The 44973-nt window shown below is 39.1% G+C and carries 36 protein-coding genes and 1 tRNA gene; 22 read left to right on the top strand and 15 right to left on the bottom strand.

Going from position 1 to position 44973, the window contains the following annotated elements; translation table 11 throughout:
* Positions 1-275 precede the first annotated feature (275 nt).
* From FL972_RS05360 to bshB1, 8 genes are all read left to right on the top strand, one after another.
* Positions 276-671: an START-like domain-containing protein gene (locus FL972_RS05360; protein ID WP_091650686.1), complete on the top strand. Its 396-nt coding sequence runs from the start codon at positions 276-278 to the stop codon at positions 669-671.
* Positions 672-741: 70 nt separating this feature from the next.
* Positions 742-2535, top strand: a complete 1794-nt coding sequence (locus FL972_RS05355) for an LptF/LptG family permease (RefSeq protein ID WP_144604048.1) — start codon at positions 742-744, stop codon at positions 2533-2535.
* Between the two features lie 60 nt (positions 2536-2595).
* Entirely contained in the window at positions 2596-2871 is a 276-nt protein-coding gene (gene rpsO / locus FL972_RS05350; protein WP_091650692.1) for a 30S ribosomal protein S15, read from the top strand.
* Positions 2872-2970: 99 nt separating this feature from the next.
* Positions 2971-5118 carry a polyribonucleotide nucleotidyltransferase gene (gene pnp, locus FL972_RS05345; RefSeq protein WP_144604047.1) on the top strand — a complete coding sequence of 716 codons (2148 nt, stop codon included), beginning with the start codon at positions 2971-2973 and terminating at the stop codon, positions 5116-5118.
* A 56-nt stretch (positions 5119-5174) separates the two neighbouring features.
* Positions 5175-6038 (top strand): sigma-70 family RNA polymerase sigma factor, encoded by an 864-nt coding sequence (locus FL972_RS05340; protein ID WP_026954085.1) that lies wholly within the window; start codon positions 5175-5177, stop codon positions 6036-6038.
* Between the two features lie 168 nt (positions 6039-6206).
* Complete coding sequence (trxB, locus tag FL972_RS05335; protein ID WP_144604046.1) at positions 6207-7151, top strand: thioredoxin-disulfide reductase; 945 nt, start codon at positions 6207-6209, stop codon at positions 7149-7151.
* Positions 7152-7159: 8 nt separating this feature from the next.
* A complete protein-coding gene (locus FL972_RS05330; protein ID WP_144604045.1) occupies positions 7160-8200 on the top strand; it encodes a peptidoglycan DD-metalloendopeptidase family protein in 1041 nt (346 codons plus the stop codon).
* A 5-nt stretch (positions 8201-8205) separates the two neighbouring features.
* A complete protein-coding gene (bshB1, locus tag FL972_RS05325; RefSeq protein ID WP_144604044.1) occupies positions 8206-8922 on the top strand; it encodes a bacillithiol biosynthesis deacetylase BshB1 in 717 nt (238 codons plus the stop codon).
* On the opposite strand, the gene pdxH is transcribed toward bshB1, so the two are convergent.
* Positions 8923-9558: a pyridoxamine 5'-phosphate oxidase gene (gene pdxH / locus FL972_RS05320; protein ID WP_144604043.1), complete on the bottom strand. Its 636-nt coding sequence runs from the start codon at positions 9556-9558 to the stop codon at positions 8923-8925.
* A gap of 101 nt (positions 9559-9659) precedes the next feature.
* Between pdxH and FL972_RS05315 the strand changes: the two genes are divergently transcribed.
* The 3 genes from FL972_RS05315 (at position 9660) to FL972_RS05305 (ending at position 12426) form a co-directional block, all read left to right on the top strand.
* Complete coding sequence (locus tag FL972_RS05315; protein ID WP_144604042.1) at positions 9660-10229, top strand: YqgE/AlgH family protein; 570 nt, start codon at positions 9660-9662, stop codon at positions 10227-10229.
* A gap of 48 nt (positions 10230-10277) precedes the next feature.
* Positions 10278-12245, top strand: coding sequence for a DUF349 domain-containing protein (locus tag FL972_RS05310; protein ID WP_144604041.1), 1968 nt, complete (start codon positions 10278-10280; stop codon positions 12243-12245).
* Positions 12246-12353: 108 nt separating this feature from the next.
* Positions 12354-12426: transfer RNA gene (locus FL972_RS05305), tRNA-Thr, on the top strand.
* Positions 12427-12656: 230 nt separating this feature from the next.
* On the opposite strand, the gene FL972_RS05300 is transcribed toward FL972_RS05305, so the two are convergent.
* From FL972_RS05300 to FL972_RS05290, 3 genes are all read right to left on the bottom strand, one after another.
* On the bottom strand, positions 12657-13775 hold the full coding sequence (locus tag FL972_RS05300) for a Gfo/Idh/MocA family oxidoreductase (RefSeq protein ID WP_144604040.1): 1119 nt from the start codon (positions 13773-13775) through the stop codon (positions 12657-12659).
* 69 nt (positions 13776-13844) lie between these two features.
* The gene (locus FL972_RS05295; RefSeq protein ID WP_144604039.1) at positions 13845-14705 is read right to left on the bottom strand and encodes a sugar phosphate isomerase/epimerase family protein; all 861 of its coding nucleotides are present in this window, start codon (positions 14703-14705) and stop codon (positions 13845-13847) included.
* A 1-nt stretch (position 14706) separates the two neighbouring features.
* Entirely contained in the window at positions 14707-18207 is a 3501-nt protein-coding gene (locus FL972_RS05290) for a PVC-type heme-binding CxxCH protein (RefSeq protein WP_144604038.1), read from the bottom strand.
* A gap of 132 nt (positions 18208-18339) precedes the next feature.
* Here FL972_RS05290 and FL972_RS05285 point away from each other — a divergent pair, with 132 nt between their 5' ends.
* Positions 18340-19212, top strand: coding sequence for an AraC family transcriptional regulator (locus FL972_RS05285; protein WP_144604037.1), 873 nt, complete (start codon positions 18340-18342; stop codon positions 19210-19212).
* Here FL972_RS05285 and FL972_RS05280 read toward each other — a convergent pair.
* The 3 genes from FL972_RS05280 to FL972_RS05270 form a co-directional block, all read right to left on the bottom strand.
* Positions 19209-19892: a LytR/AlgR family response regulator transcription factor gene (locus tag FL972_RS05280; protein ID WP_144604036.1), complete on the bottom strand. Its 684-nt coding sequence runs from the start codon at positions 19890-19892 to the stop codon at positions 19209-19211. The genes FL972_RS05285 and FL972_RS05280 overlap by 4 nt on opposite strands.
* 4 nt (positions 19893-19896) lie before the next feature.
* Positions 19897-21318, bottom strand: a complete 1422-nt coding sequence (locus FL972_RS05275) for a sensor histidine kinase (RefSeq protein ID WP_144604035.1) — start codon at positions 21316-21318, stop codon at positions 19897-19899.
* Between the two features lie 205 nt (positions 21319-21523).
* A complete protein-coding gene (locus tag FL972_RS05270; protein ID WP_144604034.1) occupies positions 21524-22993 on the bottom strand; it encodes an SLC13 family permease in 1470 nt (489 codons plus the stop codon).
* A 268-nt stretch (positions 22994-23261) separates the two neighbouring features.
* On the opposite strand from FL972_RS05270, the gene FL972_RS05265 reads away from it, so the two are divergent.
* Positions 23262-24845 carry a CHRD domain-containing protein gene (locus tag FL972_RS05265; protein ID WP_144604033.1) on the top strand — a complete coding sequence of 528 codons (1584 nt, stop codon included), beginning with the start codon at positions 23262-23264 and terminating at the stop codon, positions 24843-24845.
* 51 nt (positions 24846-24896) lie between these two features.
* Here the strand turns inward: FL972_RS05265 and FL972_RS05260 are convergent, their stop codons facing one another.
* The 3 genes from FL972_RS05260 to FL972_RS05250 are packed head-to-tail and all read right to left on the bottom strand — an operon-like array spanning position 24897 to position 28071.
* Entirely contained in the window at positions 24897-25367 is a 471-nt protein-coding gene (locus FL972_RS05260) for a hypothetical protein (protein ID WP_144604032.1), read from the bottom strand.
* A 41-nt stretch (positions 25368-25408) separates the two neighbouring features.
* A complete protein-coding gene (locus tag FL972_RS05255; RefSeq protein WP_144604031.1) occupies positions 25409-26554 on the bottom strand; it encodes a DUF819 family protein in 1146 nt (381 codons plus the stop codon).
* Positions 26551-28071, bottom strand: a complete 1521-nt coding sequence (locus FL972_RS05250) for a M20/M25/M40 family metallo-hydrolase (protein WP_144604030.1) — start codon at positions 28069-28071, stop codon at positions 26551-26553. Before FL972_RS05250 ends, FL972_RS05255 begins: the two co-directional genes overlap by 4 nt.
* Before the next feature lie 157 nt (positions 28072-28228).
* Here FL972_RS05250 and FL972_RS05245 point away from each other — a divergent pair, with 157 nt between their 5' ends.
* From FL972_RS05245 to FL972_RS05235, 3 genes are read left to right on the top strand one after another with little or no spacing between them, the layout of a single operon-like run.
* Positions 28229-29488 (top strand): sterol desaturase family protein, encoded by a 1260-nt coding sequence (locus FL972_RS05245; RefSeq protein ID WP_144604029.1) that lies wholly within the window; start codon positions 28229-28231, stop codon positions 29486-29488.
* A 14-nt stretch (positions 29489-29502) separates the two neighbouring features.
* Complete coding sequence (locus FL972_RS05240) at positions 29503-30621, top strand: XdhC family protein (RefSeq protein ID WP_144604028.1); 1119 nt, start codon at positions 29503-29505, stop codon at positions 30619-30621.
* Positions 30618-31205, top strand: coding sequence for a nucleotidyltransferase family protein (locus FL972_RS05235; RefSeq protein ID WP_144604027.1), 588 nt, complete (start codon positions 30618-30620; stop codon positions 31203-31205). The genes FL972_RS05240 and FL972_RS05235 overlap by 4 nt, the downstream gene beginning before the upstream one ends.
* A 3-nt stretch (positions 31206-31208) precedes the next feature.
* On the opposite strand, the gene FL972_RS05230 is transcribed toward FL972_RS05235, so the two are convergent.
* Complete coding sequence (locus tag FL972_RS05230; RefSeq protein ID WP_144604026.1) at positions 31209-32351, bottom strand: cysteine desulfurase family protein; 1143 nt, start codon at positions 32349-32351, stop codon at positions 31209-31211.
* A 199-nt stretch (positions 32352-32550) separates the two neighbouring features.
* On the opposite strand from FL972_RS05230, the gene FL972_RS05225 reads away from it, so the two are divergent.
* The gene (locus FL972_RS05225; protein ID WP_144604025.1) at positions 32551-32898 is read left to right on the top strand and encodes a hypothetical protein; all 348 of its coding nucleotides are present in this window, start codon (positions 32551-32553) and stop codon (positions 32896-32898) included.
* Between the two features lie 112 nt (positions 32899-33010).
* On the top strand, positions 33011-35038 hold the full coding sequence (locus tag FL972_RS05220; RefSeq protein ID WP_144604024.1) for a glutamine--tRNA ligase/YqeY domain fusion protein: 2028 nt from the start codon (positions 33011-33013) through the stop codon (positions 35036-35038).
* Between the two features lie 68 nt (positions 35039-35106).
* Here FL972_RS05220 and FL972_RS05215 read toward each other — a convergent pair whose 3' ends face one another.
* Together FL972_RS05215 and FL972_RS05210 are read right to left on the bottom strand one after the other, a co-directional pair.
* Positions 35107-37269: a xanthine dehydrogenase family protein molybdopterin-binding subunit gene (locus FL972_RS05215; protein ID WP_144604023.1), complete on the bottom strand. Its 2163-nt coding sequence runs from the start codon at positions 37267-37269 to the stop codon at positions 35107-35109.
* Between the two features lie 2 nt (positions 37270-37271).
* Positions 37272-37730 (bottom strand): (2Fe-2S)-binding protein, encoded by a 459-nt coding sequence (locus tag FL972_RS05210; protein WP_144604022.1) that lies wholly within the window; start codon positions 37728-37730, stop codon positions 37272-37274.
* Positions 37731-37944: 214 nt separating this feature from the next.
* Between FL972_RS05210 and FL972_RS05205 the strand changes: the two genes are divergently transcribed.
* The 4 genes from FL972_RS05205 (at position 37945) to hrpB (ending at position 43537) form a co-directional block, all read left to right on the top strand.
* Positions 37945-39111: an MBL fold metallo-hydrolase gene (locus tag FL972_RS05205; protein WP_186300007.1), complete on the top strand. Its 1167-nt coding sequence runs from the start codon at positions 37945-37947 to the stop codon at positions 39109-39111.
* 127 nt (positions 39112-39238) lie between these two features.
* Entirely contained in the window at positions 39239-40387 is a 1149-nt protein-coding gene (locus FL972_RS05200) for a Gfo/Idh/MocA family protein (protein WP_144604021.1), read from the top strand.
* A gap of 84 nt (positions 40388-40471) precedes the next feature.
* Positions 40472-40984 carry a DUF2911 domain-containing protein gene (locus FL972_RS05195; RefSeq protein WP_144604020.1) on the top strand — a complete coding sequence of 171 codons (513 nt, stop codon included), beginning with the start codon at positions 40472-40474 and terminating at the stop codon, positions 40982-40984.
* A 66-nt stretch (positions 40985-41050) separates the two neighbouring features.
* Positions 41051-43537, top strand: coding sequence for an ATP-dependent helicase HrpB (gene hrpB / locus FL972_RS05190; RefSeq protein WP_144604019.1), 2487 nt, complete (start codon positions 41051-41053; stop codon positions 43535-43537).
* On the opposite strand, the gene FL972_RS05185 is transcribed toward hrpB, so the two are convergent.
* Together FL972_RS05185 and FL972_RS05180 are read right to left on the bottom strand one after the other, a co-directional pair.
* On the bottom strand, positions 43534-44154 hold the full coding sequence (locus FL972_RS05185; RefSeq protein ID WP_144604018.1) for a hypothetical protein: 621 nt from the start codon (positions 44152-44154) through the stop codon (positions 43534-43536). The two genes, hrpB and FL972_RS05185, sit on opposite strands and share 4 nt — an antisense overlap.
* 40 nt (positions 44155-44194) lie before the next feature.
* A complete protein-coding gene (locus tag FL972_RS05180; protein WP_250161287.1) occupies positions 44195-44737 on the bottom strand; it encodes a HEAT repeat domain-containing protein in 543 nt (180 codons plus the stop codon).
* Between the last annotated feature and the right edge of the window lie 236 nt (positions 44738-44973).

Below are 44973 nucleotides of genomic sequence, written 5' to 3'. Positions count from 1 at the left end.
AACCCTTGTCCGCCGCGGCGGATATGAATCCTGCGCTCTAACCAACTGAGCTACCTCGCCAGAATTTCTTTTAATAATTTTTAGATATTGAATATTGTAATTAATGCCTATATTAAGACACAGTCGAAATTCAATATTTCCTAGGCTGAAAATCTTTATTTTCATCCGGTAAACCTCCCTCGCGAATGGGAATGCAAATATGAGGTCTTGTACTGTTAAATGCAAGTTGACGTTCTGTAAAAAATGAAATTTTCATCTAAGAAAATTTAGAAATCATGGTTAAAAATAAGTTTGTAGCTGATTATCAAATCAATGCGTCAAGGAAAATTGTTTTCCAATATTTGAGTACCGCAAGTGGCTTGGAGGAATGGTTTGCAGAGGGAGTTCGGATCAATGAAGACAAAGTTTTCATCTTTGACTTTGACAATGAGGAGCATTATGCCCGAGTTGCTTCCTTGCGCATCAATTCTCATGTAAAATTTGAGTTTTTCGACCCCAAAGATCCATATGAAAGTGATCATGCCTATATAGAGTTCAAATTGGAAGAAAATGAATTGACACAATCTCTTTTCTTAAAAGTTATTGATTATTCGGATAGCTACGAAGAAGATGAACTGGTGGCTATTTGGGATGGCTTAATTTCCAAATTGAAAGAGATAATTGGAGGTTAATTTCAATGATTTTAGCAACTTTGAACATCCATATCTATGTTTCGTTTAGAAGCAGGGTAGAAGAGGTGTCATGAAAAAAATAGACAAACTTATACTTGGGTCTTTCATAGGCCCATTTTTATTGACTTTTGTTGTTGTTGACTTTATCCTATTAATCGTCAACATGCTGAAATATTTCGATGAAATTTTCGGCAAAGGGCTTGGCTTTTGGATTTATGCCGAATTGATCGGCTATTTCGTCGTGTCTATTTCTCCGATGGCCTTGCCATTGGCGGTATTGCTTTCAAGTTTGATGACTTTCGGGAACTTGGGAGAACACTTTGAACTGACAGCCATCAAGAGTTCTGGAATATCACTTGTCAGGGCTTTAAGGCCGATAGCAATATTTACCGTCTTTTTGGTAATTGCTGCCTTCTTATCCAATAATTTCTTGGTACCCAAAGTCAACCTGAAAACCTTCAGCTTACTTTATGACATTCGAATGAAGTCTCCTGCTCTTGATATTAGAGAAGGGATTTTTTATGCAGGTATCCCAGGTTATAGTATTAAAGTCAATCAAAAAATCGGAGATAATGACTTGAAAGATATCATTATCTACAATCACAATGACGCCTTGGGGAATTTGGATGTGACCATTGCAGATTCCGGTCGCATGGAAAAATTTTTTAACGAAAATTACATGAGACTTACCTTATATAAAGGTACCAATTATAAAGAGGCAAGAGCAACTCGCGGTATTTCAGAAAAACCGGTGGAATTCAATCGAACCACTTTTGATGAAAATGTCATCATTTTCGATATGGATGCTTTTCAGTTAAGTAGAACACCCGAGGATCTTTGGTCTACTAATAGAGCAATCAAAAATATTTCGGAAATAAAGGTGGGATTAGATTCCATCTCCACCTTGGTTAACGACGAGCAATTTCAAAACTACAGAACAGCTTCTAGCATATATCCATTCTTTACCCGAGATCGTAATTTAGATCCACTGGATAACATCATGGAAAGAAAAGCGGAGGATGATTCACTGAGGGTTCAGAAGGCAAGAAAAAACAGAAAATTGGCTGATTCCTTAGAAAACCTTAAAAATAAACCTGATACTAGTACTATTCTGGCTACCAAACCTGAGTCTAGGTTAGAGTTCAAACCGGATAGCTCAAAAACTCTTTCAGTTAGAAACTCAAGCTCTGTATCCAAATCAGATTCACTTTTTCAGGCGAAAGTTTCCAACAGAAAAATTCAGAGGAGAAATCTAGAAAATATCGAGTTAGATGCTGAGGAATTGGTTGAGAACCCTCAGGAAGACATCCAAGAGCAACCAATAAAAATAAGAAGAACGGACCCTTTGACAGAAGAAGAAAAGGCTAAAATCGACTCTGTAGTTTTCAAAAAAGGCTATCAGTCCAATGCACTTACGATGGCTTTAAATAATGCCAGGAGTTTAAAAAATAATTTTAACATCAAAAAAATTCAGATTGAAAATCATCAGAAGGAGTTTAGGAGATATGAGATAGCTTGGTATCAAAAATATACTCAAGCTTTTGCGTGTTTTGTGATGTTTTTGATAGGTGCTCCGCTGGGTGCCATTATCAAAAAAGGTGGCCTAGGGATGCCGGTCCTGGTTTCAATCATTTTCTTTATAGTCTATTACATGCTGACCATCACGGGAGAAAAATGGGCGAAGGAAGGTGTTACTGATCCTTTCCTAGGAACATGGTTTTCCTGTCTGATGCTACTTCCTTTCGGATTGTTCTTTTTGAAGCAGGCAAGAAAAGATGCCAGATTATTTGAACCGGACTTTTACATAGAATGGTGGAAAGGAGTAAGAAAACGCTTCAAAGAAAAGAGAACTGTTCATTCTTGATGTTTTATTTTTAGAATAATAGCCTTACCTTTGTAGCTGTTTTAATTAATTTAGCTAAACATGTATTTAACATCAGAGACAAAACAAGAGTTGTTTAAGAATCATGGAAGGTTAAAATCTGCTACTGATACAGGATCTCCTGAATCACAGATTGCCCTCTTCACTCACAGAATCAAGCATTTGACTGAGCATTTGAAGTCAAATAAGAAGGATCACTCCTCAAGATTAGGTTTGTTGAAGTTGGTAGGTAAGAGAAGAAGCTTACTTGACTACCTCATGAAAAAAGACATCGAGCGATACAGAGCAATCATCGCCGAGTTAGGAATCAGAAAATAACCCTTTAGTAAGGTTCTCTATACTGAGAACCTTACTTTTTTCTTTTTTAGCTGGATGCGTTTATTTTTAAAACGAAAGAAGTATTACTAATCATAATTTATGTTACCAAACTTAATCACTAAGACCATCACCCTTCAGGATGGTAGAGAAATTACTATTGAAACAGGAGCTCTTGCCAAGCAGGCAGACGGTTCTGTTGTTGTGCGGATGGGAAAAGCCATGTTATTGGCTACAGTTGTTTCCAAAAAAGAGGCTTTAGAAGGTGTAGACTTTTTACCGCTTTCTGTGGATTACCAAGAAAAATTTGCTGCTTCCGGAAAAATCCCGGGAGGATTTTTGAAAAGAGAGGGTAGACTTTCTGACTATGAGATATTGATCTCAAGAATTGTCGATAGAGCTATCAGACCAATTTTTCCAGACGATTATCATGCAGATACTCAAGTAGCTATTACTTTGATGTCCTCTGACGAAGAAGTATTGCCAGATGCATTGGCAGGTTTAGCTGCTTCTGCAGCTTTAGCTGTTTCAGATATCCCTTTCAATGGACCTATTTCTGAGGTAAGAGTTGCCAAAGTTGATGGAAAATTGATCATCAACCCTAAGCCGGTTGAATTAGAGAAAGCTAGCTTGGAGTTTATTGTAGCTGGATCTTTGGACTACATCTTGATGGTGGAAGGCGAAGCAAACGAAATCTCAGAAGACGAGATGGTAGAGGCTATGCAATTTGCCCATGAAGAAATCAAAAGACATTGTGAAGCTCAAATGGAGCTTACCAAACTGGTAGGAAAAGAAGAGAAGCGTGAGTACTCTCATGAGAAATCTGATCCTGCTTTGTATGATAAAATGAAAGCTGAATTGTATGATAAATTATACGATTCTGTAAGCAAGCAAATTGCTAACAAATCAGAGAGATCTGAATTGATCAAAGCTATTAAAGACGAGTTCATAGAAAGTTTAGGTGAAGAGCATGAGTTTGAAGCCTCTTTGATCGGACCGTATTTCCATAAAATCCATAAGGAAGCAGCGAGAAATCTTACTTTGAATGAAAAGAAAAGGTTGGATGGAAGAAAACTCAACGAGATCAGACCTATCTGGTCAGTCGTTGATTATTTACCATCTGCTCATGGTTCAGCAGTATTTACCAGAGGAGAAACTCAATCAGTAACTACCTGTACGCTCGGCACTAAAATGGACGAGCAAATGGTGGATGGAGCTGTTCATTCAGGTTTTAATAAATTCTTTTTGCATTACAACTTCCCTGGCTTCTCTACCGGAGAGGTAAAACCAAACAGAGGTCCAGGAAGACGTGAAGTAGGTCATGGCAATTTGGCTATGAGAGCCTTGAAAAAAGTGTTACCTCCTGAAAATGAGAACCCTTACACCATTAGAATCGTTTCAGACATTCTTGAGTCAAATGGATCATCTTCCATGGCTACAGTTTGTGCAGGTTCGCTTGCCTTGATGGATGCAGGTATTCAAATTAAAGCTCCAGTAACAGGTATAGCAATGGGAATGATCTCTGATGCCAAAACTGGAAATTACTCTATTCTATCCGATATTCTAGGAGATGAAGATCATTTGGGTGATATGGATTTCAAAGTTACCGGTACAGAGAAAGGAATTACCGCCTGCCAAATGGACTTGAAAGTAGAAGGTTTGGATTATAGTGTATTGAAAGAAGCTCTTTATCAAGCAAAAGAAGGAAGGCTACATATTCTAGAAGAAATTTCTAAGACCTTGGCTTCACCTAAAGCTGAGTTGAAGCCTCATACTCCAAGATCCTATACCATGATGATTCCAAAAGAATTGATTGGTGCAGTGATAGGGCCTGGAGGAAAGGTAATCCAGGAAATGCAAAAGGATACAAATACTACCATTGTGATCGAAGAGATCGATAATCAAGGTAAGATTAATGTATTCTCTGCTAACCAAGATAACTTGAATGCAGCATTGAGCAGAATCAAGGCAATCGTTGCTCAGCCAGAAATAGGGGAGACTTATACTGGAAAAGTAAAGAATATTCAACCATTTGGAGCATTTGTGGAATTTATGCCGGGTAAAGATGGTTTACTTCATATATCCGAAATTAAATGGGAGCGTCTTGAAAGTATGGATGGGGTGCTTGAACCAGGAGAGGAGATCGTAGTGAAGTTGATCGATGTCGACAAAAAGACAGGTAAGTTCAAGCTTTCTAGAAAGGTTTTATTACCAAAACCTGAAAAACAGGAACCAAAAGCTCAGCCCTAAGCTTCTATTTATTAAATTCATTATCTTAAATTCAATTACACCAATAATATTTCTGAATGAGGCAGCTAAAAATTAGCAAACAGATTACCAACAGAGAAAGCCAATCCTTAGATAAGTATCTACAGGAGATTGGTAAGGTAGATCTGTTAACAGCAGACGAAGAGGTAGTTTTAGCAAAAAGAATCCGGGAAGGCGATCAGCTTGCTCTGGAAAAATTGACTAAAGCCAACCTTCGATTCGTAGTTTCTGTAGCCAAGCAATATCAGAACCAAGGGCTTTCTTTGGGAGATTTGATCAATGAGGGGAACTTAGGTTTGATTAAGGCTGCCCAAAGATTTGATGAAACACGTGGATTTAAATTTATCTCTTATGCTGTTTGGTGGATTAGACAATCTATCCTTCAGGCATTGGCAGAGCAATCCCGTATCGTAAGACTTCCTTTGAACAGGGTAGGTTCCTTGAATAAAATTTCCAAAACTTTCAGTGAATTGGAGCAGAAATTCGAAAGAGAGCCTTCTCCTGAAGAACTTGCTGAAGTATTGGAAGTGACTGCATCTGAAGTTGTGGATACCATGAAAATTTCAGGCAGACACGTTTCAATGGATGCTCCTTTCGTGCAGGGTGAAGAAAACAGCCTTTTGGACGTTTTGGAAAATGACGGAGATGAGAAGCCTGACGATGGTTTGATGAATGACTCTTTAAGAAAAGAGGTTCAGAGAGCACTCTCTACGCTTACTCAAAGAGAAGCTGATGTGATTACCTTGTACTTTGGTTTGAACGGAGAGCATGCAATGACTTTGGAAGAGATTGGTGAAAAATTCAATCTGACCCGAGAGCGTGTAAGGCAAATTAAAGAAAAGGCCATTCGAAGACTGAGACATACATCCAGAAGTAAGACCTTGAAGCCTTATCTGGGATAAAATAAAAAGGGGTTTCAAGCCCCTTTTTTTATTTTTAGATGTTTGTACTTCAAAATAAATTGAAGTGATTACCAATGATATAAAATCACTTTTGGGAATTTTAACTTATCCCGGTTTTGTTGGCAAACTAGAAATATCAAAATTTACCCGATTTAACACAATTCGTTGATGAGTCAAGAAATTGAAAGAGTCAAAGTTCTGATTATTGGATCAGGACCGGCAGGCTATACAGCAGCCATTTATGCTTCCAGAGCAGGTTTAAGTCCGATTTTGTACACCGGAGGTCAACCAGGTGGACAATTAACCATCACTACTGATGTAGAAAACTATCCAGGGTATCCGGACGGGATTATGGGTCCTGAAATGATGGAAGACTTTAGAAAACAAGCCGAGCGATTTGGAACTAAAGTTCGATATGGTATGGTGACAGATGTGGACTTTTCTGTCAAGCCCCATGTGGTGACGGTGGACGACCAAGTAAAAGTTTTAGCAGATACTGTGATTATTTCCACCGGCGCCTCCGCAAAGTGGTTAGGCTTGGAAAGTGAGAATAGATTAAACGGAAAAGGAGTTTCTGCCTGTGCCGTCTGTGATGGATTTTTCTTCAGAGGCCAAGAAGTAGCCATAGTAGGAGCAGGAGATACAGCTTGTGAGGAGGCTTCTTATTTGGCTAATATTTGTAGCAAAGTTTACATGTTGGTAAGAAGAGGAGAGATGAGAGCATCTCAAATCATGCAAAAACGTGTAATGAATAATCCTAAAATTGAAATTCTCTGGAATACTGAAACAGATGAGATTTTGGGTGAGGATGAAGTGACCGGAGTAAGAATTTTAGATAATATAACAGGAGAAAAAAGAGAAATTAAAATTTCTGGCTTCTTTGTTGCTATTGGTCATCAACCCAACACCGAGGTATTCAAAAAATTCATCCATATGGATGAAGCTGGATATATCAAGACCATTCCTGGAAGTACCAGGACTAATGTGGAAGGTGTTTTCGCATGCGGAGATGCCCAAGATAATATCTACAGGCAGGCAGTCACAGCAGCGGGAACAGGCTGTATGGCAGCTTTGGATGCAGAGCGGTATTTGGCCGAAACTGAAAATCATTAAATGAATTCATGAGGTATCTTAGACTGATACTTATTTGCGGAATATTTTTGAGCATTGGACTTTCTCAGTCTAATGCTCAAATTTTTCCTAAGATTATCAAGAGAAATTCCAATACAACTCCTGTTGTTCCTCAAGAAAGGAAAAACATTGAGTTGAGAGGATTTGACCAGGAATCTTATCTGAGAACGCTTTCTACAGTGACGGATTCCATGATTTTTGAAAATAATGTGAACCTGGGAAAGGTTCGATCAATCATAGCTGAAGATCAAAATGTGATGATCTGGGCACCGACCAACCGATTAGTCAAGGTGTCTGAACAAATTCAAATAGACAGTATTTGGGTGACGGCTTATGAATATTTTTCTGCTTGGGACTCTAAAAAAATCGATATCTACGACTTTGATATCAAAAGCTTTCAGGATTCAGTTAAAATTCGATTATACGATCCATTTTTTGGATACAATTGGAGTATGCCTTTGGATCAAACACCCATTACTTCACCCTTTGGTTATAGATGGAGAAGATGGCATTACGGAACTGACCTAGACCTAAATACGGGCGATCCTGTATATAGTACTTTCGATGGCATTGTTAGAGTTCGATCCTATGATCGCTATGGCTATGGTTATTATTTGGTGATTAGGCATAAAAATGGACTTGAGACCCTTTATGGACATTTATCAAAGTATTTGGTAGAAGTCGGTCAAGAAGTTAAAGCCGGTGAATTAATTGCCAAGGGAGGAAATACCGGAAGAAGTACAGGCTCTCACTTACACTATGAATTAAGATATAGAGGTCAGCCTTTTGACCCTGAAAATGTATATGATTTCAAGGAATATCGAATTCTTAATCAGGAATTTTTGTTGACTTCCGATACATTTTCTCATATAGCTCAGGCTAGAGCAAGAGCTTATCACAGGGTGAAAAGTGGAGACACTTTAGGGTCTATTGCTAGAAGGTATGGCGTTTCAGTTAGTACATTGACTAAATTGAATGGGATCACTTCTAGGTCAATATTAAGAATTGGACAAAATCTAAGAGTGCGATAAATAAGATGAAGCTGGATATTTTAGTAATAGCGGCGCATCCGGATGATGCGGAATTAGGTTGCTCAGGCACAATTGCTGCTCATATTGCAAAAGGATACAAAGTAGGTGTCGTTGATCTGACAGCAGGAGAGATGGGGACCAGAGGTACTCCGGAATTGAGAATTAAAGAGGCCAACCGGGCTGCTGAAATATTAGGATTATCAGCTCGGGAAAATATGGGCTTTAAAGACATTTTTTTTCAGGATAATCAGGAGCATCAATTAGAGCTTATCAAGATCATCCGTAAATATCAACCAGATATAGTTTTAGCTAACGCTTTTACCGATAGGCATCCTGATCACGGTAAAGGCTCTGATCTAGCCAAAAATTCCTGTTTCATGAGTGGATTGAGAAGGATTGAAACTGAATTGGATGGAAAGCCGCAGCAAGCTTGGAGACCCAAGTTCGTCTACCATTATATTCAAAATAATTACATAGAGCCTGACTTTGTGGTGGATATCACAGATTACTGGGACACCAAAGTGGAAAGCATTTTAGCTTTTCAATCTCAGTTTCATGATCCTAACAGTCAGGAACCTGAAAGTTTTATTTCAAATCCTGATTTTTTGCCATTTGTTGAAGCTCGAGCTAGAGAAATGGGACACAGGATCATGACCACTTATGGAGAAGGGTTTACTGTAGAACGAATGATTGGAGCTACTGATTTGTTTGATTTAAAATAATCAGGGAGCAAGTCTGGAAATTATCCAACTTCCACTTTCAGTTCTTTCGAATAAGATTCTGTCATGTAATCTGCTAGGTCTTCCCTGCCAAAATTCAATTCTGGATGGTATAACTCTGTATCCTCCCCAGTGTGGTGGACGGATCATTTTTTCTGATTTAAATCTTTCCTCAACCGCCTCTTGGTTTTCATCCAAAACCTCTCTGGAGCTAATTTTCTTACTCTGAGGTGATGTCCAAGCTCCAATTTGAGATCCCTGGGGCCTGCTAAAGAAATACTCGTCTGATTCAGCTTCGCTGATTTTTTCCACTTTTCCGGTCACTCTAACCTGCCTTTCAAGCTCTGCCCAAAAAAATGTCAGAGATGCTTTAGGGTTATTGGCCAACTCTTGCCCTTTCTCACTCGAGTAATTAGTGAAAAAAACAAAGCCATAATCTAAATCCTTGAGCAGGACCACTCGGCCATTTGGATATCCATCCAAACCTACTGTAGATAAGGTCATGGCATTTACTTCAAGTACCTGAGATTCAACAGCTTCTTCTAACCAAGTCTTAAATTGCTTAAAAGGATCTTTATTTATATCGCTGATATCCAGAGACTTTAGGGTGTAATCTTTACGTATTGATGAAATATCCATAGTAGGGGACTGGTATAAATTTTAACAGAATAAAAGTACAATGAGCATTGCATTTATAAAATTTAGGCATATATTTTTTCTGAAATAATCTTTTTGCGGAAATGAGTGAATCCAACCTTCCAACACCTCAAGCGGGAGATTTGTTAATCTCTGAGCCTTTTTTGCAGGACGAGAATTTTTCTCGTTCGGTAGTATTGTTATGCGAGCATAATTCTGAAGGGAGCTTTGGATTGGTGTTCAATAAACCGTCCATTCTTCGGTTGAATGAAATTGTAGAGGGATTTGATTTTCTGGACTTGGAAGTATATGTAGGAGGTCCTGTTGAACAGAACACATTACATTTTGTTTACTGTGGTGATAAACAGTTAAGCGAGAGTATCCAAATTGGAGAAAAGCTCTGGTGGGGAGGTGATTTTGAGGAGTTGAAGTCCAGATTGAAAACAGGAACCTTCGATTTAGAATCAATTCGATTCTTTTTGGGATATTCCGGTTGGGCACCTGGTCAACTGACAGATGAGCTTACAGAAAACACCTGGATTGTCTGTAAAGAAGAGCTAAATATTACAGCATTCAATTATTCTCCGGAGGAGCTTTGGAAAAGCCTTTTAAAAAATATGGGAGGTGAGTTCAAATTGATGGCAAATTATCCCACTGACCCGAGATTAAATTAGGCAAAATCCCTACTTTTGCCCATATTGCCTTGAAATAGTAGTGTTTTTATGACTGAGAAAAGTAATGATTTGTCCGACAAGGACAAGGTGACCTCTGCCTCCGAATCTCCGGAAGCCAAGGGTAATGAGAAAGAAGTAGCAAACTCGTCTGAAAAGGAGAGTTCAGATGTGGAAAGTAAAGAAGTAACTCCAGAACCAAGTGGAGAAGAAAAAGCTTCTGAGCCTGAACAAGTCGAAACAAAAGAAGAAGATTTAGCTGCCACTTCGGAATTGGAAGAAACTGAGGAGGAAGAAGAGGATCATCATGACGAAGATTTGGATATTGAAAATTTATCCAAAGCGGAATTAGTGAAACTTCTTAAGGAAAAGACCAAAGAAAGTTCAAGTCCACTAAAGCTTGAAAAGATGGTGAATACTATCAAAGCTGCTTTCGACGAGTATACCCATAAGGAGCGTGATGAGGCTTTAGAAAAATTTAAGGCTGAGGGAGGAACTGAAGACGATTTTGATTTTAGACCTTCAGACGAAGAGAGAGATTTCAATACCTACTATTACGAATTTAAAAAACAGGTTTCTTCTATTCGAAAAGATGCTGAAAAGCAGAAGGAGAAAAACCTAGACGCCAAGACCGAAATTCTCAATAAACTTCGTGAATTGGTCGATGGGGAAGAGACAACCCTAAGCATCAATGCAATCAAATCAATTCAGGAGGAATGGAAGTCTATAGGACCTGTTCCTGCTGCGCAAAATAGAAGCCTTTGGGCGAGCTACAATGCTTTAATGGATAGGTTCTATGATAATAGAAGTATCTATTTCGAGCTGAAAGAGCTGGACAGGAAGAAAAATCTGGAAAGCAAATTGGAACTATGCGAGAAGGCAGAAGCCTTGAAAGATATGCCGGATTTAAAAGAGGCTATCAAGGCACTTAATGAGTTACACGAAGAGTTTAAACATATAGGACCTGTTCCGAGAGAAGAGCAGGAAGAACTTTGGAAGCGATTCAAAGCTGCATCTGATGCTGTTTACGACAGAAGAAAAGAGTTCTACGAAAGCCAAAAAGAGGTTTTCAAAAAGAATCAGAATGAGAAAGAAGCTTTGATTGAAAAGTTAAATGCTTTCTCTGATTTCAAAGCTGATAGAATCAAGGAGTGGAATACTAAAACCAAGGAGATTCTTGATATTCAAAAAAATTGGGAGAAAATCGGTCCTGTCCCAAGAGAGTCAGGAAGAGAAATCAATAAAGCCTTCTGGACTGCGTTCAAGAAGTTTTTCCATAACAAAAACTTATTCTTTAAGGAACTGGATGAAATTCGTGCCACGAATCAAGCAAAAGCAGAAGAGTTAATTCAAAAAGCTGAGGAATTAAAAGATTCTACGGATTGGCAAAATACAGCCAATGCCATGATTGCCTTGCAGCAAGAATGGAAGAAGTTAGGTCCGACTCCGGAGAAAAGTAGAGATAGCCTATATAAGAAATTTAAGACTGCTTGCGATACGTTCTTCGACAATAGAAGGAATTCTAATAAGCAGGCAAATCAAGAGTACGAAGCTAATTATAAGGCTAAGCAGGCAGTTTGTGACGAAATCATCAAAGCTTCCAAAGGAAATCCAAGCGAAGAGGAACTGACTGAGTTTGTCGGGAAATTCAACGAGATTGGTTTTGTGCCTAGAAAGAACATGAAAGATATTCAGGCACAGTTCAAGGCTGCTGTAGATGCTTATTTGGAGAAACTGGATGATGACTTTGATCGTGAAGATTTCTTGTTCCGATTGAATTTGAATAGAATTCAATCTGATCCAAATGCTGTGAAGACTTTGAACAAGAAAGAGCATGGTATCAGAAAGCAGATTTCCGATTTGGAAAATAATATCACCTTGTGGAAAAACAACTTGGAGTTTTTCGCTGCTTCAAAAACTGCAGACAAATTGAAAGATCAGTTTGATGTGAAGATTCAGAAAGCAGAAGAGGAAATCGAAAAACTGAAGAAGAAGCTTTCTATTTTAAGGGAGTTTTAAATTAATCTCACTCAGAATAAGTGAGATAGAGAATATAGCTAAATTTTAATTCCTGAGTGTTTGGAGTGAAAAGATGATCAGGCTATATTTGCATCACAATTAAGGAACGCCTCTTTAGCTCAGCTGGTAGAGCAACTGACTTGTAATCAGTAGGTCGCTGGTTCGATCCCGGCAAGGGGCTCAAAAACCACTCAGAAATGAGTGGTTTTTTGTTTTATATTGACATTGTTTTTGATTGAGTTTGGATCAGTCTGAATATGGATCAGGGATCAGTCTGAATATTTGGGGAGTCTAAAATTTTATCCATAGATATTGGAAAGTCTGAAGAGGAAGAATTCGGATCTATCATACCTAAACACAAAAAAAGCTGACCTTAAAAAGATCAGCTTTTCTACAATAGGTTATTTAGGTTTAGGTCTTTTTGAGTGTAAACTCAGGTAAATATTTGATTTTTCCTCCCTCCATCGCAGATTCATGTGCCAAAATTCCCACACAGGTAATATTGGCTGATTCTCTTGCATCGGGATAAGGCGCTCTATCTTCTTGAAGTGCACTTAGAAACTCATGAACCAAATGTGGATGCGAGCCTCCATGACCGGATCCTTGAGTGAAAGATAAGTGCTGGTTTTCATCAGAATCATAAACCCCGTGTGTGGTAAACTTTTGAATGCCTTCCGGTAATAAATGTGCGTAATCAGGAATCTTAACTTTTTCAGGAACCTCTCCCGTATGAATTACAGAATCCTCATGCTCTATCAATGTCCATTCAAAGGACTTTTTTGAACCATATACATCGAAACTTTCTCTATACTGTCTAGCCGTATTGAATAGTGATCGAGTAACCTCGGCAGCGAGATCAGTATTTTTTAACTTGATATGGCAGGTTTCAATGGCAAATGGAGATCCGTATTTTGGGATCAGGTTTTCATCGATTCTACCGGAACCCAGGCAAGAAACATACTCAGCCTGAGCTTGTGGTAAAGCCAATACCGGTCCCACACAGTGAGTTGCATAATGCATAGGAGGGAGGCCTTCCCAATATCCTGGCCATCCTGCCATTTCCTGCTGATGAGAGGCTCTTAAAAACTGAATTTTTCCCAACTCACCCTTTTGATACAACTCTTTGACAAATAGAAATTCACGGCTGTATACCACTGTTTCCATCATCATATAGGTTAAACCAGTAGATTCCGACAGTTCAACAATCTGCCTACACTCTTCTACTGTAGTCGCCATGGGAACAGTACAAGCCACATGTTTTCCTGCTTTGAGAGCTTTGATTGACTGCTCTGCGTGGTTTTGAATAGGAGTGTTGATATGTACTGCATCAATGTCTGGATCCTTTAGCAGTTCATCATAATCGGTATAGACCTTTTCAATACCAAAGGCTTTTCCAATAGCCTCAGCTTTTTCCTGATTCCTTTGACATATAGCATACATATTCGCCATAGGGTGTTGCTGATAGATGGGTATAAACTCAGCTCCAAATCCAAGTCCTATGATGGCTATGTTAATAGGTTTTTTACTCATGGGTTTATTTTTTAAAAATTCTTATTTCAGTTTTCAAGTGTTAGAGTCCTAATTAAATATTTCTTTTTTCTACTCAGAAGCCCATTTTTTAAGGAACTCCAGACCCTCTTTTGCAAATCCATCTTGGCTAGGAACCAAAGGCTTCCAAATACAAACAGCTCCAGCCAATTCCTTCACTTTTGGAGTAAAGCTTTCAATGGAAATTGTTCCTTGGTAATTAATAGACTCCAGACCTCTTTTCCAGGCGACCCAATTTGTTTGTCCAGTACCCGGTGTGCCTCGGTAATTTTCAGATACCTGCACATGGATTAGCTTATCCCCAACCTTTTGTATAGCTTTCTCAATATCCGGCTCCTCAATGCTTATATGAAATCCATCCAACAAGGCTTTGGCTTCTTTTTCATTGATATCTTGAATTAATTGAGCCAATTCCTCAGCAGTATTAATCAAATCAGTTTCAAAGCGATTCAAGGTTTCAATCGCGATATCTAAACCATGATTTCTAGCTTTACCACATACTTTTCCGAGGTTTTGAACCGCTCTGTCCCATTCGATTTTCTTTTGCTCAGGAGACACAAGCCTAGCTTTACCGACCGCGGAATACATAGGACCGGCCACAAACTTTGCTCCCAATTCACTGGCAATTTCAAAGCATTGATCCATGTACTTAAAACAAGTATCATGGAAGGCAGGATCATCATGGGTGAAGTCTCTGCTGGGTCCAAAAGCTCCACAGATGATGGCGCTTAAACCATTATCCTCTAAGGCCTTTTTAACCACAGCTAAATCTACCAATTCAGGATCTTCCACAGGAATTTCTACTGCATCGTATCCATAATTCTTGATTTTAGGAAAAAGAGAAACTGTTTCCTTGTTGAAAGGAGATGTCCATAGCCAAGTACTTACACCGAATTTTACATTTAAGGCCATACTATTCTACTTTCATAATTCCATTCATAATTCTCCAATGTCCCGGTACGGTGCATATAAATGGATATTCACCCGGCTCTGTAGGAGCGATAAAAACCAAAGACTCCCTTCCTTCAGGATCGACCAAACGCGTGGCAGCTATCACCTGAGGGATTTTAGGAACATAATTCTGTTCAGCTCCTTTTGGATCCCTAGCCAATTCATCCGCAGCCTTTCCGATCTGTTCCATAGATCCTTTCTGGCCTATTACCAGATTATGCTGCATAAAATCAGGGTTCTCAAAGTCTATAGTCACTTGGGAACCAGCCTTTACAGTGAATGTAGCTTTGTCAAATTTCATTTCATGAGGAATGACCCCCAGTTTAATGATAGAAGTTCCATTTGCCTGTTGGCTGACTACAAAACTTTCCTCTTCCATCAAGGACGTTCCTGGCTTATTCAATGATAGAGTAGATTTATTGCTGAGTCTACCCCCAAACCACCAAGTGCCTTCGTATTTTCCAACCACATTTCTACTATCATTCTGACCAACTCTCACTCGGTTGGGAGATAAAGACTCCTTAAATAATCCATTGGTCTTTCCTTTGGCTATTTCTTCTCCATCGATTTTTAATGTCATACTGCCGTCCTCTTTCAAACTCGCATCGATGGTAAACTGAGTTTCCGGAAGGGTTTTCTTAGAGCTGAGAATATTGAGTTTTTCATTTTGCGCAACTGCAAAATGAAGGGCATCTTGATAAAAATACAGGCTATATCCATTGGTATTATTTCCTTGAGCCACCAAAACACCTTCCAATGGGTTTTGCCCTTTAGACACTATAACTCGAAGTGCTATTTCTTTTCCAGCAACGTCCGGAGGGAATAAGATACTGTTCCTCTGATCAAGTGGGTATTGCTCTGCCACTAGTGAACGACTAATTCTATCTGCCAAAGAAAGTTCACTATCTCCAGAAGCTCTTAAAGCTGTGGAATTATCTCTTTTTGCAAATTCAGTTGGGTGCGCCAAAACGGCGGCAAAAATCGCTTGAGGTAAAAAGCTGTCCTTCCCGTTCTCTTCTCTTTCTGCAGCTTGAATTAACATAGTAGCCGCTTTTTCAGAAAAAGGCATATCTGATAAGGCTAAAAACGCGTGCTTTCTGGTAGCTAAATCCGGGTCTTGAGTAATTCCGGAATTCATAATCGCATCCAAAGACGCCGGAGTATTTGGTAAAACGCGAAGTGCATTTTTTCTAACCGCGGCAGAAGGATGGGAGAGGGCTTCAGTGACAGTTTTAAAGGCCTCTTCATTTTCTCCATCCAGTTCTCCCAGACCGTGTAAAGCCCATAATGCATTGACAGCAGGTGCATTTAAACCAACTTGATCTACTTTTTCGTTAGAAATAATCTTATATAAATCAGAAATAACAGATTTGTCCTGCTTCTCCACGATCAAGCGCTGCGCTGTTAATCTCCAAAACATGTTATCACTTTTTAAAGCCTCAATCAGTTCTTTTCCGCTAGCATTTTTGAGATCAAAAGATTCGGAGTCTTTTCCTCCTTTATAACTGATTCTATAGATTCTACCATGTTGACTGTCTCTAAGCGGATTGATGTAAGCATTTCCAGCTCCATTTTCGAAACCTCTAGGGGTAGGATTATGCTGAATAATAAAGTTGTACCAATCAGCAACCCATAAAGCTCCATCAGGACCAACTTCTGCATGAACTGGTGAAAACCATTCATCAGAGCTCGCCAAGATATTGAAGTCATTCTTTTCTTTATATCCAGAGCCATCAGCCTGAATTTTTGCTCGGTGAAGTACTCTTCCAGTTGGTTCTGCTACAAAGGCGATCTTATTCCAGTATTCTTCCGGAAAACTTCTGGCTGTATAGAAATTATGTCCAGCAGCAGCAGTGTAGCCACCATGCCAATCTACTTGCCTTAAAAATGGTGTTAAATGAGGCATATCATAATGGCTGTCGATTCCATGAACCGTATTAGCAGAACCTTGGAAAATAGGCCTTTTGACATAGTTGTTTGCCATGGAAAAATATACGCTATGCTGTCCATTGGCAGTGGAAATAAATGTCTCAAAATCTTCTGTGAAACCCAGTCCCCAGGTATTATTGGAGGTGTTTCCTAAATATTCCAGATTATCACCCGATGGCTCAAATCTGTACACTCCTTGTCCGAAAGAATGTCTTTTGCCACTTACTTCTCCATTGAATCCTGCGTAGCCTAAGACTCCCCAGATTTTATTGTCAAATCCATATCTCAGGTTGGAAGGTCCTGCATGGGTATCACTTTTGCCCCAGCCAGTCATCAATACTTCCCTCACATCCGCCACATCATCTCCATCTGTATCTTTTAAGAAGAGAAAATCAGGAGCCATAGAAATTAAGATGCCTCCATTGACCGCCATAATTGAAGTGGGAATATTCAAATTATCCGCGAAAACAGTGACTTTGTCTGCCTTTCCATCTCCATCTGTATCTTCCAAAATCTTGATTTTGTCGTTTCCACCTTCAGTTCTAACCTCATTCGGATAATCCACGGTTTCGATGACGAAAAGCCTTCCTCTTTCATCCCAGGTCATTGCCATAGGATTAATGATCATAGGTTCGCTAGCAAATAATTCCATTTCAAAACCAACAGGTAGCTGTACCAATTTCATGCTTTGCTCAGGAGAAAGCGGTAGCTGATATTTTGGGGCTGGATCTCTTCTTTCATAATTGGGAATCTCAGCATCCCGAAATTCAGGAGTTGGAATTTCATAAGCCTGTAAAAGCTCATTTACTTTATCGCCTACCGCCCATAGTATACCATTGGCGATTAGATTTTGGAACTCGGTCTTTTGCCAGGTTTCTTCATTGTGACCATATGCAGTGTAGAATACCCTTCCTTTTCCTTCCTCCAATGTCCAAGCATAAGGTTCTCTATGATCACCTTCCACTCGTTCCATCAAAACATGCATGTCAGCATTCAATTGAGAATGCACATAGGTTTCATCCCAAGTATCAAACTCAGAAATTCCCTGCATGATTGGGTGTGCTGCATCCACGATTTCAGCCTTGAATCTTTCAGCCCCATGGGATTTGAATTGCCCACCAACTGCCTTGACATACCAGTCAGAATTTCTAAAAGACCAGGAGGCACTATGAACTGGAATTAATGCTTTTCCACTCTGAACGTATTTCTTTAAAGCTTTTTCCTGAGTGGCACTGATTGAATCATGATTAGCATAAATCATCAGTCCATCATAATTATAAAGCACATCATCATTCAAATCCTCAGGATTTGTGGTATAGGTCAAATTGATACCTTTTTGAAAGAGGGGTGTTCCCAGGTATAGCATCAGCTGCTCCGAATTGTGATGTTCACTTTCATGCCCCAAAACCAATATTTCAACCCTTCTGGGCTCGGTCATAGAGAGAAAACTTTTAGGTTTATTGCAAGCAGTCAAAAGAAGAATAAATCCTAGGAAATATAGACTCTTGAGAAAGTAATTAGGTGATTGATTCATGATTTGGGTTTACCTTAATTGCAGGATACTATATTCCATATTTTTAGGCAGGAAATCTTACTGTTTACTTTTAAATTCTGACTGAATTTTGATATGTTTTCTTAATTTACCTTCAATAAATAGCAAAAAGTAGTGAAAAAGCCTGTTCAAAAGTCAAGAATTCCCGAAGACAAATCTTTTCTAATCCGTGAATTAAAAGCCCCATTTTTCGATGTCAATTGGCATTTTCACTCCGAATACCAGCTTTTTGTAGTCCTTAAAGGGAAAGGAACACGCTTTATAGGTAACCATATGAGCTCATTTAAAGAAGGAGATATGGTTTTGACTGGTCCGAATTTGCCTCATCTATGGAGAAATGACCAGGAATATTTTCAGGTAGATAGTAAGTTGGAGACTCATGGGATTGTCATCTATTTTCCGGATCACTTCCTCCAGAATGCAGTATTTGAACTGAATGAATTCTCATCTATTGCAAACATGCTTTATAAGTCCTCGAGAGGATTGGAAGTACAAGGAAAAACCAATCGAGAGATTACTCAAATGATGAAGGAGCTTCTTAAAATGGAAGGAGTCCAATCACTCATTCAGCTTTTGACCATACTGGAAAAAATCGCTCAATCAGAAGAGTACCAAATCATCGCTGATGCAGCCTACACTAATACCTTCAAGGAATCTGAAAAAGACAGAATGGGATTAGTTTATGAGTTTGTCATGCATCGGTTCAATGAAAAAATAGCTTTAAAGGAAGTTGCGGATATCTGTAATCTATCGGAAAGTGCTTTTAGTCGCTATTTTAAAAGTAGAGCAAATCAGTCCTTTAGTGATTTCTTGTCTTCTATCCGCATTAATCACGCCTGTAAGCTTTTGCAAAATGAGCAGTTGAACATTAGTCAAATTTGCTATGAAAGTGGGTTTTTCACCCTTTCCAACTTCAATAAGCAGTTTCGTGAAAAAATAGGAAAAACTCCTTTAGAATATAGAATGGAGTTTGTTACCAGTTTTTAAAGATTGTTTTTGAAAATTTCGTTCACTTCATCAGCATAGCTGGAACTAATAGGCACAGTATGCCCTTTGAGGTGAAGTTGATGCTTTTCTATTCTATTTACGAGATTTCGATTGGCTAGAAATGAACGGTGAGTTCGAAAAAAATAGGAGGGAAGTTCTTTCTCTACTTGAGAAAGAGTCATTCGACTTACAATTTTATGATTTTCCAGCTGAAAGTTGACATAATTCCCCTGAGACTCGCAGTACAGAAGTTCGTCGAAATCCACTCTGGCGATACCCTCAGAGGTCTTGATGAATAGATGGGAATCTTTATCCGATTCATGCAGCGAGATCCATTCCTGAGCCTTTTGACAAGCTTTTAGAAATCGAGGGAAAGAGAATGGCTTCAATAAGTAATCCATGGCGTTCAACTCAAAACCTTTGACTGCAAAATCCGAATAGGCAGTGGTGAAAATCACCTGCACATCAGTAGGTAGGAGTTCCGCCAAATCAATTCCCGATAAATCCGGCATATTGATGTCCAGAAATACTACCTGTACAGGATTGGATTTAATGTATTCCAATCCTTCAATAGCATTAGTGAAATATGCATTGACTTTCAAAAAAGGCACTTTGGAAGCATGTGCTTTGATTACTTCCAGCGCATAGGATTCATCGTCTATTGCAACTGCTTGCAGCATAGGCTTATTTTAATTGGATGGAAAAATGTACAAAGAAATCATTATCATTGGAAACGATATTCAATTGATGTTGATGGGGATAAAGTAACTCCAATCGCTTTTTAACATTTTCTAGTCCTATACCTGATTCCTCCTGTTTTGATTCTTTAGTTAAACTCTTAGGATGAACGCTATTGACCACATCCAGGTGCAAAGAACCTGAAATACATCTGAGGTTAATTTTTATCCAGGATTTTTCTTTGGCGCTTATTCCATGCTTGAAAGCATTTTCTACAAATGGAATAATCAACATAGGGGCAATCTCTCCGGAACATTGATTCTCATTGATTTGAATATCAGTTTCAAGATTTTTCTGAGCCCCAAAACGGAGCATTTGTAGATCCAGGTAATTTCTGAGATAGGTAATTTCTCTTGATAATGGAATTTGAGGCATTTGATTTTCATGTAGCATGAAGCGCATCATATCCCCAAGCTTCTGAATTCCATCAGAGGTTTTTTCAGCATTTTCTATCAATGAACTCGCATAAAGCGTATTCAAAGCATTGAAAAGAAAATGTGGATTAATCTGTGATCTTAAAAAATCAATATTTGCCTGCCCCTGATCAATTTTAGTGTTAAGGGAAGTAATCTGGCCTATATAATTATCATACTTTTTGAAAAGAAAAGTTGTGAGAGGAAAGAAGATCAACTGAATAAAAGCAACAGTTCCCAATCCGCCAATCACAAAAATCTCCTCCTGATTTTCTTCTAAAGAGATGACAAGAAATATTAAAAGTATGATAGAAGACAAACCCCAATTATACCATCTTGATGCTTTGATTTTGCCTTCTCTTCTTTTTCCATATACCAAAAAGAAATTAAATAAGCCTGCAATGAAAATAATTGGGATAAATACGCCAAAAATGATGGAGGGACCAAATCCCGTAATGGGATCCAGCTGAATTAGGAAGAAAAAGGTAAATAAGAAAGCTATAATCAGACGAGCATAATTATACAATTGATAATCTCTGACCCTAGGTGGAGTTAAGGCCTGATTTAGGAGACTTCCTGCAAGAAGATAGCAGATGAATAGGACTAAAATTCCCACCAAAAAAGTAGGAAAGCCCGCTTTGACTAAACCTGATTGATAGCTGAAAATAGCGCAAATGACAAAAGTCAAAACGCCGGTTAAAGCCATCAGCAATATTGATGGCCATTTGTTGCTATCATTTTGAAACTTGGGAATCAAAATCATTTGCACTAAATGGAAAGCAGTATAGATTGTTCCCAAAATGATAAGCCTGCTAATAAATTTAAAAATTGCTGGACCGGAGTCATTATAAAACTGCGGTCTGTAACCAAAAAGAATGAAAAGGAATGCTGTAAGAGTAGCGCTGCTCACCAGCCACCATTCAATTTGCCTAAAATCAAAGCTTTTTACCTTCATAGGTTTTAGAATTGGGTCAAAATGGAATAAATGTGATAAAGCAAGGCCACAATCATCAGAAAATAGAAACCTGATTTCCCGTTTTTCTGCCTAATTGAATTTTTTGTTTCCCTTGCTTTCATGGATACAAGAATACCATGTTGGCTAATCAGCGTCAATTTGTTGGGATGAATAGGTTAGTTTATGGGATGGAAAGGCTATTTAATTAATCAAATGGGTTCTGAAGCAAATTAATATCCCAGAACAAAGGAAGAAGGAAATAGACCATAAGCGTTACCAGCAGAATTGATAAAATATTAAGCCAAAACCCAGCCTTGACCATATCTTTCATTTGTAGAAAACCGGAACCGAAAACGACTGCGTTGGGAGGGGTAGCAACAGGAAGCATAAATGCACAACTGGCGGCAAGAGTAGCTCCAACCATCAAACCGAAAGGATGTAAGTCTAATTTGATCGCTACAGAAGCGAGAATCGGGAGAAGCATGGAAGCAGTTGCCACATTGGAGGTAACCTCTGTTAAAAAGTTAACAGATGCTATAATCACCAAAAGCAGGAAGAAAAATCCCACACCTTCAATTAGGGTGAATCTTTGACCGATCCACTCGGCTAATCCTGTTTCTTTAAATCCTTCAGCCAAAGCCAATCCACCTCCAAATAGAATCAAAATTCCCCAAGGAATTTGCTCTGCTGTTTTCCAGTCTAGAATTCTTTTAGTTTTAGTTGAATCGGGGAGGAGAAATAAAATCAAAACTCCGGTCAGTACAATTATGGTGTCGTCAATACCGGGTATAAGCTGATCTAACAGGAAGCTTCTGGATATCCATGCAAAGCATACTAAGGAAAAAACGACCAATACATTTATTTCCTCATAGGAGATTTTTCCTAGTTTTTGGAGCTGCTCAGACACAATGGTTTTAGCATCGTTTAGCTTAAACCTTTTTGGGAGAGGATTGGCAAAAGTCACTAAATACCACCAACATATAAAAATAAGTGTAATGGATAAAGGAAAGCCAAAAAGCATCCATTCATTAAATCCGATTTGATAATCATAAAGGTCTGAGACCACGGCAGCTAAAATCGTGTTGGTAGGAGTTCCGATAAGGGTTGCGACACCTCCGATAGAAGCGCTGTAGGCAATTCCCAACATGATATTTTTCCCCAATCTCTGAGAGAGGCTTAAATTTTCGGAGCCAAATGAATCCTCAAACTGCTTTACTACAGCTAATCCAATGGGAAGCATCATCAAGGAAGTGGCTGAATTTGAAATCCACATGGATAGAAATCCAGTGGCTAAAATGAATCCCAAAACAATAGTTCTAAGATCAGTGCCAATTAAATTAATTATGGATAGGGCGATCCTGCGGTGTAGATTCCATTTTTCTATCCCTGTAGCCATTAGAAATCCACCCATATATAACATAACCGTAGGATGCATGTAATTGGAAGAAACCTCAGCAATTGGCAGAATATCCAAAGTGGGCATAAATATTAAAGGAAGAAAAGCCGTAGCTGCAATTGGCAAAGCTTCAGTGATCCACCAGATAGCCATCCAGGATGCTAAGGCCAGCATAGCTAAAGCTTGAGGGTTTAAATCCGGAGACTGGACAAAAGATAAAATTAGAAAATAAGAAAGCGGTCCTGCAAATAAACCGAGGGTAGACAGATTGATCTTCATTCAGTGAATTCTGGGGTAGGGATAAATTTGGCTGAAGTTAAAAAATTATAATGGAATCGGGGTATCAAAATTTATTACTTAACATAATGTAAATTATGTAACAAATAATAAATATCTCAATTTCGAACAAGCATCCGCAGAGAAAGAAAATACTGAAAATTTTGATTTTAGTCAATCCATACCCTAAAAGCACTTCGTAGCTAAAAAGGTAGATCAAAGTACAGGAAACCAATCCTGCTATTTAAAATTTTAACTAACCTCAAAAATTATGTACTACACAAGACAAATTTTGGGAGGATTACTCTTATTATTCTCCGCAGTTTTGGTCAGTTGCGACCAAAACATCGATCCAATTGACCCCATGCCAATGCCTACGGGGCAAACAGCAACTTTTCAATTAAGCTCAGTATCTGATCCATCGATTTCTGGAACAGCTGAATTTGTTGAAAATGACGATAACACAACCACCATCAATCTTCGTCTGTCAAGTACACCTTCCGGTGGAATGCATCCAGCTCATATTCATTTTAATACTGCAGCTGAAGGTGGTGATATTGCATTAACCTTGGGAACAGTGGATGGTACAACTGGGATGAGTAGCGTAACTGTCAACACCTTAGATGATGGTAGTGCTATTACTTATGAGCAGCTAATCAATTTTGATGGTTATATCAATGTGCATTTGTCAAGTTCCGATTTGGCAACTTTGATTGCTCAGGGTGATATCGGTGAGAATGCCTTAACTGGTGAATCTAAGACTTATGCCCTAGGTTCTGTAGATGTAGATGGGATTAGCGGTTCTGCTACTTTCAGTCAAAGAGTTAATGGTGAAACATTGGCGGAAATTATGCTGATGGGAACGCCAGAAGACGGGATGCACCCTGGACATATACATTTCAACACTGCCGCTGAAGGCGGAGGAATTGCATTTACTTTTAATCCTGTTGTAGGTGCTACTGGTATGAGTGCAACCAATATTTCAACTCTAGATGACGGTACTCCTATTACCTATACTCAATTATTGGATTTTGATGGATATGTGAATATTCACTTGTCTGCAGAAGATCTAGGTACATTAGTGGCACAAGGAGATATAGGTCAAAATGAGCTTACTGGAGAAGAAAAAGTTTATGAGTTAGGAGAAAAAGATGTGGATGGAATTAGCGGTACAGCTACTTTCAAGAAGCGTGTGAACGGTGAAGCTTTAGCTATGATCGAGCTGATGAATACTCCTGAAGACGGAATGCATCCAGCACACATTCACTTTAATACAGCATTAGAAGGTGGTGGAATTGCCTTCACATTTACTCCAGTCAATGGTGCAACTGGTGTAAGTGTGACCAACGTAGCTACGCTAGACGACGATTCCATGATTGGTTATGATGATATTTTAGAATTCAATGGATATATCAATGTGCACCTTTCTGCAAGTGAATTGGGAACCATCGTTGCTCAAGGTGATATCGGGTCCAATGAATTGACCGGAGAGTCAACCACCTATGTATTAGGTGAAAAAGATGTAGTAGGAATCAATGGTACTGCGACTTTTAGAAAAAGAGCTAATGGTACTACCCTAGCAATTTTAGATGTAGAAAACACGATAGCAGGCTCTTCTCATCCAGCTCATATTCACAATAATACAGCCGAAATGGGCGGAAGCATTGCATTTACCTTTACGCCAGTTGATGGCACCACAGGAATAAGCATGACCAATATTGTTGCATTAGATGATGAAACAGCAATTACTTATGAGCAACTATTGGAATTTAACGGATATATCAATGTACACCTCTCCATGGCAGAACTTGCGACAGTTGTTGCCCAAGGAAATATTGGGGTGAATGTAAATTAATAGTAGATGGTTGGTTTTAAAAAGTCCGGGTATTTTGCCCGGACTTTTTTTTTATAGTTCCTCCAGTCGAAACTGGAAATCGTACTGTAAATCTTCGTGTAATCCACTTACTAACTTTTCAACTTTTCCTTTCTGGATCTCATACAGATTTTTGATCACAGAGTTCCGGTGCTTTAAAAATCCCATTTCCTTTATTTTTTCACAAAAGAAAAGAATGACCTCAGCCTGATCGGATTTGGACTTTGATAATTTTAAAAGCTTATTCATTTTTCTACGAATACTTTGAGCTGATTTTTTCGCATAATAACCATGCTCTACCCTAGCCTTTTCAAATTCAACTAATAAGTCTTCTTTAACCATTTCCACAAATAATCCTGGCTGATCCCTTTCATAGAGTTTAAAAAATAAATAGGCCTTATTGTCCCTGCTAAACTTTATTAATTCGATCAAAAGATCCTTAATTTCCTGTTCAGAAATATAGCCAAGGTCTTTTTTCAAGGTGGCTAAACTGGGAATGTCCATATACTTTTTTAGAATTTAATCAGAATTATAAGCTGCTTGCTTCAGAATTGTTGGAATAAATAAATAGTGAGCATCCCCCACCCTGTTCCGGTAACCATACTCAAAATGGCTAATAGCACCGCATGAGGCATTAAATCTTTCCTATATGCAGCTGTAACGGCCGGAGCAGTAGAAATTCCGCCCAAATTTGCCATGGATGCGATAGGAACCCAGATCAGATTAAGCCTCAATACTTTGGATAGGACTAACATCAGAATAAAGTGCAAAATCAACCAAACCAAAACCAAACTTACAAAGCTCCAAGGTAAGGTTAGGTTGCTGAAATCTAATCGCAAACCAAGAATGGCCATGATCAAAACAATACAGACTCCTCCCATTTTTAGGGAAAATGAGGTATTCCAATGTGTAATCAAGTTACCCAAAAGCATTCCCAAAATTGATAAACTTATAACCAGCATGAGGAATGATAGATTTAAAAAGTAACTGATACCTGTGATCAGAGCAAAAATTAGAATGATCACCAAGGGTTTGATTTTCCTTCCAGAATTGATTTTGGGGTCTGCTAAGGTGCTTGGAAGAGGATCTTTGATCCCTATCAGTTTGTTGAGAACTTCTCCTTTTTTGATAAACTGAAACATCAAGATTGTCCAGATGTTGACCAAAATATTATCCAATACCAAAACTGAGAGAAAGATATTTTCAGGGGTTTGGGCGAGCTCTTTTAAAATCAACTGAGAGGTACTTCCACCAATCCAGCCTCCAACAATGGGGACGAGTCCTTTCCAATATTCCTGTTCGAAAAAGATAACATCATTGCCTGGTTCGATTAAAAGCACTCCTGAAACCAGTAATACGGGTAATGTTGCTATAAAGAGACTTCCTCCAAAAAATAAAGCCAAAGGTCTTAATCCCACTACTGCCAACTGCTTGAAAGGTAATGCGGACATCACTGCCAAAAGGGTGATTGGGATAATCCAGTTTCTGCTTAGGCTATGTAAATAAACACTGGATAGATCCCATCCAAAGAGGTGCGTAAATCCTGCCGGAATCACATAAGCAAATAAAATTGCAGGAAACCAGTTGAGAATTCCTTCAATTATTTTATTATTTAAAATATTGATTTTCAATACAAAAGTAACTGTTAATAAAACAATTACTAGAGATATGATTTCATCAAATGAATTCATTGAAAAGGTTGGGAAAGAATACTTAAACAAGTTTGGATTCCTTCCAGATAGTTACCAATTCTGATATTCTCATTAGGTCCGTGAATGTTGTTATCTGGATTTGGAATCCGTACGGAAACTGCCGGAGCATTTAAAATATTGATGAAAGGTGCCATTGGTTGGGAGCCACCCGTTTGTCTGGTTTTGACATAATCTGATCCGAAAACATGTCTCATTCCTGCTTCCAACCATAGCGCAAAATCAGAATCCATGGAGGTTCTGAAAGGCTGGGAACCGATGCGAAAATCAAAAGAGGCAAGTTTCGAGTAAACCTTTCGCTCTTCCAAGCTTGGCTCCTCACCAGCTATTATATGATAGCCTTGATCGGTGATAAATTTTCGCAAAAGTGCTATTTGCCTCTCTCCAGGAGTCTCTTTGACTGTCCGGATGTCAATTTCTGCTATGGCCACAGAAGGTATCAAGGTCCTTACCTCCTTTCCTACCCAACCTGCATTGATTCCCCGAATATTTAATGATGGATACTGCATGGCTTCCTGATAGCTCCCTCCCACTTGATCTGCTTCGGCTAATCCAAGTTCATCCAGTATTTCTTCCACAGATTCCGGCACTTCGGCCATTGCTTGTATGTCCAATTCACTCAAATTGACTCCTTCATAAAAGCCCGGGATTACTACTTTCCCAGACTCATCTTTCATTGCTGCCAGCAGTCTGGATAAGCCAAAAACCGGATTCGGAGAGAAATTCCCATATTGCCCGGAATGCAGATTTTCTTTTGCTCCAAATACTTTGATAGTGACGGTAGCTATTCCTCTTGCACCAAATGCTAGATTGGGGAGGTTGGATAAGTGACGGGTACCGTCCATGATCAATATTCCATCGGCTGCAAATAATGCTTGATTAGCCTGCACTATTCCAGCTAATTCTGGAGATGAGAGTTCTTCTTGAAAGTCGAGAATTAGCTTCAGGTTCACTTCCGGCTCAAGTTGGTTTTGCTGAAAAATTTCCATAGCCGTAAAAAAGCTCATGGCTGGACCTTTGGAGTCTGAAGCCGATCGGGCAAAAATTTTCCAATCCAAATCGATCCTGTCATTCAATGAACTCCAATTTATTTCTTCCAATTTCCCATCGACTTCTTTTTTCAAGGCAGGGACAAATGGACTTTTTTGGTTCCAAGCTGAGGTATCCACTGCTTGCCCATCAATCTGCATGTAAACCAGAATAGTTTTTTTTGCGGGGTCAATTTTTCCTTTTGCAAATAAATGAGGAACTCCCCCTGCACTGAGTACTTGCGTTTCAAATCCAAGTTTGTTCAATTCTTTTTGACACCAATTGAGATTTGCTTGAATTTGATCTGAATAACGTCCGTTATTCGGGATTTTCAGGAATTCATAAAACTTGTTTAAAGATGGAAGCAAACTTTCTTTGGAAAGGCGCTGTATCTCAACTTGATCTATTTGAGCATAAGTTGGAAACCAGACCAAAGAAAATAAGGTTATTAGTAGGTATAATCGATTCATGCCTTGGATTTAGAGAGTAGAAAAATAGAAATATTTTTCTGGTATCTTTTTAAAAGATATTCTTTGGTTGATATGTATCAAAAAAAGCTGCTCAAATCCATGGAATTTGAATGGAATCAGCATAATTCCTAAGTTTAGTATTGGAATATAAACTCAAATGGAAACCTACGGTAAAATCTTATTAATTGCTATGCCCGCCTTTTTTGTGCTGGTGTTGTTTGAGAAGTTTTGGGGCGTATGGAAAGGAAATGATACGGTTCCTGTCAATGATATGATTGCCAGTCTCAGTTCAGGCATAACCAATGTGACCAAAGATGTCTTGGGTTTAAGCATCGTAGTTATCTCCTATGAATGGATGGCCGGAAAATTTGGATTGTTTCAAATAGATGCGTCTTGGTTGACATATGTAATCGCTTTTATTGCTTTGGATTTTGCGGGCTATTGGGTGCACAGAATTTCTCATGAGTATAATCTATTTTGGAACAACCATATCATTCACCATAGCTCAGAGGAATTTAATTTAGCTTGTGCCTTAAGACAAAGCATCTCCTCAATCGTCAAAATATTCGGGATTTTCTTGCTTCCGGCTGCTCTATTGGGGGTTCCAGCCCAAGTAATTGCCATTGTTGCTCCCTTACATCTCTTTGCTCAGTTCTGGTATCACACCAGACATATCGGCAAAATGGGTTTCTTAGAAAAAATCATCGTTACTCCTTCCCATCACCGGGTTCACCATGCCATCAATCCGGAATATTTGGATAAGAATTATGGGCAAATTTTTATCATTTGGGACAAGCTATTTGGAACTTATCAGGAGGAACAGGCAGATATCCCAGCAGTTTATGGGGTGACAAGACCAGTTCGAACCTGGAATCCGATTAAAATCAATTTTATGCACCTTTGGCTTCTGATCAAGGATGCCTGGAGAGCCCAAGATTGGAAAGACAAGCTAAAAATTTGGTTTATGCCATTGGGTTGGAGACCCAAAGATGTGGCCGAAAAATACCCAGTCTTTAAAATCGAAGATGTTTATCACTTCGAGAAATACAACCCATTTCTCAGCAAAGGAATGTTGGTTTGGAGTTTTGCCCAGTTAATTATGCTTTTGCTCCTTCTAAGCTATTTGTTTGGAAATCTAGCTAGTATCGGAGTACCTGATATCTTTTATTACGGAGCCTTTGTCTTTTTGACAGTTTACTCCTACACCGAATTAATGGATAGAAATCCCAATGCTTGGGTTTGGGAAGTTTTGAAAGTGATTTATGCCTTTTACTTCATTTTTACTTCAGGTGATTGGTTTGGGATCAATCAAATTTTCCACGGAGCCTTGACTTTTTTCATAGTCTATTTATTTTCATCCTGTTTGCTTTCTGTATGGTTTTGTTTGAAAAATGAAAGGATGCAGTTAGCCAATTGAGTTAACTTAGTCACATGAAAGAGTTCAAGCAGATTATTCAGGCTTACGAAGTTTGCAAGGAAGAATCCATTCCAGCCGCATTAGCTACTGTGGTAAAAGTAGATGGATCTGCCTATAGAAGACCAGGTGCGAGAATGCTCGTAACCCAAGATGGACAACTAACAGGTGCGATCAGTGGGGGCTGTTTGGAGGGAGATGCCTTGCGAAAGGCTCAAACAGTGATTTTTCAGCAAAAATCTATGCTAGTCACCTATGACACTACAGATGAGGACGATCAAAAATTCGGTGTGGGATTAGGTTGCAATGGAATTATTCATGTTTTGATAGAACCACTGGATTTTTCTAACCCAAGCAACCCCGTTGAATTAATCAAGGAAGCTATCCAAGAGCGTGAATCCAGTCTTCTACTTACTGTATTTTCTATTCCTAGATCTAAATCAGAGCAGATAGGTACCATCTTTTTGAAAAGAGGAAATCAGGAATTCGGCAATTCAGGAAAATTGAATCCTCAACAATGGCTCAGGATAAAACACGAAATCAATGGCTTTCAAGAAAATCAAAGTCAAATCAGGGAATTCGAAGAGTTGGATAAGATTTCTATATTCTTCGAAAAAATACATCCTGTAACGAGGGTATTACTTTTTGGTGCGGGAAATGACACAAGGCCTGTAGCCCAAATGGCTGAATTATTGGGAATGGAGCTATTTCTTTTCGATGGAAGAAAAAATCAGGCCACTTCAGCCCGATTTCCTTCAGCTCAAAATATTATCGTAGGTTCAGCAGAAGAGGTGTTGCCTAGCATAAGCACCGATTCCAATACTGTTGCATTATTGATGACTCATAATTTTGAATATGAAGTAATTATCCTGGAAAAGCTTTTGGAATCAAACCTACCCTACATCGGAATTCTTGGGCCTAAGAAAAAGACAGAAAAACTGGTACAGCGATTGGAATCCAAAGGTTTGCAAGTTAATATGGAGAATATTTATGCCCCTGTAGGTCTTGAAATCGGTGCAGAGACATCTGAAGAAATTGCGCTTTCTATTATGGCAGAAATTAAAGCAGTTCTAAATCAAAAGAGTCCCATTTTCCTTCGGGACAAAAAAGGTCCCATTCACGAGTCTGGGCTATGAAAACAGGCATAATTCTTTTGGCCGCAGGTTCATCTTCCAGATTAGGTAGACCCAAGCAATTGGTGGAGCTGGGAGGTAAAACACTGATTCAAAATGCTATAGAAGAAGCTAATAAATGTCAAGCAGATTCTATGGTGGTTGTTTTGGGTTGGAATCCTGACTTGATCCAAACTGGTTTTGAAAGCAAAAATGTACCTGTAGTCATCAATGAAAACTGGGAGGAAGGAATGGCTTCCAGTATGCAAACAGGGCTCAAATTTTTACTAGCAAATGGCCAAACTGATCAAGTGATTTTGATGCTCTGCGATCAGCCATTTGTTGGTGCGGTTCTTTTGAATCGATTGATTGAAGGGAAAGAAATTTCTGGAAAAGGAATTGTTGCTTGTTCCTATTCTGGAACATTGGGCGTGCCTGTACTTTTTAATCGATCATATTTCGATGAATTACTGAGCCTAAAGGGTTCAGAGGGTGCCAAAAAGGTAATTTTCAATCATTCTGAAGATGTTTTGGCGCTTGATTTCCCCGAGGGTGCGATTGATTTGGATACTGAAGAGGATTTGAAAAAGATCAAAAATCTCAAATAAAGTCTATCCTCTTAATTCCTTTACTACTTTTTCCACCCAATCTATAGTTTGTAGAATTTCTTCTTCGGTAGTTTTTCTTCCCAAAGAAAATCGAATTGAAGCTCTTCCTAAATCTGAATCCAATCCCATGGCTTTTAATACATGACTAGGTTTTGGGGAAATGGATGTGCAGGCAGAACCCGAACTCACCGCAACTTTTTGATTCACTCTTTTCAATAGTTCCTCACCTTCTACATCCGAAAATGCGATGTTGCAAACATGGGGCAAACGATTATCTTGACTCCCGTTCAATTGTGTACCAGAGATTTTTAGTAATCCTTCTTGCAACTGATTTCTAAGCTTTTGCAATCGATTAGCCTCTGCATGCATTTCTTCTATCCTCAATTCAGCGGCTTTTCCAAAACCTACTATAGCGGGAACATTCAATGTTCCGCTTCTCATCCCCTTTTCATGTCCTCCTCCATGGATTTGAGCCTGTGGTTTGGGTAATTCATGGTTGTGTCGCACGTACAATGCACCTATACCTTTAGGACCGTATAATTTATGGGCAGAAATAGCTATCAGGTGAATTCCTTGGGTAGAAACCGGGATCTTGCCAGCCGCCTGTACTGCATCCGTAATTAAAATCAGATTTCTAACCTCACATAAATTTGCGATTTCTTCAATTGGATGAATAATTCCTGTTTCATTATTTGCCCACATCAGACAAACCGCTTTGGTAGTCGGGAGAATGGCTTTTACGAGTTGATCTATGCTTATTTTACCCATTTCATCAACGGGTAAATAGGTCACCTCTCCTCCCCTTTTTTCAATTTCCTCAAAGCAATCCAAAACGGCTTTATGCTCGGTTTGACAGGTGATAAAATGCTGTTTTTCAGGTAAAAAAGCTTCAAAAGTACCTTTTATAGCCAAATTTAAGGCTTCTGTAGCTCCTGATGTAAAGATTATCTCCTTAGACTTAGCGCCAATCAACTGCGCAATTTTTTCCCGGGCTTCTTCTACCGCATTCTCAGCAACCCAGCCAAAGGGATGACTCTTACTTGCCGCATTTCCAAAGTGATCCGAAAAAAATGGAAGCATGGATTCCATTACTTCTTTAGTGCAAGGAGTAGTGGCATTATAGTCTAAGTAAATGGGGTATTTCATCCGTTTATAATTTGTTTTTTAGATGTCAGATGGAATGCCCTACCCCGATTTATCGGGGCATCCCCCTCCCGATCCGCCGCGGCGGACGGGACAAGTTGTGTGAGATTTTTCCTCATGGGCATTTCATACCTTAAATTTAAATGAATTAAGACTTTCAGCCTAAGTTGATTAAATTTAGATTTTCTATCAAGAAAAAATTATGCAAGAAACTTGGACATTTGACTATCCCAAATCTCAAATAAAAGACGATTCATTGAGTTCTTTCTTGAAAGCCAAAAAGAAAGATTTGGGCATTTTTCTTTCCTATTACTACAAAAAAGAAGGTGCAGTAGCCGAGGATGTCAACTTAAAAACCGAGCCTAAATTTTCTGATTCTAATTCAGGCAGTTTTGAGGTAGATTTTTCTTTGGTTCATTTTAATGCATGCTTAGCTATTCATGAACAAGTGAGAGAATCTCTAAAAATTGATTTTGAATTCGATTCAAAATCTTCCAAATTAAAACTGATCGGGCCTTATTGGCCTAGCAGAGAAATGGATGAGATCTGATTTTTCATCTTTCAGCATAATCTGAATTAATCTCAAATTCATCTGCCTCATTTTAAATGAAAGGTTGCAATTCCTTTCATTTGAAGTAATTTTGGCATTCAGTTTTTCAATTATGAAAGAATCAACAGAGACACTCAATTTTATTGAACAAATTATAGAAGAGGACTTAGCCAAAGGTCTTCCGAAGGAAAAACTCCGTTTTCGCTTTCCTCCGGAGCCGAATGGTTATCTTCATATTGGCCATGCCGCTTCCATCTGTTTGAATTTTGGATTGGGAGAAAAGTACAATGCTCCTGTCAACCTTCGTTTTGATGACACCAACCCTGCCAAAGAAGAGCAGGAGTATGTTGATGCAATCAAAAGAGACATTGCATGGCTTGGCTTCAAATGGGCTAATGAATGCTATTCTTCTGATTATTTTCAGCAGCTGTATGATTGGGCTGTTCAATTGATCAAAGAAGGCAAAGCTTATGTAGATCAACAGTCATCCGAACAGATTGCAGAGCAAAAAGGCACCCCTACTACTCCCGGAAAACCAAGCCCTTTCAGAGATCGACCTGTGGCTGAAAGTCTGGAGCTTTTCGAAAAGATGAAGAATGGGGAGTTTCCTGCCGGATCTTATCTCCTTCGAGCCAAAATTGACATGGCCTCTCCAAATATGCATATGCGTGATCCTATTCTATACAGAATTATTAATGCTCCGCATCATCGTACAGGAAGTGATTGGTGTATTTATCCAATGTATGATTGGGCTCATGGTGAATCGGATTACATTGAGCAGGTATCTCATTCACTGTGTACATTGGAGTTTAAGCTACACAGAGAGCTTTATGACTGGTACCTCGATCAAATCTATGATCCTTCCCTACTTCGACCTAAGCAGCGCGAATTCGCTCGAAGAAACCTGAGCTACACAGTGATGAGTAAGCGAAAATTATTGGAATTGGTACAGAAGAAGGTGGTTGCCGGTTGGAATGATCCTCGAATGCCAACTATTTCCGGTTTGAGAAGAAGAGGATATACTCCTGAATCTATCCGAAAATTCTCTGATCTATCCGGAATATCTAAGCGGGATAATGTAACTGACGTATCCTTATTGGAATATTGTATCCGGGAAGATTTAAATAAAACTGCTACCAGAGTAATGGCGGTTTTGGACCCTGTGAAAGTGGTTTTGACCAATTATCCTGAGGATAAGGTAGAAATGCTTTCCATGGAAAATAATCCTGAAGATCCTAACTCAGGAACTCATGAAGTACCATTTTCCAAAGAACTTTACATTGAAAGAGAGGATTTCAAAGAGGAAGCAAATAAGAAATTCTTCAGACTTTCTTTGGGGAATGAGGTTCGATTGAAAAGTGCCTATATCATCAAAGCAGATTCTGTGATAAAAGATGAAGCGGGAAATATTACAGAAATTCATTGTACAGTGGATTTGAACTCCAAATCCGGAAGCGGTACTGAAGCAAGTTTACGAAAAGTAAAAGGCACGCTTCATTGGGTTTCAATAGCCCATGCAATCACTGCTGAAGTAAGGGAGTATGATAGGTTATTCCTTGATGAGGCTCCTGATGCGCATGAGGACAAAAACTTCATGGAGTTTATCAATCCGGACTCTTTGAATATCATCAAAAAGGCTTATCTGGAGCCCTATTTAGCTCAAGCTACTTTGGATGATAAATACCAGTTTCAGCGATTGGGTTACTTCACTTTGGATACAGATTCCAAGGAGGAGAAGTTGATTTTTAATAAAACAGTAGGCTTAAAAGACTCCTGGGCTAAGCAAAATACAGCAGCGCAGCAACCAAAACAGCCTGATGTTCAGCAGAATCAAGGTAAAAGAAGTCCTTTGAACGAGATTCAACAATTGAGTAAAAAGCTAACCAATCTTCCTGAAGAAAAGTTGGCGAATGCTAAAGCATCCATACTCAAACTAGCTGAAGAAGTAAGCTATGAGGAAATTGAACCTTTATTCAATACTGCTGCTAAAAAAGTGGGTACTCGAATTGGTGTCATGTTAGTCTTGGGCGTTTTACTAAAAAATGGCCAGGAAAAAACAGAAGCAGCTCAGGAATTTATTAATGCTGGTCTGAATGATGATCATGAAATGCTGAAAGCTGAAGCAGCAGCTATTCAATAATTCGGTAATTATTTCAAAAAAAGCCGCCAATTCAAATTGGCGGCTTTTTAATTTAACACCTTATTACCTTAAGCTCTTCGGATATCTAATTTGATATCTGAAAATTCTTTCTGCTCAATAAATGGTTGACTTCTCAACCTTCTACCTGTCGCAGCAAAAATTGCGTTTGCAATAGAACCACCTGTCGGAGGTAATGCAGGTTCTCCCAGGCCAGTAGGATCAAAGTCAGTTGTTAGAAAATGGGTTTCAATTTCAGGAACTTCCTTCATTCGGATTAAGCGATAGGTGTCATAGTTTTTCTGCTTCGGCACACCATTTTCGAAAGTTAGATTTCCATACATTGCATGGCCCATTCCATCCACAATGCCACCTCTTACCTGATGGTTTGCTCCAATTGGATTGATGACCATTCCACAATCTGTAACTGCAGTTATTTTCTTGAGTGTAGGAGTACCTCCTTCCATAGCGATATCTGCTACCTGAGCCACATAAGATCTATGAGAGAAGTAGACAGAGAATCCCTGCTTCACGTTTGGATTTTTACCCCAATTGGATTTTTCCTTGGCGGCTTGAACTACTCCAATCATTCGATCTACGTCATAGCCTAGCTCTCCTACCGGATTGGTTTTAGCCCTTTGAAGCAAATCCAATCTAAACTGAACAGGATCTTTTCCAGCTTCCAATGCTACTTCATCCAAAAAGCTCTGCTCAGCATAGGCCAGGAAGTTTGTAATTGGAGCTCTCCAGGCATTGGTAGTGATACTTGATTCATAATTCACTGATTCGATCAAGACATTGTCCACTGCTCCTGAAGGAAAATTATGCTCACGGGTTGTATTACCCGCATTCATCCCAACTCCACGGAGTTTGTAGGCAGTCATATTTCCGGATTCGTCCAAGGCCGCTTCAAACTTGTATCTAACAGCCGGTCTATAAGCGCCTCCTGTAAGTTCGTCTTCTCTACTCCAAGTTACTTTGACAGGTGCATTCATAGCTCTGGATACTTCCACCGCTTCTTCTACATAATCGGCACGAAGTCTTCTTCCAAATCCTCCACCCAGACGTGTGATTTCCACTGTGATATTTTCAGCTGGAATTCCCAAGATTTGAGCAGCAGACTGTCTGGCTCTATCTGGAGTTTGAGTAGGACCAATTAATTCGCATTTATCTCCCTTTACATGTGCAAAGAAGTTTTCTGGTTCCATAGGAGAATGCGCCAAGAAAGGACACTGATATTCAGCACTCACTACTTTAGCGGCATTTTTGAAAGCTGCGTCTACGTTACCGTCTTTTCTTCGAACTTCCGCTTTTCCTGAAGCCAATAATTCTTTGAAAATTCTATCGTGGTCCGCTGAGCTTTCTACCTTACCTTCTGGCTCATATTCAATTCGAAGAAGCTTTTTAGCTTTCATCAATGGCCAAGTTGATGAACCTACCACAGCCACTGAATTTCCAAAAGTTACCACCTCCTGAACTCCAGTCACTGCTCTCGCTGCAGCATCGTCGACAGATTTGATTTTCATTCCAAAAGGTGCTCTTTGAATCATGGCATGAAGCATTCCTTCTCTGTAAAAATCCAATCCGTATAATGGCTGCCCGGTATACATCTCCTTGGCATCCACATTTTTCACCGGAGTCCCGATGATTTTAAAGTCTTTTTTGTCTTTAAAAGTCAATTGCTCAGGAGCAGTCATGGTGGCAGCTGAGGCTACGAACTCTCCAAAGTGACCACTTTTCCCACTTCCCTTGTGCGAAATGATCCCTTTTTCTACCGTAATTTCTTCTGCTGGAACATTCCATGTTTTCGCAGCAGCAGCTACTAATACATATTTGGCTGTTGCGCCAGCTGTACGTAATCTTTCCCAGCTGTGTGGCATAGCTCCTGACCCACCGGTCAGCTGACGGTCATATTTTTCTGTATCCAAATTGGCCTGAACTACTCTGACTTTTTCCCAATCAGCATCCAATTCTTCGGCTACGACCATTGGAAAAGAAGTCTTTATGTTTTGGCCCAATTCAGGATTAGGTGAATAGATCACCACATCACCAGTTGGAGAGATGGATAAATAACTACTAAAGTTTTTAGCCTGAGATAATATTTCCTCAGTACTCAAAACCTCTACTTTCGGGGAATCACAACTGAACCAGTTGAAACCAATAAATAATCCACCTGCCGTGGTTCCGGCAATTTTCAGAAAATCTCTTCTGCTCGCTCTTGTTACTGTGCTCATGATTATTTAGTTTTAGCGGCTAATGCTACTGCTTCTCTAATTTTGTGATAGGTACCACAGCGACAGATGTTTCTATTCATCGCATTGTCAATTTCATCCATACTTGGATTAGGGTTGCTTTTCAGAAATGCTGCAGCTTGCATAATCTGTCCAGCCTGACAATAGCCACATTGGGCTACATCGACTTCTTCCCATGCTTTTTGAACAGGATGATCTCCATCTTCCGAAAGACCTTCGATGGTAATAACTTCTGAGTTTCCTACACTTGAGATAGGTGTTACACAGGAAAAAGTGGAATTGCCATTAATGTGAACAGTACATGCCCCACATTGAGCTACACCACAAGAAAATTTGGTTCCGACTAATCCCAGGTGATCTCGCAAAACCCACAATAAAGGGGTATCATCTTCCACATCCACTTGATGATTTTTACCGTTTACTTTTAAGTTGAAAGTTGCCATGGTTCTTTTATTTGCTCATAAGTTACAAAAAATCATCCCTTGATAAATGCCATTTATGGAAATCTGACTTCCTAATTGTCTGATAGGCAAATAATGAGGCCTGATTGAAATAAATGATAAAAAAATCAAAGCACTCGGACCTTTTTTCTCCTTTTTTGGTTAATAAAATAATTTTCAAGTTCTGGCTTAAACAAAACCTAAAATCCATTTTCCTGTGCTAAAAAAAATATTGCTCTTCGTGCTTATCCTCTTTTTGGCACCTCTCCTTTTCGGTTTTCTTTTTATCAGTTTTAGCCCTCAGTTTGGAGGTAAGTCTTCACCGGAGCAACTTCTCGAATTTGAAAAATTGGATCATTATTCAGATGGCAAGTTTCATAACCTTCAAGCAACTGAAATGGGAATGGATTTAGCGAAAGCCATCAAGCTACTTCCTGAGTTCTTCAAAAATGATCCTGCCAGAAAACCTGACTTTGATATCCCGATAGTAAAAATTGATTCTCTTGAACTGCTAAATAGTTCATCCACAAAGCTATTTTGGTTTGGCCATTCTGCATTTTTACTTCAAATAGACGGTAAAAATATCTTGTTAGATCCCATGTTTGGGAAAGTTCCCTCTCCCCACCCTTGGTTAGGAAACCCTAGGTTTTTCGAAGAGCTTCCTATAGAAATTGAAGAGTTGCCGGTGATCGATATGATACTGTTCTCTCATGATCATTATGATCATTTAGATTATGAGTCAGTCAAGAAATTAGCTGGAAAAACCAAGCAGTTTGTGGTACCATTGGGCGTGGGAGCTCATTTGGAAGCCTGGGGAATTGAGAAAGCTAGGATAACAGAGTTGGATTGGTGGGAAGACTTCAAGGTTCAGGATATATCTTTGATTTTTACACCCAGCAGGCATTTTTCGGGCCGTGGATTGAATAATCGCTTTAGCACACTTTGGGGATCTTGGGTTATTATTGGCGAAGAAGAAAAACTATTTTTCAGTGGAGATGGTGGGTATGGTCCACATTTTCAGGAGATTGGAAATCGTTTTGGGCCATTTGATTTTGCTATGTTGGAATGCGGGCAATACAATGAAAATTGGAAAGAAATCCATATGATGCCTGAAGAAACGGCATTGGCTGCTCTGGATCTTAAAGCAAAAGAGTTTATGCCCATTCACTGGGGAGCGTTTAGCTTAGCTATGCATTCTTGGACAGACCCCGTGGAGCGTGTTTTGGCCAAATCTCAGGAATTAGGATTGAAAATCAGAGTGCCTAAAATCGGTTCTATGATAGAAATTAAAGAAGAAAGTCAACCCGAACTTTATCCTTGGTGGATCAATCCTGACTTGGTAGATCTCTCTGATTTTCAGGAAAGAAAGGCCAGTATTTTTTAATACATTCTTGATCATAGTCTTTTAGGGCTTTCTTAAGACCTGAATTTGTGATCAAAAGTCATGAGTGAAATTGATTCATTTTTCCTAATTTGAAACTTTATTCAAACATATAAAACCTACATAACCTATGTCTCAAACGATTAAAGCAGCCATCGTTGGTACCGGATTTATTGGACCGGCTCACCTGGAAGCACTTCGAAGAATTCCTAATGTAATGGTCACTGGCTTAGTAGAAGTCAATCAAGAATTGGCTGAAGAAAAAGCCAGACTTTTAGGTATACCTAATGCTTACACCTTCGAGGACATGCTTAAATTATCTGAAATCGATGTTGTTCATATTTGTACTCCAAACTTCCTGCATTATGCGCAAGCAAAAGCAGTTTTAGAGGCAGGAAAGCATGTCATCTGCGAAAAGCCTTTAGCAGTAAAAATAGATGAAGCAGAGGAGTTAGTTTCTTTGGCTAAAAGCAAAGGATTGGTTAACGCAGTGCATTTCAATCTCCGCTATTATCCTGTGGTAAGACAAATGAAAACCATGAGAGAAAGTGGTGAGTTGGGTGAGGTTTATGCAGTTATGGGCTCCTACCTTCAGGATTGGCTCTTTTTACAAACAGATTATAATTGGAGATTAGAACCTGATAAATCCGGTGATTCAAGAGCTATTGCTGATATTGGGTCTCACTTATTGGATATCACAGAATATGTGACCGGATTGAAAATCAAGGAGGTTATGGCAGATTTTTCTACTGTTCACAAAACCCGTTTGAAGCCTCTCAAAGCGATCGAAACATACTCGGGTAAAATGCTGAGTATGGATGATTACGAAGAGGTTCCTATCAATACAGAAGACCATGCCACTGTAATGCTTCGTTTTGACAATGGAAGCAAAGGGTCAATTACTGTATCTCAAGTCAATGCAGGCAGAAAAAACAGGTTGAATATTGAAATCGCAGGTTCTAAGTCGAATTTTGAATTCAATTCAGAAAGACCGAATGAATTGTGGATTGGAAAAAGAGAAAGTGCTAATCAGCATTTGATGAAAGATCCAGCCTTATTTACTCCCGAAGCTGCCGGATTGATTAGTTTCCCAGGCGGACATAATGAAGGGTTCCCAGATACTTCAAAGCAGATGTTTAAAGAAGTTTATGCAGCTGTAAGAACTGGAAAACAGCCTGATAACCCAAGCTTTCCAACATTTGCGGATGGTTTAAGGGAATTGATTATCGGAGAAAGAATCATAGAGAGTAATAAAAAGCAAGCTTGGGTAAAAATTTAGCATGCTTTAACAGAGTTGGGAAAATAGGATCTGAAATATTTCTGAATTTTCTGTAAATTATCCAATTCAAAAAAACTGAAAACCATGAATTTAAAGAGAAAGATTTTTGCTTTGGCAGTATTGGCTGGATTTGCCTTTGCCGCTCAAGCCCAAGAAAAAGCCAGCCCAGCTATGACCGCCGAAGGCTCTGTAGGTGATGCTAAAATTACTGTGAATTACTCCTCTCCTGCTGTCAAAGGCAGAATGATCTGGGGTGATTTAGTGCCTTTGGGTCAAGTATGGCGTGCTGGTGCTAATGAAGCTACTACGATTACCACTACCAAGGATATTATGGTAGAAGGTCAAAAGTTACCAGCTGGAACCTATAGTTTCTTCATCATTCCTGGAGAATATGAATCCACTTTCATCTTCAATAAAGTTGCCAAGCAATGGGGTGCGTTCGATTACGATTCTTCCGAAGATCAGTTGAGAGTGAAAGTAGCCTCTCAGCAATCTTCCTCTCTTCAAGAGCGTTTGAAATACGAGGTAGCCGATAATAAGCTAAGCATTATGTGGGAATATGGAAAAGCTGAAGCAAAGCTTGCTCCTAGCATGTAATTAGATTTTAAAGTTTTTGGAGGCCATCAGGAATTATCTTGATGGCCTTTTTATTTTTGTAAACTCATGTCAGATTTTGATCCTTATTCCTTTCAGCTTCCAGTTGCGGATATTATCCCCAATGTAAAAAGCCATTTTCAATCCAATAATTCCTTGATCGTTCAAGCTCCTCCAGGGGCAGGTAAAAGTACACTCTTACCTTTGGCATTACTTCAGGAGGACTGGCTCAAAGGAAAAAAAATAGTGATGCTGGAGCCCAGAAGATTGGCTACTAAAAGTATCGCGACGAGAATGGCCTCCATGCTTGGTGAAGAGGTGGGAAAGACAATAGGCTATAGAATTCGCTTTGAATCTCAGGTAAGTGATCGGACTAAATTAGAGGTGATTACAGAAGGCATTCTAACTAGAATGATGCATTCTGATAATGAATTGAAAGATGTTGGACTGGTGATTTTTGATGAATTTCATGAAAGAAATCTGCATTCTGAGGTCGCTTTGGCTTTATGCCGAGAAGTTCAGGAAGTACTGAGACCTGATTTAAAAATCCTATTGATGTCGGCTACCATCAACTCGGAAGAGCTTTCTTCTTTGTTGAATTCGAAAGTAATCCAAAGTTCTGGAAGGCAATATCCAGTAGATATTCATTATTTAAATCCCGTTGATGAATATGCAATTGGGGAAGATACAGCGAGAGCTATCATCCCATTGACCAAGAAGCATGAGGGAGATTTTTTGGTGTTTTTACCCGGTCAGGGGGATATCAAAAAAGCAGAATCACTTTTAAGAAAAGCCTTGCCGCAGGACCTTATTTTGCCACTCTATGGGCAGCTAAGTCCTACAGAGCAAAATAGAGCTATTCAGCCTCATGCGGGCGGTAAAAGGAAAATTGTCCTATCTACAGATATTGCAGAAACATCTCTAACCATAGAGGGTGCCAAGGTGGTTGTGGATTCTGGGTATGCTAAATCCAATAGATTTGATCCTCGTTCGGGCCTTTCTAAATTGGTCTTACACAGAATTAGTGCTGATTCTGCGGATCAGAGAAGCGGACGTGCTGGAAGGTTAACAGCAGGAACGGCCTATAGGCTTTGGTCTATAGCGACGCAAAATCAATTACAGGAATTTAGAACTCCTGAACTGATGGAGGCGGATTTGACAGGTTTAGTTCTGGATATGAAAGTTTGGGGAAAGGATGAAATCAGGGATATGACCTGGCTTACACGTCCTCCGGCCGGAAATCTAAACTTGGCAGAGAAGACTTTGGAATCTCTGGAAGCATTAGACCATGGTCAACTCACCTCTCATGGAAAAGAAATTCATCAGCTGCCATGCCATCCTAGAATCGCGCATTTATTGCTCTATGCAGAAAAACAGAACTTGTTGGGTTTGGGAACAGACATAGCTGCAGTTTTGGAAGAGCGGGATCCATTGGGACCAGAGGCTGGAGTTGATTTGAATTTAAGAATTGAGGCCCTAAGAAGGTTTAGAAGTAGAGGTCATAGTATACCGAGGATCAAGAAAATAGAGAAGGTAGCAACTCAATACAGAAGGATGTTTCAGGTTGAAGCGGAAAATGGTGCCGTAGATCCTTGGCAAACAGGAATTCTTTTGGCCTTCGCTTATCCTGAGCGAATAGCATCAGCAAGACCGGGGAATAATGCGCAGTTTCAATTAGCCAATGGAAAAATAGCTCAAATAGGCCATAGAGATGATTTAGCCCATGAGTCTTGGATAGCTGTGGCAGATATAGATGCAAGAGAAGGTATGGGGAAAATATGGCTTGCAGCTCCATTAAATCCACGTGACTTGGTGCCTTTGGTAAAAACCAAGGAAGTTTTGCGCTGGGATAGAAAAAACGGTGGTTTGATAGCTCAGACAGAACATAGAATTGGAGCAATTATTTTAGGCTCCAGACCATTAAAAAATTATGATCGTTCAAAAGTCAAAGAAGCAATTTTAGAAGCTATTCGTGAAGAGGGTGATTTACTTTTGAATTTTGATGAGGAAACGTTGCAACTGATCCAAAGAGTGAATGCTTTGAAGATATGGAATCAAGATGAAAAATGGCCCAATTGGACAGTAGACGGCCTTTGTGAATCAGCTGAGGAATGGATAAGCCCATATTTGAATGACATTCAAAAAAATGAGGATTTGAAAAAAATCAATCTCAAACAATTGTTGATTCATAGTTTAGACTACGAACTGCAGGGAGAATTGGAAAAGTTAGCTCCCGAAAAGTTGGAAGTTCCATCTGGTAGTAAAATTCAAATTCAATACAGATCACCTGATGAGGCTCCTCTCCTTTCAGTCAGGCTTCAGGAAATTTTTGGAATGCTGGATACACCAAAAATTAATCAGGGTAAAATTCCTTTATTGATTGAGTTATTATCGCCGGGATATAAACCTGTTCAGCTTACCCAGGATTTAAAAAGCTTCTGGAGCAATGGATATTTCGAAGTGAAAAAGGAATTGAAAAGAAGATATCCCAAGCATGAATGGCCAGAAGATCCGATCAAAGCAGAGGCTGTTAGAGGCGTGAAACGGAAGTTCTAAACATCTTCATCCAGATGACTGAGAAACTGTAGATAAGAAGCAATAGTGAAAGGTGTAACTTGTTGCTTTTCTACCAGATTTAAAAAGTTTTCTCTCACAATCAGATAATCCTCAGGTTTGTATAATTTCGCCAAAGCCGTAGCTCTGAATGCATTATAGATAAAGTTCTGACTCTTAAAGGTATAATTTTCTTTGGCTACAAAAGCTTTTTCTAAAGTCAAAGGATCGCTCATTTTATCCAGCCATTTGAAACCGTTTCTGATAAAAAACTTCTCCGCTTTGATTAAAGCTTCTTCCATTTCGAAATCACTGATAATAGCAAACCGATTTGGGATACTTGGATCAATTTTGTTGGGAGTTTGGATAAGTGTTAAGGACCTTGATGAATAATCACTGAGACTAGGTAAAAATCGGTGGATCAATTCTTCAACAGCATCAATTCTCACCCCTAAATTGTATTCTAAATAATTGGTTTCTGGATACTCTGTAAAATGGACAAAAATAGCCTGCTTACCCTGAGGAAATGACTTCTCATAGGTTGAATAATATGGATTGAATTCAAACCCAAAATCTAGAAAAAATTCCTGATGCCTTTCTCTAATATCTATATTCAGCATATAGTAAAGAACTCCGAAAAATTAGAAATGTTGCATATTTTCAGGAAAATAATTCCTTCATTTCCAGCAACATAGGCTCTACTTCTGATTTTTTAATTGCCACACTTCCCTCATCCTCAGGATTATGTAAGTAGTGGTTCCAGTGTTTTTCAGCTTTACGTATCGTTCGGGGAGTAATTTCAAACTCAACCTGATCCAAAAGGTCCTTGGCTAAAGTAGATGCTTTGAAGTTGCCAAAAAGATAAACTCTAAAAACATCTACAAATCGTTCGGTTAGGTTGTATTCTTCTAAAATTTGTACAAAAGCACCCTGAAGGTTTTTATTCTTTTTATCAAAAATCACTTCGAAAATGGCGTCCAATGCTTCTTCTTGCCAGTGGGTTTTAGATAATGCTCTGCAGGCTAGATAGGCAATTTCCCAATTATCACCTTTAATCATTTCTATCAGCCTATTTTTGGCTTCTTCGTCTGCTTTCAGTCCCAATTTGTCTGCAAATAGATATGCTTCAGACTCATTGGGGTCACACATTTTTTCAAAAAGTCTTTCTATATCCTGATCCATTCTTTTTCTTTTAATTTGCAAATATACTCGAATTGCCAAGGGGATCACATGATTTAATCAGGAGAAGTCAATTGGTTTATTCCATTTATTTTTACGTAAGGATTAGACCACTGTATCGCTCAATCTAAAACTCCTGAATCACCAATAACAGAGATTCTCCCGAATCAAGTTCGGGACAAGCTATCTGACCTCTAAAAAACAAATTATAAACAGATGAAATGCCCATGAGGAAAAATCTCACACAAGGGGATGATTAT

It is taken from the genome of Algoriphagus algorifonticola (assembly GCF_007655305.1).
In the GTDB taxonomy this organism is placed as follows: domain Bacteria; phylum Bacteroidota; class Bacteroidia; order Cytophagales; family Cyclobacteriaceae; genus Algoriphagus; species Algoriphagus algorifonticola.
The sequence above is the reverse complement of the archived record's forward strand: the minus strand, read 5'-3'. Positions and strand labels throughout refer to the sequence as shown.

What these genes read in the sequence shown, in the direction of transcription:
- FL972_RS05360 (WP_091650686.1), top strand. Translation starts at nt 276, where the DNA reads ATGGTTAAAAATAAGTTTGTAGCTGATTATCAAATCAATGCGTCAAGG.
- FL972_RS05355 (WP_144604048.1), top strand. Translation starts at nt 742, where the DNA reads ATGAAAAAAATAGACAAACTTATACTTGGGTCTTTCATAGGCCCATTT.
- rpsO (WP_091650692.1), top strand. Translation starts at nt 2,596, where the DNA reads ATGTATTTAACATCAGAGACAAAACAAGAGTTGTTTAAGAATCATGGA.
- pnp (WP_144604047.1), top strand. Translation starts at nt 2,971, where the DNA reads ATGTTACCAAACTTAATCACTAAGACCATCACCCTTCAGGATGGTAGA.
- FL972_RS05340 (WP_026954085.1), top strand. Translation starts at nt 5,175, where the DNA reads ATGAGGCAGCTAAAAATTAGCAAACAGATTACCAACAGAGAAAGCCAA.
- trxB (WP_144604046.1), top strand. Translation starts at nt 6,207, where the DNA reads ATGAGTCAAGAAATTGAAAGAGTCAAAGTTCTGATTATTGGATCAGGA.
- FL972_RS05330 (WP_144604045.1), top strand. Translation starts at nt 7,160, where the DNA reads ATGAGGTATCTTAGACTGATACTTATTTGCGGAATATTTTTGAGCATT.
- bshB1 (WP_144604044.1), top strand. Translation starts at nt 8,206, where the DNA reads ATGAAGCTGGATATTTTAGTAATAGCGGCGCATCCGGATGATGCGGAA.
- pdxH (WP_144604043.1), bottom strand. Translation starts at nt 9,558, where the DNA reads ATGGATATTTCATCAATACGTAAAGATTACACCCTAAAGTCTCTGGAT.
- FL972_RS05315 (WP_144604042.1), top strand. Translation starts at nt 9,660, where the DNA reads ATGAGTGAATCCAACCTTCCAACACCTCAAGCGGGAGATTTGTTAATC.
- FL972_RS05310 (WP_144604041.1), top strand. Translation starts at nt 10,278, where the DNA reads ATGACTGAGAAAAGTAATGATTTGTCCGACAAGGACAAGGTGACCTCT.
- FL972_RS05300 (WP_144604040.1), bottom strand. Translation starts at nt 13,775, where the DNA reads ATGAGTAAAAAACCTATTAACATAGCCATCATAGGACTTGGATTTGGA.
- FL972_RS05295 (WP_144604039.1), bottom strand. Translation starts at nt 14,705, where the DNA reads ATGGCCTTAAATGTAAAATTCGGTGTAAGTACTTGGCTATGGACATCT.
- FL972_RS05290 (WP_144604038.1), bottom strand. Translation starts at nt 18,207, where the DNA reads ATGAATCAATCACCTAATTACTTTCTCAAGAGTCTATATTTCCTAGGA.
- FL972_RS05280 (WP_144604036.1), bottom strand. Translation starts at nt 19,892, where the DNA reads ATGCTGCAAGCAGTTGCAATAGACGATGAATCCTATGCGCTGGAAGTA.
- FL972_RS05275 (WP_144604035.1), bottom strand. Translation starts at nt 21,318, where the DNA reads ATGAAGGTAAAAAGCTTTGATTTTAGGCAAATTGAATGGTGGCTGGTG.
- FL972_RS05270 (WP_144604034.1), bottom strand. Translation starts at nt 22,993, where the DNA reads ATGAAGATCAATCTGTCTACCCTCGGTTTATTTGCAGGACCGCTTTCT.
- FL972_RS05265 (WP_144604033.1), top strand. Translation starts at nt 23,262, where the DNA reads ATGTACTACACAAGACAAATTTTGGGAGGATTACTCTTATTATTCTCC.
- FL972_RS05260 (WP_144604032.1), bottom strand. Translation starts at nt 25,367, where the DNA reads ATGGACATTCCCAGTTTAGCCACCTTGAAAAAAGACCTTGGCTATATT.
- FL972_RS05255 (WP_144604031.1), bottom strand. Translation starts at nt 26,554, where the DNA reads ATGAATTCATTTGATGAAATCATATCTCTAGTAATTGTTTTATTAACA.
- FL972_RS05250 (WP_144604030.1), bottom strand. Translation starts at nt 28,071, where the DNA reads ATGAATCGATTATACCTACTAATAACCTTATTTTCTTTGGTCTGGTTT.
- FL972_RS05245 (WP_144604029.1), top strand. Translation starts at nt 28,229, where the DNA reads ATGGAAACCTACGGTAAAATCTTATTAATTGCTATGCCCGCCTTTTTT.
- FL972_RS05240 (WP_144604028.1), top strand. Translation starts at nt 29,503, where the DNA reads ATGAAAGAGTTCAAGCAGATTATTCAGGCTTACGAAGTTTGCAAGGAA.
- FL972_RS05235 (WP_144604027.1), top strand. Translation starts at nt 30,618, where the DNA reads ATGAAAACAGGCATAATTCTTTTGGCCGCAGGTTCATCTTCCAGATTA.
- FL972_RS05230 (WP_144604026.1), bottom strand. Translation starts at nt 32,351, where the DNA reads ATGAAATACCCCATTTACTTAGACTATAATGCCACTACTCCTTGCACT.
- FL972_RS05225 (WP_144604025.1), top strand. Translation starts at nt 32,551, where the DNA reads ATGCAAGAAACTTGGACATTTGACTATCCCAAATCTCAAATAAAAGAC.
- FL972_RS05220 (WP_144604024.1), top strand. Translation starts at nt 33,011, where the DNA reads ATGAAAGAATCAACAGAGACACTCAATTTTATTGAACAAATTATAGAA.
- FL972_RS05215 (WP_144604023.1), bottom strand. Translation starts at nt 37,269, where the DNA reads ATGAGCACAGTAACAAGAGCGAGCAGAAGAGATTTTCTGAAAATTGCC.
- FL972_RS05210 (WP_144604022.1), bottom strand. Translation starts at nt 37,730, where the DNA reads ATGGCAACTTTCAACTTAAAAGTAAACGGTAAAAATCATCAAGTGGAT.
- FL972_RS05200 (WP_144604021.1), top strand. Translation starts at nt 39,239, where the DNA reads ATGTCTCAAACGATTAAAGCAGCCATCGTTGGTACCGGATTTATTGGA.
- FL972_RS05195 (WP_144604020.1), top strand. Translation starts at nt 40,472, where the DNA reads ATGAATTTAAAGAGAAAGATTTTTGCTTTGGCAGTATTGGCTGGATTT.
- hrpB (WP_144604019.1), top strand. Translation starts at nt 41,051, where the DNA reads ATGTCAGATTTTGATCCTTATTCCTTTCAGCTTCCAGTTGCGGATATT.
- FL972_RS05185 (WP_144604018.1), bottom strand. Translation starts at nt 44,154, where the DNA reads ATGCTGAATATAGATATTAGAGAAAGGCATCAGGAATTTTTTCTAGAT.